Origin of the sequence: Bradyrhizobium canariense (assembly GCF_019402665.1) — a bacterium.
GTDB lineage: Bacteria > Pseudomonadota > Alphaproteobacteria > Rhizobiales > Xanthobacteraceae > Bradyrhizobium > Bradyrhizobium canariense.
In genome coordinates, this window is record NZ_VSST01000089.1 from 57,672 (window position 1) to 114,155 (window position 56,484).

The 56,484-nt window shown below is 65.1% G+C and carries 50 protein-coding genes (1 of these 50 cut by a window edge); 28 read left to right on the forward strand and 22 right to left on the reverse strand.

Features of this window, described 5'->3' with window-relative positions; all coding sequences use genetic code 11:
• The 4 genes in view from FXB41_RS37250 to FXB41_RS37265 are tightly spaced (at most 46 nt apart) and all read left to right on the forward strand, a layout consistent with a single transcriptional unit that may run on beyond the window.
• Positions 1–217: the 3' portion of a BufA1 family periplasmic bufferin-type metallophore gene (locus FXB41_RS37250; RefSeq protein ID WP_007600627.1), read on the forward strand. It extends 89 nt beyond the left edge of the window; only the last 217 of its 306 coding nucleotides appear in the window; its start codon lies off the left edge, out of view; it ends in the stop codon at positions 215–217.
• A gap of 46 nt (positions 218–263) precedes the next feature.
• Positions 264–1,178, forward strand: coding sequence for an MNIO family bufferin maturase (gene bufB, locus FXB41_RS37255; RefSeq protein ID WP_219685319.1), 915 nt, complete (start codon positions 264–266; stop codon positions 1,176–1,178).
• Positions 1,168–1,947 carry an HvfC/BufC N-terminal domain-containing protein gene (locus FXB41_RS37260; RefSeq protein WP_219685320.1) on the forward strand — a complete coding sequence of 260 codons (780 nt, stop codon included), beginning with the start codon at positions 1,168–1,170 and terminating at the stop codon, positions 1,945–1,947. The genes bufB and FXB41_RS37260 overlap by 11 nt, the downstream gene beginning before the upstream one ends.
• Positions 1,947–2,456: a DoxX family protein gene (locus tag FXB41_RS37265; protein ID WP_219685321.1), complete on the forward strand. Its 510-nt coding sequence runs from the start codon at positions 1,947–1,949 to the stop codon at positions 2,454–2,456. The genes FXB41_RS37260 and FXB41_RS37265 overlap by 1 nt, the downstream gene beginning before the upstream one ends.
• A gap of 15 nt (positions 2,457–2,471) precedes the next feature.
• Here FXB41_RS37265 and FXB41_RS37270 read toward each other — a convergent pair whose 3' ends face one another.
• The 3 genes from FXB41_RS37270 to FXB41_RS37280 are packed head-to-tail and all read right to left on the reverse strand — an operon-like array spanning position 2,472 to position 4,558.
• Positions 2,472–3,317: an SDR family NAD(P)-dependent oxidoreductase gene (locus FXB41_RS37270; protein WP_219685322.1), complete on the reverse strand. Its 846-nt coding sequence runs from the start codon at positions 3,315–3,317 to the stop codon at positions 2,472–2,474.
• A gap of 1 nt (position 3,318) precedes the next feature.
• Positions 3,319–3,879, reverse strand: a complete 561-nt coding sequence (locus tag FXB41_RS37275; protein WP_219685323.1) for a carboxymuconolactone decarboxylase family protein — start codon at positions 3,877–3,879, stop codon at positions 3,319–3,321.
• Positions 3,857–4,558: a TetR/AcrR family transcriptional regulator gene (locus FXB41_RS37280; RefSeq protein WP_219685324.1), complete on the reverse strand. Its 702-nt coding sequence runs from the start codon at positions 4,556–4,558 to the stop codon at positions 3,857–3,859. The genes FXB41_RS37275 and FXB41_RS37280 overlap by 23 nt, the downstream gene beginning before the upstream one ends.
• Positions 4,559–4,647: 89 nt before the next feature.
• On the opposite strand from FXB41_RS37280, the gene FXB41_RS37285 reads away from it, so the two are divergent.
• From FXB41_RS37285 to FXB41_RS37295, 3 genes are all read left to right on the forward strand, one after another.
• Positions 4,648–5,637, forward strand: coding sequence for a Bug family tripartite tricarboxylate transporter substrate binding protein (locus FXB41_RS37285; RefSeq protein WP_007600616.1), 990 nt, complete (start codon positions 4,648–4,650; stop codon positions 5,635–5,637).
• A 25-nt stretch (positions 5,638–5,662) separates the two neighbouring features.
• Entirely contained in the window at positions 5,663–6,199 is a 537-nt protein-coding gene (locus tag FXB41_RS37290) for a VOC family protein (RefSeq protein WP_219685325.1), read from the forward strand.
• A gap of 115 nt (positions 6,200–6,314) precedes the next feature.
• Complete coding sequence (locus tag FXB41_RS37295) at positions 6,315–7,127, forward strand: class I SAM-dependent methyltransferase (RefSeq protein WP_219685326.1); 813 nt, start codon at positions 6,315–6,317, stop codon at positions 7,125–7,127.
• A 25-nt stretch (positions 7,128–7,152) separates the two neighbouring features.
• Here FXB41_RS37295 and FXB41_RS37300 read toward each other — a convergent pair whose 3' ends face one another.
• The 3 genes from FXB41_RS37300 to FXB41_RS37310 all read right to left on the reverse strand — a co-directional run bounded on the left by FXB41_RS37300 (position 7,153) and on the right by FXB41_RS37310 (position 11,696).
• Entirely contained in the window at positions 7,153–8,709 is a 1,557-nt protein-coding gene (locus tag FXB41_RS37300) for a L,D-transpeptidase (protein WP_219685327.1), read from the reverse strand.
• Between the two features lie 357 nt (positions 8,710–9,066).
• Positions 9,067–10,092, reverse strand: coding sequence for a fatty acid desaturase (locus FXB41_RS37305; protein ID WP_219685328.1), 1,026 nt, complete (start codon positions 10,090–10,092; stop codon positions 9,067–9,069).
• A gap of 167 nt (positions 10,093–10,259) precedes the next feature.
• Positions 10,260–11,696: a lipopolysaccharide biosynthesis protein gene (locus tag FXB41_RS37310; protein WP_219685329.1), complete on the reverse strand. Its 1,437-nt coding sequence runs from the start codon at positions 11,694–11,696 to the stop codon at positions 10,260–10,262.
• A gap of 305 nt (positions 11,697–12,001) precedes the next feature.
• On the opposite strand from FXB41_RS37310, the gene FXB41_RS37315 reads away from it, so the two are divergent.
• On the forward strand, positions 12,002–13,069 hold the full coding sequence (locus tag FXB41_RS37315) for an endo-1,4-beta-xylanase (RefSeq protein WP_219685330.1): 1,068 nt from the start codon (positions 12,002–12,004) through the stop codon (positions 13,067–13,069).
• Positions 13,070–13,130: 61 nt separating this feature from the next.
• Here the strand turns inward: FXB41_RS37315 and FXB41_RS37320 are convergent, their stop codons facing one another.
• The 3 genes from FXB41_RS37320 to FXB41_RS37330 all read right to left on the reverse strand — a co-directional run bounded on the left by FXB41_RS37320 (position 13,131) and on the right by FXB41_RS37330 (position 18,437).
• The gene (locus tag FXB41_RS37320; RefSeq protein WP_219685331.1) at positions 13,131–14,081 is read right to left on the reverse strand and encodes a DUF6492 family protein; all 951 of its coding nucleotides are present in this window, start codon (positions 14,079–14,081) and stop codon (positions 13,131–13,133) included.
• 95 nt (positions 14,082–14,176) lie between these two features.
• Positions 14,177–14,971, reverse strand: a complete 795-nt coding sequence (locus tag FXB41_RS37325) for a protein-L-isoaspartate O-methyltransferase family protein (protein ID WP_219685332.1) — start codon at positions 14,969–14,971, stop codon at positions 14,177–14,179.
• Position 14,972: 1 nt separating this feature from the next.
• Complete coding sequence (locus FXB41_RS37330; RefSeq protein WP_007600601.1) at positions 14,973–18,437, reverse strand: ATP-binding protein; 3,465 nt, start codon at positions 18,435–18,437, stop codon at positions 14,973–14,975.
• 142 nt (positions 18,438–18,579) lie between these two features.
• Here FXB41_RS37330 and FXB41_RS37335 point away from each other — a divergent pair, with 142 nt between their 5' ends.
• The 4 genes from FXB41_RS37335 (at position 18,580) to FXB41_RS37350 (ending at position 27,304) form a co-directional block, all read left to right on the forward strand.
• Positions 18,580–25,038, forward strand: a complete 6,459-nt coding sequence (locus tag FXB41_RS37335) for a non-ribosomal peptide synthetase (protein ID WP_219685333.1) — start codon at positions 18,580–18,582, stop codon at positions 25,036–25,038.
• Positions 25,039–25,179: 141 nt separating this feature from the next.
• Positions 25,180–25,353 (forward strand): hypothetical protein, encoded by a 174-nt coding sequence (locus FXB41_RS37340; RefSeq protein ID WP_007600599.1) that lies wholly within the window; start codon positions 25,180–25,182, stop codon positions 25,351–25,353.
• Between the two features lie 245 nt (positions 25,354–25,598).
• Positions 25,599–26,330 (forward strand): 4'-phosphopantetheinyl transferase family protein, encoded by a 732-nt coding sequence (locus FXB41_RS37345; protein ID WP_007600598.1) that lies wholly within the window; start codon positions 25,599–25,601, stop codon positions 26,328–26,330.
• Positions 26,327–27,304 (forward strand): LLM class flavin-dependent oxidoreductase, encoded by a 978-nt coding sequence (locus tag FXB41_RS37350; protein ID WP_219685334.1) that lies wholly within the window; start codon positions 26,327–26,329, stop codon positions 27,302–27,304. The genes FXB41_RS37345 and FXB41_RS37350 overlap by 4 nt, the downstream gene beginning before the upstream one ends.
• Positions 27,305–27,474: 170 nt before the next feature.
• On the opposite strand, the gene FXB41_RS37355 is transcribed toward FXB41_RS37350, so the two are convergent.
• From FXB41_RS37355 to FXB41_RS37365, 3 genes are all read right to left on the reverse strand, one after another.
• Entirely contained in the window at positions 27,475–28,500 is a 1,026-nt protein-coding gene (locus FXB41_RS37355) for a histone deacetylase family protein (protein ID WP_219685335.1), read from the reverse strand.
• Positions 28,501–28,626: 126 nt separating this feature from the next.
• Positions 28,627–29,568: an SMP-30/gluconolactonase/LRE family protein gene (locus tag FXB41_RS37360; RefSeq protein ID WP_219685336.1), complete on the reverse strand. Its 942-nt coding sequence runs from the start codon at positions 29,566–29,568 to the stop codon at positions 28,627–28,629.
• Complete coding sequence (locus FXB41_RS37365) at positions 29,525–31,597, reverse strand: PQQ-dependent sugar dehydrogenase (RefSeq protein ID WP_219685337.1); 2,073 nt, start codon at positions 31,595–31,597, stop codon at positions 29,525–29,527. The genes FXB41_RS37360 and FXB41_RS37365 overlap by 44 nt, the downstream gene beginning before the upstream one ends.
• 206 nt (positions 31,598–31,803) lie before the next feature.
• On the opposite strand from FXB41_RS37365, the gene FXB41_RS37370 reads away from it, so the two are divergent.
• From FXB41_RS37370 to FXB41_RS37380, 3 genes are all read left to right on the forward strand, one after another.
• On the forward strand, positions 31,804–32,037 hold the full coding sequence (locus FXB41_RS37370; RefSeq protein ID WP_007600593.1) for a DUF6894 family protein: 234 nt from the start codon (positions 31,804–31,806) through the stop codon (positions 32,035–32,037).
• A gap of 9 nt (positions 32,038–32,046) precedes the next feature.
• Positions 32,047–32,223, forward strand: a complete 177-nt coding sequence (locus tag FXB41_RS37375) for a hypothetical protein (RefSeq protein WP_219685338.1) — start codon at positions 32,047–32,049, stop codon at positions 32,221–32,223.
• A gap of 261 nt (positions 32,224–32,484) precedes the next feature.
• Complete coding sequence (locus FXB41_RS37380) at positions 32,485–34,074, forward strand: gamma-glutamyltransferase family protein (RefSeq protein WP_219685339.1); 1,590 nt, start codon at positions 32,485–32,487, stop codon at positions 34,072–34,074.
• A gap of 224 nt (positions 34,075–34,298) precedes the next feature.
• Here FXB41_RS37380 and FXB41_RS37385 read toward each other — a convergent pair whose 3' ends face one another.
• Genes FXB41_RS37385 through FXB41_RS37400 form a run of 4 tightly spaced genes read right to left on the reverse strand, consistent with a single transcriptional unit; the run spans position 34,299 to position 37,775 of the window.
• Positions 34,299–35,585, reverse strand: a complete 1,287-nt coding sequence (locus tag FXB41_RS37385; RefSeq protein ID WP_219685340.1) for an NAD(P)/FAD-dependent oxidoreductase — start codon at positions 35,583–35,585, stop codon at positions 34,299–34,301.
• A 12-nt stretch (positions 35,586–35,597) separates the two neighbouring features.
• A complete protein-coding gene (locus tag FXB41_RS37390; RefSeq protein ID WP_027568180.1) occupies positions 35,598–36,329 on the reverse strand; it encodes an amino acid ABC transporter ATP-binding protein in 732 nt (243 codons plus the stop codon).
• Positions 36,326–36,979: an amino acid ABC transporter permease gene (locus FXB41_RS37395; protein ID WP_007600584.1), complete on the reverse strand. Its 654-nt coding sequence runs from the start codon at positions 36,977–36,979 to the stop codon at positions 36,326–36,328. Before FXB41_RS37395 ends, FXB41_RS37390 begins: the two co-directional genes overlap by 4 nt.
• Before the next feature lie 31 nt (positions 36,980–37,010).
• Complete coding sequence (locus FXB41_RS37400; protein WP_007600582.1) at positions 37,011–37,775, reverse strand: ABC transporter substrate-binding protein; 765 nt, start codon at positions 37,773–37,775, stop codon at positions 37,011–37,013.
• Positions 37,776–37,956: 181 nt separating this feature from the next.
• Here FXB41_RS37400 and FXB41_RS37405 point away from each other — a divergent pair, with 181 nt between their 5' ends.
• Entirely contained in the window at positions 37,957–38,631 is a 675-nt protein-coding gene (locus tag FXB41_RS37405) for a helix-turn-helix domain-containing protein (protein ID WP_219685341.1), read from the forward strand.
• 105 nt (positions 38,632–38,736) lie between these two features.
• On the opposite strand, the gene FXB41_RS37410 is transcribed toward FXB41_RS37405, so the two are convergent.
• Together FXB41_RS37410 and aptA are read right to left on the reverse strand one after the other, a co-directional pair.
• A complete protein-coding gene (locus FXB41_RS37410) occupies positions 38,737–40,002 on the reverse strand; it encodes a D-amino acid dehydrogenase (protein WP_219685342.1) in 1,266 nt (421 codons plus the stop codon).
• Between the two features lie 69 nt (positions 40,003–40,071).
• On the reverse strand, positions 40,072–41,400 hold the full coding sequence (gene aptA, locus FXB41_RS37415; RefSeq protein ID WP_007600575.1) for an omega-aminotransferase AptA: 1,329 nt from the start codon (positions 41,398–41,400) through the stop codon (positions 40,072–40,074).
• A gap of 149 nt (positions 41,401–41,549) precedes the next feature.
• On the opposite strand from aptA, the gene FXB41_RS37420 reads away from it, so the two are divergent.
• Both FXB41_RS37420 and FXB41_RS37425 read left to right on the forward strand, forming a co-directional pair.
• The gene (locus FXB41_RS37420; RefSeq protein ID WP_007600574.1) at positions 41,550–42,098 is read left to right on the forward strand and encodes a cupin domain-containing protein; all 549 of its coding nucleotides are present in this window, start codon (positions 41,550–41,552) and stop codon (positions 42,096–42,098) included.
• 140 nt (positions 42,099–42,238) lie between these two features.
• Entirely contained in the window at positions 42,239–42,391 is a 153-nt protein-coding gene (locus tag FXB41_RS37425) for a hypothetical protein (RefSeq protein WP_219685343.1), read from the forward strand.
• 42 nt (positions 42,392–42,433) lie between these two features.
• Here FXB41_RS37425 and FXB41_RS37430 read toward each other — a convergent pair whose 3' ends face one another.
• The 3 genes from FXB41_RS37430 to FXB41_RS37440 are packed head-to-tail and all read right to left on the reverse strand — an operon-like array spanning position 42,434 to position 46,231.
• Complete coding sequence (locus FXB41_RS37430) at positions 42,434–44,689, reverse strand: xanthine dehydrogenase family protein molybdopterin-binding subunit (RefSeq protein ID WP_219685344.1); 2,256 nt, start codon at positions 44,687–44,689, stop codon at positions 42,434–42,436.
• Positions 44,676–45,737: an FAD binding domain-containing protein gene (locus FXB41_RS37435; protein WP_219685345.1), complete on the reverse strand. Its 1,062-nt coding sequence runs from the start codon at positions 45,735–45,737 to the stop codon at positions 44,676–44,678. The genes FXB41_RS37430 and FXB41_RS37435 overlap by 14 nt, the downstream gene beginning before the upstream one ends.
• Entirely contained in the window at positions 45,734–46,231 is a 498-nt protein-coding gene (locus FXB41_RS37440; protein ID WP_007600564.1) for a (2Fe-2S)-binding protein, read from the reverse strand. Before FXB41_RS37440 ends, FXB41_RS37435 begins: the two co-directional genes overlap by 4 nt.
• Positions 46,232–46,471: 240 nt before the next feature.
• Between FXB41_RS37440 and FXB41_RS37445 the strand changes: the two genes are divergently transcribed.
• Together FXB41_RS37445 and FXB41_RS37450 are read left to right on the forward strand one after the other, a co-directional pair.
• Positions 46,472–47,113 (forward strand): TetR/AcrR family transcriptional regulator, encoded by a 642-nt coding sequence (locus FXB41_RS37445; protein ID WP_219685346.1) that lies wholly within the window; start codon positions 46,472–46,474, stop codon positions 47,111–47,113.
• Positions 47,114–47,167: 54 nt separating this feature from the next.
• Positions 47,168–47,575 (forward strand): DUF4864 domain-containing protein, encoded by a 408-nt coding sequence (locus tag FXB41_RS37450; RefSeq protein ID WP_007600562.1) that lies wholly within the window; start codon positions 47,168–47,170, stop codon positions 47,573–47,575.
• Here FXB41_RS37450 and FXB41_RS37455 read toward each other — a convergent pair.
• A complete protein-coding gene (locus FXB41_RS37455; protein WP_219685347.1) occupies positions 47,572–48,837 on the reverse strand; it encodes an MFS transporter in 1,266 nt (421 codons plus the stop codon). The genes FXB41_RS37450 and FXB41_RS37455 overlap by 4 nt on opposite strands.
• A gap of 152 nt (positions 48,838–48,989) precedes the next feature.
• Between FXB41_RS37455 and FXB41_RS37460 the strand changes: the two genes are divergently transcribed.
• The 8 genes from FXB41_RS37460 (at position 48,990) to FXB41_RS37495 (ending at position 56,402) form a co-directional block, all read left to right on the forward strand.
• Positions 48,990–49,436, forward strand: coding sequence for a hypothetical protein (locus tag FXB41_RS37460; protein WP_219685348.1), 447 nt, complete (start codon positions 48,990–48,992; stop codon positions 49,434–49,436).
• A 79-nt stretch (positions 49,437–49,515) separates the two neighbouring features.
• Positions 49,516–49,800: a hypothetical protein gene (locus FXB41_RS37465; RefSeq protein WP_219685349.1), complete on the forward strand. Its 285-nt coding sequence runs from the start codon at positions 49,516–49,518 to the stop codon at positions 49,798–49,800.
• A 9-nt stretch (positions 49,801–49,809) separates the two neighbouring features.
• The gene (locus FXB41_RS37470) at positions 49,810–51,231 is read left to right on the forward strand and encodes a TolC family protein (RefSeq protein ID WP_219685350.1); all 1,422 of its coding nucleotides are present in this window, start codon (positions 49,810–49,812) and stop codon (positions 51,229–51,231) included.
• A gap of 13 nt (positions 51,232–51,244) precedes the next feature.
• Complete coding sequence (locus tag FXB41_RS37475) at positions 51,245–52,582, forward strand: copper oxidase (RefSeq protein WP_219685351.1); 1,338 nt, start codon at positions 51,245–51,247, stop codon at positions 52,580–52,582.
• Positions 52,583–52,617: 35 nt separating this feature from the next.
• Positions 52,618–53,076 (forward strand): cupredoxin domain-containing protein, encoded by a 459-nt coding sequence (locus FXB41_RS37480; protein WP_219685352.1) that lies wholly within the window; start codon positions 52,618–52,620, stop codon positions 53,074–53,076.
• Between the two features lie 11 nt (positions 53,077–53,087).
• Positions 53,088–53,390 carry a copper-binding protein gene (locus tag FXB41_RS37485; RefSeq protein ID WP_219685353.1) on the forward strand — a complete coding sequence of 101 codons (303 nt, stop codon included), beginning with the start codon at positions 53,088–53,090 and terminating at the stop codon, positions 53,388–53,390.
• A 375-nt stretch (positions 53,391–53,765) separates the two neighbouring features.
• Positions 53,766–55,907, forward strand: coding sequence for a flagellar biosynthesis protein FlhA (flhA, locus tag FXB41_RS37490; RefSeq protein ID WP_219685354.1), 2,142 nt, complete (start codon positions 53,766–53,768; stop codon positions 55,905–55,907).
• Positions 55,908–56,201: 294 nt separating this feature from the next.
• Complete coding sequence (locus FXB41_RS37495; protein WP_007600553.1) at positions 56,202–56,402, forward strand: hypothetical protein; 201 nt, start codon at positions 56,202–56,204, stop codon at positions 56,400–56,402.
• Positions 56,403–56,484: the final 82 nt, after the last annotated feature.

The window sequence follows — 56,484 nt, forward strand, 5'->3', positions numbered from 1 at the left end:
CAAGGCCGAGGGCGACGCGGCCGTCGCCGCCAAGAAGGAAAAATGCTTCGGCGTCGCCCTCAAGGGCCAGAACGATTGCGCGGCCGGACCAGGCACGACCTGCCAGGGCACCTCGACCGCCGACTTCCAGGGCAATGCCTGGAAATTCGTCCAGGGCGGCACCTGCACCAGCATCGAGCTGCCGGGCGGCAAGAAGGGCTCGCTCAAGCCGGTCTGACGCGCTGCGTCGCGACCACCACAACAGGGAAGAGCGGAGAGAAACCATGACGACGGCAATCGCGCCTGACATGTCTGCGGTGCCCCTCCGCTATTCCGCGTCCCTCGGCGGCGTCGCCGGGACGAGCTTCAAGCCCGAACACCTTCAGGCGATCCTGAGCACGAAACCGCAGCGCGGCTTCTTCGAGGTCCACGCCGAGAACTATATGGGCGCAGGCGGACCGCCGCATCGCGCACTGGAAGCGATCCGCCGCGACCATCCCGTCTCGCTGCATGGCGTGTGCATGTCGATCGGCGGACCGCAGCCGCTCGACAAGGCGCATCTGGCCCGCTTTCGCGGACTGGTGGCGCGTTACCAGCCCGCGCTGGTATCCGAGCATCTCGCCTGGTCGACGCATGAGACCAGCTTCTTCAACGACCTGTTGCCACTGCCCTATACCGCGGCGACGCTCCGAAATGTCTGCGATCACATCGATCAGGTGCAGGACGCGATCCGTCGTCCGCTACTGCTGGAAAACCCGTCGACCTATGTCGCTTTTCGCGAATCGTCCATGAGCGAGACCGATTTCATCCGCACTGTTGCCGAACGCACCGGCTGCGGACTGCTGCTCGATATCAACAATGTCTTCGTATCAGCAACCAATCACGGGTTCTCGGCGCTCGACTACCTCGCGGACTTTCCGCTGTCCCGCGTCGGAGAGATTCATCTCGCCGGCCATGCCGAGCAGGCCGACGACGAAGGCGACCTGCTGCTGATCGACAGCCATGACGGCCCGGTCGCGGACGCCGTGTGGAAGCTGTACGAGATCGTCATCCAGCGCCGCGCTCCGGTGCCGACGCTGATCGAGTGGGACAGCAAGATCCCGGATTGGCCGGTCCTGCAAGCGGAAGCCGCCGCTGCGCAGGCGATCCTCGATCGTTACCGCCCGGTCGGGCTGACGGGAGATCGTCATGCCGCCTGAGCCTGACCTTTGCTTTGCCGCAGCCTTTGCACCGGCGCTGCTCGACCCGGTGCGCCCTGCGCCTGAGATCGTGGCCGGTCCGAACGGCAAGGCCCCCGGCAAGCGCTACGATGTCTACCGCAACAATGTCACGGTCAGCCTGATCGACGCGCTCGCCGCGATCTATCCGGCGGTGCAGCGCATCACCGGCACCGACTTCTTCCGTGCCATGGCGCGCTTCCATGTTCGCCAGACGCCGCCGATCTCACCGCTGCTGTTCGACTACGGCCGCGACTTCCCCGTCTTCATCGCGCAATATGAACATGCGCAGATGATGCCATGGCTCGCAGATGTCGCAAGCATCGAGCGGGCCTGGCTCGATGCCTATCACGCCGCCGACGCAGCACCGCTGTCGCCGGCGCAGCTTGCCGCGGTTGCACCGGAGCGGCTCGGCGATCTCGTTCTCATACCGCACCCGGCGGCGGGAATCGTGCGGTCGCAATTCGCGGCGGTGACGATATTCGCCGCCAACCGCGATACGTCGCCGGTCGGGCGCATCGACGCTGCGACACCGGAGGACGCGTTGGTCACCCGCGCCGAATTCGATGTCGTGGTCCGGCACCTGCCGCCCGGGGGAGCAGCATTCGCGAGCAGCCTGATGTCGGGTCGGCCGCTCGGCGAGGCCGCCGCACGCGCGCTGGACGCGGCGGCCGAGTTCGACCTTGCTTCGAACATCACCGGCCTGATCGAGGCGGGCGCCTTCACCTCAATCGCTTTCGGAGACGTCTGATGATCACGGATCAACGCATGCAGGCGGGTGGCGGCCTCCCCTCGCTCGGGCTCCTCGTCGACAAGGCCAATCATCTCGTGCAGGCCATCGCCTCGCCGTCGATCGTTCAGCTCGTGCTCCGCGTCGCGCTGGCGGTGCCGTTCTGGCGTTCCGGCATGCTCAAATGGGCAGGCTTCCTCAGGCTCAACGACACCGCGGTGACGTTGTTCAGCGACGAGTTCATGCTGCATCTGCCGGGCGGGCCCTATCACTATCCGGCGCCGACGGTGATGGCGTTCCTCTCCGGATGCGGAGAGATCATGTTTCCGATCCTCCTCCTGCTCGGCTTCGGCACGCGGTTTGCGGCGCTCGGACTGCTGTTCATGACCGTCATCGTCGAGCTGACCGTGCCGGACGGCTGGCCCATCCACATCACCTGGGCGTCGATGGCGCTTGGCATCATGGCCTACGGGCCGGGCCGGGTCTCGCTGGACCACCTGATCTGCCGAGCGCGCACGCCCGAGCCATAGGCGTAAGGTGCCCTCTCACATCCCGCTCAGGCCGCTATCGACCGCGAGCGTCTGCGCGGTGACGTAAACGCTCTCGTCCGAGAGGAAGAACAGCACGGCATAGGCGATTTCCCAGGCGGTGGCCTGGCGGCCGAACGGGATTTGGCCCTTGCCGCGCGAGTGTCGGCCGGCGCCGGCCTCGCGGCCGTTCGGCGTGTCGACGAGGCCGGGATAGACCAGGTTGGCGCGGATGCCGCGGCGCGATCCGAGATGGGCGATGTTGCGCATGAGGCCGCCGAGCGCGGCTTTCGAGGAATCATACACCGCCATCTGCGAGCCGGCCTTCAGCGCGGCGATGGAGGAGATGAAGACGATCGATCCGCCGTCGTCGAATTTCGGCAGGCCCGCGCGGCAGCACAGCATCGGCCCGCGAACGTTGACGTCGTAGATCGCATTCCACTCCTCGGGGCTGACGGCGTCGAGCCCGACCTTGCCGAAGGTGCCGATGTTGAGCACCATGCCGTCGAGCCCGCCCATGGCGCGATGCGCCTCGTCAACCATGCGCACGATTTCGGCCTCCGAGGTGACGTCGGCAGCAATCGCAAAGGCTTCGCCGCCTTCGTCGGTGATACGCATGACGGTATGCTCGGCCGAGGTGCGGTTGAGATCGGCAACCGCGACCTTCGCGCCTTCACGCGCGCAAAGAATGCTCATAGCGCGACCGTTGCCGATCGGATCGGTGGCGGCATCGAACACGCGCTGGCCACCGCCGACGATCAGGATGCGGCGCCCCTTAAGGCGCCCCCTGCCCGGCGCTTCGCCCAGCGATTCCGCACTCGGCGGGCGGACGTAGCGGTCCCGCTTGCTATCGGTATCCGTCATCTCAGGCGCCCGGCTTCTTGCCGCCGTCATAGACCGCCATGCCGGCCGCGGGATCGAGATCGGTTTCGGTCGCCTCGGTGACGCGCGCCATCATCATGTAGAAGCCGAGCGCGACGATGGATTCGACGATCTCCTGGTCGCTGAAATGCTCGCGCATGGCGGCGAAGATCGCCTCGGGAACGCGGACGTTCTCGACCACTTCGCGGCCGAATTTCAGCAGCGCGCGCTCGGCCTCGCTCAAGCCGGCGGCATCGTAGTCGGCGCGCTCGACCGCGTCGATCTGCGCTTGCGTGCAGCCGACGCCAAGCGCGATCGGCACGTGCTGGCGCCATTCATAGGCGCCGCCTTCGAGCTGGGCTGCCTGGAGGATCAGGAGCTCGCGATTGACCGCACTGAGCTTCTGCTTGTGCAGGATCGAATTGCCCAGCCGCATCGCCGGGATCATGTTGGCTTCGGCGTGCGCCATCATGCGGAAAATATTCAGCTTGACCGGCATGCGGTCGAACGAGGCGCGGATGTCGCCGCTGGTCGTCTCCGGATCAATCAGGGGCAGCCTTGCCACGATTCTCTCCCTTGGCTTTTCGTTTCTTGTTGTCGTTTGTCCCGCCATCCGCCGCGATCAGCGACAGGAAGAAGGCGAGATAGCGGTCGATCGCCTCGATCACCTTCGCCCGCGACGACGGTGCCGCGCCCATCACGTAATGCTCGAGACGGATGTAGATCAGCCCGGCCGCAAACAGCCGCGCGGTCTCACGCGGATCCGGAGTCGAGACCAGACCGGCGAGCGCAAAGCCGCGGAAATAATCCGTCATCATGCTCTGCTCGCGCGCATAGAAATGATCGGCGAATTTGGCGCGGATGCCGGGCACGCGATTGCGCTCGGCGGTGATGACTTTCTGGAACTGGTGCTCGCGCGGATCCGACCATTGCTCGACCAGATCCAATGCAAACTGGCGGCAGAACGCGGCGGGCTGGCGCGCGAGCTGCTTGTAGCGCGGTTCTTCCAGCCGGCTCGCCGAGCTGGCCGGACCGTGCTCGCTGACGATCGCCTCGAGGATCGCGGCCTTGCCGGCGAAGTGATTGTAGAGGCTGCTCTCGCGAATGCCGACGCGACGCGCGAGCTCGCGCATCGAGGCGCCGCCATAGCCGCTCTGCGCGAACAGATCGAGCGCCTCGGCGAGGATGCGCGCGCGGGTCGTGGGCGCAGCCGCTTCCGCCGCGCTGGTGGTGTGAACAGCCATTCGGCTTGACTAACGAACGATCGTTCGCTAGTCAACCGCTTCAACTCCGCTCTCAAAAGAAGCGGAGAGCAATCTGGGGAGACCAGGTCATGGCGCGCTTCGTCCATTTTCGTCTGCTGCGCGCCGCAACATTGTCATTGGTCGTAACGTCCTCGGCAATGCTGCCTGCGCGCGCCGAGGATCCGGCCGCCTATCCCACCCACAAGATCAGGATGCTGCTGCCTTATGCGGCCGGTGGCGGCGGCGACGTGATCGGGCGGCTGCTCGGCGACAGGATGGGCAAGACGCTCGGACAGAGCGTCTATATCGAGAACCACACCGGGGCCGCCGGCACGCTCGGCACCCAGATGGTCGCGGCGTCGGCGAATGACGGCTACACTATCACCGTCGGCGGCATGACCACGCATGTGCTGGCGCCGGCGATCTATCCGAAACTGCCCTACGATTCGATCAAGGATTTCACCACGATCGGGCGCATCGGCACGTCCTCGATCATGCTGGTGGCGACCAAGGATTTTGCGGCCGACGACATCAAGGGCCTGATCGCGTTGGCCAGGAAGGGCGAGCCGATCCAGTACGGAAGCTGGGGCGTCGGCTCGACCGGACAATTCTGCGCGGAAATCCTGATGCAGCAGACCGGAATCAAGATGGACCACGTGCCATTCAACGGCATCGCCAAATTGGCCGGCGATTTGCTCGGCGGCCACATCTCGCTGGCGACACTCGACATGGCGACCGCGACTCCGCTGGTGAAGGACGGCTCGATCAAGGCGCTGGCCGCCTGCGGCGAACGCTCGCCGAGCCTGCCGGATGTCGCAAGCTACAAGGAACAGGGCGTGCCGTTCGACCGCAGCCTGTCCTGGGCGATGTATGCGCCTGCGGGCCTTGCCGAACCGATCGCAAGAAAGCTGTCGGCGGCATTGAAGGACGCGCTCGCCGATGCCGAGGTCAAGGAGAAGCTGCTGGGGCTCGGCATCACGCCGCAATTCGTACCCGGCGACGAGCAGCGTGACATCAACGCCCGCGACATCGCGGCCTGGAAGCAGGTTGCCAAGGACGCGGGCATCGAGGTCAAGTGATCAAGCTGACAAGAGGAGCGCTGGCATGAGCCGCATCTTCGGCGCGGTGCGCCAGAACGGATATGTGGTGCGGGACATCCACGCCGCGATGAAGCACTGGATCGAGGTGATGGGCGTCGGTCCCTGGTACTACATGGACCGCGTCAAGACCGACTGGTTTCGCCATCGCGGCGAAAACTCCGCGGTCGAGATGAGCATCGCGCTGGCCAATTCCGGCGACCTCCAGATCGAGCTGATCCAGCAGCGCAACGACGCGCCCTCGCTGTACAGGGAATTCCTCGAGTCCGGCCACGAAGGCCTCCAGCACATGTCCTACTGGAGCCACGACTACCAGGCGCTCTATGACAGGGCGCTCGGGCTCGGCTACAGGATCGGCCACGAGGGCCAGATCGGCGGCGACAAGGGCCGCTTTGCCTATTTCGACACCCAGGCCCATCCTGGGACCGTAATCGAGATCTCCGACATCAGCGGCACCAAGGGGCCGTTCTTTGAGAAGGTCCGGCAGGCGGCTTTGAGCTGGGACGGCACGCGGCCGATCCGGGAGGTCGGCGGGAGCCGATGACGCCGGCGGCCGGCAAGGCGATGCAACAACCGGCCGGGTTCACCGCGCTGCTGGCGCGGGAGACGGCAATCCATGGTAACGTGAGCTTCGTGTCCGAACCTTCAGCGAGGCAAGCATGTCCAACACTGACAAGGTTTTCGCCGGCTCGATCCCAAAGCTCTACGACGAATATCTGGTGCCGCTGATCTTCGCCGTCTACGCCGACGACATCGCAAGACGTGTCGCGGCCCGGTCTCCCTCCGTGCTGCTCGAGATCGCGGCAGGCACCGGCGCTTTGACGCGCGCGGTGGCGGCGGCGCTGCCGCGCGGCGTCCGTTATATCGCGACCGACCTCAACGAGCCCATGCTCGCCGTCGCGGCGCAGCGCCAGGCAGACGACGATCGCATCTCGTGGCGCCAGGCCGATGGATCGGCCCTGCCCTTCGACGACGCCGAATTCGACGTGGTCTGCTGCCAGTTCGGCGCCATGTTTTTCCCGGATCGCGTCAAAGCTTACGGCGAAGTGAAGCGCGTCCTCAACGGCAATGGCACGTTCGTGTTCAACGTCTGGGATCGCATCGAGGACAATGTGCTGACGCATGAAGCAACGGTCGCGCTCGAAAAGCTGTTTCCCGACGACCCGCCCCGTTTCATGGCCCGGACGCCGCACGGCTATCACGACAAGGCGGTCATCAGAACCGACCTCGAACGCGCAGGCTTCCGTGACATATCGATCGAAACGCGAGCTGAAATCAGCCGCGCACCGTCGCCCGAGCACGTCGCGATCGCGCTCTGCCAGGGCACGCCGCTGCGCAGCGAGATCGAGGCACGCGATGCCAGTAAGCTTCAGGCTGCGACCGACATCGTTACCGAGGCGATCCGAACGCGCCATGGGTCCGGACCGATCGAAGGCAAGATCCAGGCTATTGTGATCGAGGCGCGGCGATAGTGGCGGGCTTCGATCTGCCCGCCTCCTACCAGAAGCCCCGCTGCATCGGCTGTGCCGGCTGATAATATTGATACTGGCCGCGCCGGCGCGGATTGACCGGCTGCGGATTCGGATCGCGCTGGAAGAAGAAGCCGAAACCGTTGCCGCCATTGTCCCAGCCGTCGTCGCTCGCCATGGCCATCGGAGGCGCGGTCGGCTTGCGCGTAATGAAACCGCCCTGGGGCTGGTTGCTCAGCACCGCGACGAACTCGGTGCGGTAGTTGGTCTCGCTGCTCAGCGGCTCGTCCGAGATGATGATCGAGGAGCGCGGCAACGCGGTCGGCGCAATGCGATCGAGCACCTCCTGCGGAATGGTGATGCGATCGAGCGCGTTCCTGGCGTTGTCGCCGTCGTCGATCGTGACCACGCTCCAGCGCAGACCCGTGTCGTTCTTCGCCATCGCCGTGAAGATATGCGTTCCGAGCGGCTGATCCGGATTGCGGATCGTGACGGGAACCTCGATGCTGGTGTCGAACACCTCGCCGCCGCCGTCCGGTGCCGGCTTGTGCGTGTTCCGCCGCACATAGAGCTTCTGCGTCGCGCGGCTGATGTAGACCGAGACCGGCTCGAGCGCGAGCTTTGCGTCGGTCGCAGCCTTCACGGCGTCGGCCTTCCTGGCTGCTGCCGCCTTGGCCGCCTCTTTCGTGGCCGCGACCGCATCGCGCTTCGGCTGTGCGGCGGCCTTGGCGGCATCGAGCTGCGTCGCCGCGTCGGCGGCCTTGATGGCGGCCTTCTGCTTCAGCTCCTCGGCCTTGGCGCGGGCTTGATCGGTCCTGGCGGCCGCGAACTGCTTGTCGGCGAAGGCGAGCTCGGCGTCAGCGCGGGTCTTCTGCTGTTCCAGCTTGCGCAGCGAAGCCGGCAGCGATGCCGCCTCTTTCGCGGCCAAAGTCGCGGCCTTCTTGGCCTCGTCGGCCGCCCTTGTCGCCTCCTCGGCCTCGCCGGAGAGCCTGCCGATTTGGCCTGGCGCCGCCGCAATGGCGTCCCGCTTCGGCATGAACAACGCGGGATGAACGATGTCGATCGGGGCCGCGTCGTTGGGCGAGATGATCACCCGCATCCCGATGTTGGTCTTGTCGAACAGGCCCTCCGCGAAGCCGAACGGCATCCGCACGCAGCCGTGCGAAGCGGCATAGCCGGGCAGCGGCCCGCCATGCAGCGCGATGCCGTTCCAGGTGATGCGCTGCATGTTCGGCATCCAGGCGTCGTCATACATGGTCGAGTGGTGGTCCTTGTCCTTCTCGACGATGGCGAAGACGCCGGCCGGCGTCTCGCGTCCCGTGGTGCCGGTGGACACCGGCGCGCGGAAAATCCAGCCCTCGGCGTCGTAGAAGGTGACCTGCTGGCTTTTGATCGACACGATCGCCATGATCGGCTCGCCGGCCTCGCGCGGCGCCACCGCCTCGACCGACTGACGCGCCTGCTTGGCCGCATTGGCCGGGGCCACAGCCGCAAAGGCGAGCATTGCCGCCAAGGTCGCAATTCCGGGAGGCCCCCAACGCCGCATCGCCACGGTAGATTGCGCCGTTGTCGTCAGGTTTCTCATGCCATCCTCGGTCGAAATGCCAGTCCGCCGGTCATTGATCAGATTGCGATCTTTGAATTAAGAAATTGCAGCCGCCTTACGTTCCGTCTGTGGCGACATTCGGCACGTTCCGGCGATAAATCTCATATACGACGGTTGACGCAGGCGGAAGGGCGGCGCGCGGCCGAAGCTGGCGGTCTATCGCTGCGACAGAATGACCGGGGGTCGGTGACACGGCTGCCAGCGCCCGGCGTCGGACGGCGAAGCCACCTTGAACGGGCGCAGAACGCCCATCGCCTTCCGATCGCGCGGATTCACGCCATGCGGCGGCCGCGCGGGGGCGGTGTAAGCGAAACCGCTGGGGCCAAGGCCGCCTTTTCAAACAAGCTTGGCTCCCTTGCCAAACAAGGCTGCCTCTCCAAAAGAGACGAGCCGCTGCCGCTCCTCGTCCCACAAGGTCAGCCGCACGGTCCGCAAACTCTGGAGCAGCGTAATCCGCCCGACACCAGCGAACTGCGGATTGTCGCGCAACACGTCCTGCAAGCGATAGTAGGGAATTCGACTGGACAAATGATGGATGTGGTGGACGCCGATATTTGCCGTGAACCATCGCAGGACGCCCGGCAATTGATAGTGAGAGCTGCCGTGCAGCGCAGCGTCGTGAAAATTCCAGGTCTCGTCGTGGGCCCAATGCGTGTGCTCGAACTGGTGCTGGACGTAGAACAGCCAGACGCCGATCGACGCCGCCAGAACAATGATCGGCAGATGCACGAGCAGGAACGGCCCATAGCCGACCAGCTGGATCATCGTGACGACGAGAACCGCGAGGGCGATGTTCGTGCCCATCGTGCTCAGCCAGGGTTTCCAGCCGCGACCCATCATCCCGACCGGCAATCGGTGCTTCAAGATGAACAAATACGAGGGACCGACGCCAAACATCACCAGGGGATGTCGATACAAACGATATAGCGTCCGACGCCATCGCGACCGCCCGAGAAATTCCCGCGTGGTCAACGTGTCGATGTCGCCTAAGCCCCTTTGATCGAGATTGCCGGAGTTCGCATGATGGCCTGCATGGTTGCGCCGCCAGTAGCCGTATGGCGTCAGTGTCATCACGCCGAGGGCACGGCCGACCCAATCGTTCGCAAGGCGGCCGCGGAAGAAAGAGCCGTGTCCGCAATCGTGCTGGATCATGAAGAGGCGGACCAGCAAACCCGCCGCGGGCACCTCCAGCAGGAGGGCAAACCAATAACCCTGGTCAAGAGCGGCCCAGATCAGAGCCCAGATGACGACGAACGGTATCGCCGTAATCGCCAGTTCGAGGATACCCCGCGCATTGTCGGGCTCGCGATAGCGGGCAAGCAACTGCGCCGATGCGCGGATTTCCGGTATTCCTTGGCTCATATCTGCTCTGCTCCCGACATGCGGCCCAAGAAGCACGGTTATGGCCATGGACGCAACAAAAACGCCCTCCGCCTGGAGCGCTTCCGGTCGGAACCGAGCCATCGCCAAGCCAAGCGGCGCTCTCGGAGCTTCAGACGGTGAGGCCGAGCCTCGTCAGATATTGCGGCTTAAACGCCCAGCGCCTTGCGGTTGAAGGTTCGCAGGAAACGCAGCGACAGCGTCCGGACGTTTGCGACGTTCAGCAACCAGCCGGCAGCGGCATAAGCGAGCCCGCCGGCGAGGCTCACGACCATGAGCGGGACGAGGCCGATCCCATTGACCTGGGATCGTGCCACGAGAATCGCGGCCGCCATCGCTGCGGCGGAGACGGCAACGCCGGCCAGGCGGTGGAGGTCGAACGGGACCGGATGGGCGCGATGCATCAGGACGACGGCAACGAGGAAACCGATCGCTTCGGTCGCAAGCGTCGCCAGCGCCGCGCCGTAGAGACCATGGCTGGCCACCAGCACGAACATCAAAGCCACGCTCACGACCAGCGTCAGGAACGACTGCGCCGCCAGCATGAACGGTCGCTCGGCAAGCTGGAAGCTGATCTGCACGTAGAATTGATTGGCGATGCCGAATAAGCGCGCGAGCACCAGCGTTGGCAGCAATACCGATACGCCGGTGCGGAAGTCGACGCCGACGAGCGTGCCGGCGACCTGATCGGCCGCAAGCGCAAGCCAGACGGCGACGGGCGCGACCACGACGAGCAGAAGCTCGAGGCTCTCGGTCAGCCGCTCCCGCGTCGTCTCGATGTTTTTGTCCGACAATGACCGGAACACCAGTGGCACGGTCGCCGCGGCGACGCTGGAGGCGATCATGACCATGAACTGTCTCGGCAGATCGGCGGCGACGCCAAAGATGCCGGCGGCGTCCTTCCCGAGCAAATAAGCCACGATGAGGCGGTCGCAGGCCGAGTAGACCGCAACCGACAATCCGGCCAGCGTCAGCGGCAGGCCGTAGCGCGCGAGCTGCGCGAACTGGCTGCGCTGAAAGCGCGCGATCCGGGTGCGGTCACCAATGAGGTTCAGGATGATCCCGGCGAGCGAACCCAGGCCGAACGCGGCGAGCAGTCCCAGTCCACCCCAGCCGAGCCAGATGCCGAGCAGGCCGAAACCGACGCTCGACACGCTGCGCACGATCGAGATCGCCGCGAATCTGTAAGGGCGCAGTTTGGCGCGCTCGAACTCCTGGCCGACATCGACGGCATTCGCCATGATCGCAACGAACATGCTGGCAAGCAGCAGCCCAACGCTGAGATCGCTGCGGAACAGGAAGACCAGCGGCGTGGTGGCGCAGAGGACGGCAACGGTGAGCGCGAAGGCGACCATTGCAGTGCCGCGAAAATCCACCTCGGCCGACATCGCCTGATAGCGCGACACGGACAGCTTGATCCAGGCGAAGAAGATCGCCCCCAGAATGCCGGCCAGGCTGATGCCGACGACATAGACGCCGTACTCCGCCGGCGTCAGCAGCCGCGTGTAGGCCGTGACGGCAAAGAACCCCACCGCCGCAGGCAGGATGTAGGCGACGAGATAAATCGAGAAATGGCGGTTCAGCATGCGAGCACGGGACCGGCAACGTTATTGCGAGTGTGACGGCCGTTCATCAATTGGACCATGGCGGGGCGAACGAATTGCGCCGCAGCATCTCTCAAGAATGTCACATAAGTCTGGAGATCGGGCGGCGAATGCGGCTTTGAAGTCGCTTTCGCGGGTTAGCGTTAAATTTGCCCTTCCCTGGTGGGGGCACGACCACTGAAAGGAACCGTCATTCGGAGATGGCAAAGTTAACCCAAGGAGGGAAAACCCCGGCGTTGCAAGGCGCCGCTTGGTACGATGGCGCGTTGGCTCCGATAAGGAATGCCGTGACCAGGCTCGACAGACGCGAATTTCTCCTCGGCAGCGCCGCAGCACTCGCGGCGGGCGCGTCGGCGTCCGCAGCGCCGGCGTCGAAACTCGCCCAGCGCCATCAGGGATTTGGTGCCGCGGCCACGCTCTGGGATCTGCGAGCCGATCCCAGGCTTGGCGAAGCCATCAGCACCTATTGTACGCAGGTGGTTCCGGTGCTCGAGCTGAAATGGCCGATGCTGCGTCCCGACGCGCACACCTTTGCTTTCGAACGTGCCGACGCGATCCTGGATTTCGCCCGGCAGAACGACCTGACGATGCGCGGGCACGCGCTCGCCTGGTATCACGACATTCCGGACTGGACCAAGCAGATCAAGGATACCAAGGGCGTCGAGCGCGCCTACATCGACCACATCGGCACCGTCGTCTCCTATTACAAGGACAAGCTGACATCGTGGGATGTCGTCAACGAGCCGATCCCGGACAATCCACGCAGCCCGAAAGACCGCCGCGAGTCGTTCTGGACGCAGCATCTGGGCAATCGCTGGATTCCGCTGGCGTTCCGCACGGCGGCCGCGGCCGATCCCTTGGTCAAGCTCGCGATCAACGAATACGACATCGAGTCGGCAAAGGACACGTTCATTGCGAAGCGCGCGGCCTACCGCCATCTCATCATGGACCTGCTCGACCAGGGCGTGCCGTTGCACGCCGTGGGATTGCAATCGCATCTGCATGCCGAGCTCGAGATCGACACCCATGGGCTCGCGGAATTCGCCACCGAGCTGCGCGCCTGGGGGGTCGAGGTGCTCGTCACCGAGCTCGATGTCGACGACCAGAAGCTGACGGGGACGCCGGCAGAGCGCGATGCCATCGTCGCCAAGCGCGTCGACGATCTCTTGACCGCGATCTCGACCAGCGGACCGGTGCGCTCGATCCTGACCTGGGGTCTCTCGGACCGCTACAGCTGGATCAACGGCACCTTTGCCCGGCCCGACAAGCAGCCGAACCGTCCTTTGCCGCTTGACGGCGAATTCAAGCCGAAGCCGTTCATGAACGTGATCAGCAAGTTCACGAGAGACGCTTAAGCGGTTTTATTTTGAGCATGATCTTTCCGGAAAACCGCTGCACACTTTTCCGGATCAGGCTCTAGCGCGTCTTCGGCACCTCGAATTCGGCCTCGTCGCCTATGTGATCGGGCGCAAGGCTCGGACCGCGACGGTCGCGCGAGCTGAGACGGAACACGTCGCGGATGTCGTCGATCGAGGTCGACGAATAGGACTGGATGCACAGCGCCACCTGGTCGGGCGAAGCGGCGCGCATCATCGCTTCGATGGCCGGGCGGTCGAGGCGCGTGTCGTCCCAATGCGAGACCGCGATGCTGTCTTCGGTGACCCGATGGGCGGCCAGATGCGCGGGCGCGTTCGCGACGAAATGGCCGTACATGAGATATTCCGAGAACTTCTTCTTCCGGCACAGTGCCAGAACCCAGTTCAATCCCGTCGCCGACTTGATCGCCTCAGTCATCGCACGCGCGGTGTCCTTGTCCCAGACCAGCGCGTTGCCGACATAGTCGTCCGCAGGGAAGGACCGGTCCTTGATGCCAAGGAGCTGATCGACGGTGCGGAGCCACAGGACATGCAAGGGGTGGGCGGCGTCGATCCCGTTGCGCGTGACGAACAGCGGCGTCTTCTCGGCGCCGGCATACTGGCCGACGTCGAATTCGCGGAAGAACAGATTGTCCGAATCCAGGATGCAGACGCGCTGCTCCGGCGCGTTGAGGACGCCGGCGATCTTGAGAATCTGCTGAATGTGCCAGCCATGAACAGGTGACGACAGCAGCGACAGCCAGACGCGCCGTTTGCTGATGAACTGCAGAGCCGGCGGCAGCGCCCACAGCCATTTCGGCAAATAGCGCGAGGCCGGAACGATGACGCGCTTGTCGGAAGCGAACCGCGCGAACAGCGGCAGATCCTCATCGTTAACGAGAACATAATGCCGCGTGTAGCCCGTCAACCAGGTGTCGATGCTTTCGCTGAGCAGCGAAAAGCGCTCGATATCCTTGGCGTAGCTGGCGGTCAGCAGGGCAACGGAATGCATGGCGCGCGCTCGTATGGCGATCAGGCCGCAGTCATAGCGGCGCCGAGGCGTGTTGAATACTTACATTCGCAATCAAGGTAAAATGAAACGAAGCATTAGCCATCCGACGGCAGCCCCTGCTCGATGCCGCGAAAGCGCAGCGGGGCCAGCGCGGAGGCGCGCTGCCACCAGTCGGCGACGCGATCGTCGAGCGCGGTCACACCTCGACCCTGACCGGGGAAGATCCGGATCTGCTGCACCGCCTCGGCTTCGAACCCCTTGCCCTTGCGGGTGATCTTGAGCGCGGCGCCTTCGCGGTCCCGCTGGGTCAGCGGCACCAGAAGGCGGCCGCGCGGACGAAGCGACCGAAGCCACAGCGGATGCGGCTGCGAGAAGCCGGCATGAACGATGATCACGTCGGCGGGCTCGCCGATGTCCTCGCATCCGTCGCCATGGACGACCGCGACGTTGCGATAGGCGCCAAGATAGGTTGCGGCCCGCGCCGCAAGCCGCTCGTCGCATTCGATTGCCTGCACCCTGCCCTTCGGGCCGACGATCTTCGACAGCACGGCCGAGAAATAGCCGAGCCCGCAGCCGATCTGGACCACACGGTCTTTTTCCCCGACGTCGAGCAAATCGATGAAGTGCGCCCACAGGCTCGGCAGTCCGGTGTCGAGCTTGCGGCGCGCATCGATCGCGACCAGCACATTGTCCTGGAGATGAACGGGATCGGCATCCGGCGTCAGCCGATAGTTGCGCGCCGCCTCGCTCTTGATGCGCCACGGTCCCTTCGCCAGAAACTTTTCGCGCGGAACAGTGCCGAGGGCTTCGAGCAGGCGCGTTGAAGAGATCCGCTCGCGCCTTGCGATCAGCCCCACGTAACGCGCACGCGCGGCGGCAAGATCGCTCATCTCAGGGATCGGCCTGTTCACGAACAAGCGCGCCCGCGCCGAGCTCGTCGATCAGTTGCATCGCCTGTTTCAGGTCCGGCGTGGAGAAGCCCTCGCTGAACTTGCCGAGGATCGGTACGAGCAGGAGACGAGCGTGCTCGCGCTTGCCGCCTTCGTGCGACAGGCGCGCGAGGCTGACGGCGGTGCGAAGCTCCCAGGACAGCGCGCCCTGCTTGCGCGCGATCTCCAGCGACAGGTTGAACAGGTCCTCGGCCTCCTGCACCGAGGCCGGATTCCCGTCCGACAGGGTGATCTCGCCTTGCAGGCGGTAGACTTCGGCGAGGTAGGAGTGGTCGCCGGTCCGTCTTGCGGTCGCGAGCGCACCGTCCAGCGCGCGCAAGGCGGCATCGCGCATCCCGACCTTGGCGTAGGCCTCCGCAAGCAGGCAGCGAAACCAGCAGCCGGCGAGCCAGGAATCCATCGCTTCGTATTCGTCGAGGCCGAACCGCATCTGGCTGAGGCCTTCGTCGGCCTCGCCGAGCTGCGCCAGCGCCCAGCCGCGCAGGATCGCCGCCTGCTGCTTCCAGTGCAGGAAGTTGTGCTCGGTGGCGATGATCATGGCACGGTTGGCGTGGTCGCGCGTGCCCTCGACATCGCGCAAATGCTGGCAGAGATAGGCGCCGAACACGAGCGCGAAGGCGAGCGTGAAGGGGTGGCGGATCTTCTCGGCGTTCGCGATCGCCTGCTCGCTGTGCTGGCGCGCCGCGTCGGGCCGGCCGAGGAACCACAGCAGATAGCCGAGATAGGACAGCGAGACGACGCCGGGATCGGTGCCGTGCCGCTCCATCAGATCGGAGTGCAGGTCGGGGCTGTAGAGGTCGATGCAGCGGTGCAGATGATGCTGGGACGCGGCAAAGCGCCCGCGATAGAGCATGGTCATCGCGATCGAGCGATGCGCCTCGATCAGATAGCCGGTCTGCTGCGCCGGCTGTGTCCCCTCGTTCAGCCGCTCGCGCTTGGCGAACTTCAACAGCTCGACGCTGAGATCGTGCGCGCGGGTCAGATCGGCGCGGATGAAATGACAGACCCAGAGCCCGCGCGTGGCGGCGAAGGCCTTTTCGTCGTCGTCGAGCTGCTGGCCGAGTTCGAGGGCGCGAACGTAGTTCTCCTCGACCTCCTGCACGGCATAGCCCTTGGCGGCGATCAGCGCGTTGCCGAGCGCGATGCGCAGTTCGAGCTCCATCTCGTCGGCGCCCTGCATGCGCGCATTGGCCTGCACGACGCTGAGGCCGCGGCCCAGATGCCCGATCGCCTCCAGATTGGCGCCACTCTTGGCCGCCTGCTTGCCGGCCTTGAGCCAGAAGCTGGCGGCGCTCTCGCTCTGGCCGGATTCGGTCATATGATGGGCGAGCAACTCCGGTTCGCGCTCGGTCTTCTCGGGATACATCTCGGCGAGCACCTGGGCGATCCGGGAATGCAGCTTGCGCCGCTCGCTGTGCAGCAAGCTCGCATGCGCGGCGTTCTGAATCATCACGTGCTTGAAGGAGTAGAGCGCGTCGGGCGGATGGCCGCGGCGCATGATCAGTCCGGCCTCCTCCAGATGATTGAGCGCGGCCTCGATCTGTTCGGCGGGTGTGTTGGCGACCGCGTGCAGAGTCTCATAGGAGAATTCGCGGCCGATAGTGGCGCCGATCTGCGCGATCCGCTTGAACGGCCCCATCCGGTCCAGCCGCGCCATCAGCGAGTCCGTCAGCGTCGCCGGGATCGCAAGCTGCCGCCACGGGCCCGACAGGACGTAGCGCCCGTGCCGTTCGGTCAGGAGGTTGGATTCGAGAACCGTCTTGGTCAGCTCCTCCAGGAACAGCGGCACGCCGTCGGTCTTGACGATGATCTCCTCGATGACCTCCTTGGGAAGCTCGCGTCCCGCCACGCGCTCGACCAGCGTCGCGCGCAACTGCCGGCTCAACCGGCTCAGCACCAGGGTCGTGATATGCGAATGGGCGTTCCAGCTCGGCTGGAATTCGGTGCGCGCGGTGATGATGACCAGGATTGCCCGGTTCTGTGCCCGATCGACCAGGAGATCGATCACCTCACGGGACGTCGGGTCGATCCAGTGCAGATCCTCGAATGCGATCACCAGCGGCTGCTCGCGCGCAAGGCCGAGGAAATGATTGACCAGCGCCGCGACGGTCGCATCCTTTTGCTGCTGCGGCGACAGCTCCAGTGGCGGATAGCGGTCACCGGTCGGAATGGACAACAGCGCGGCAAGCAGCGGCGCAACCTGCTCGATGTCGCCATGAGCGGCAGCGATCGCGGTCTCCAGGCTCGCCAGCGACTGCACGGACGCATCCTCGCGATCGAGACCGAGAGAGTATTTGAGCTGCTCGGCGAACGGATAGAACGCCGTGGAGGTGTAATAGGGCGAGCACTGGAACGAGACCTGTCCATGGCGGTCACCGGCGATCCGTTCGAAGATTTCCTGGATGATGCGCGACTTGCCGATGCCGGGCTCGCCGAACTTGACCACGACCTGGCCCTCGCCCTCCTTGGCCTGCTGCCAGCGCCCCATCAGCAGCGCAATCTCCTCCTCGCGGTTGACGAGCGGGGTCAGCCGCGTGCCCATCGCGGCGGCGAAGCGGGTCTCCACCCGCGAGGCGCGCATCACGTGCCAAGCCTGGGCCTTCTCCGAGATGCCCTTCAGCGCGTGGACGCCGAGATCGCGGTAGTCGAACTTCCCCTTCAGCAGCGACTGGGTCGACGTGGAAATCACCACGCCGTTGGGCGGCGCCAGACTTTGCAGCCGCGCGGCGAGATTGACGGTTTCTCCGACCGCGGAGTCGCGCTCTTCGGTGCCCTGTCCGACGAGGTCCCCAACCACGACGAGACCGGTCGCGATGCCGATGCGGACGGCGGGTGAGTGGCTGAGCGCACCACGTGGCTCGATCGCGCGGGCGGTCGACAGCACCCGGACGATTTCCAGCCCCGCTCGCACGGCGCGCTCGGCGTCGTCCTCATGTGCGGTCGGATAGCCGAAATAGACCAAAATACCGTCCCCGACGAAGCGGGCGGCAAAACCTTCGTAATGCTTCACCACGCGGACACAGGTTTCGCGGAAGCTCGCGATCATGTCGCGCACGTCTTCCGGATCGAACTGCACCGAAAGCGAGGTGGAATCCACCATGTCGCAGAACATGGTGGTGAGCTGACGCCGCTCGGCGCCGACCTCCGTCCGGACTTGCGGGCGCGCCGTGGCGTCGGGCTTTTCAGCGGTTTCGGCCCGGAACAACGCGGTCATGGCTCGCTGGAGCCGCTTCCGATCGCCGAGCGGCAATCCAAGCTCGACGAGATCGGATTCGGTCAGGTCTCCCATGACGTCGAGATCGAGACGGTGCTGCGCGAAGAGATCGGTATAGTGGCTAAGACCGATACCCTCGAGCCAGCGCTTCAGCCCGCCTTCCGCTCCCGTGCCCGGCTCATTCTCCAGCATGGTGATTCCGCCCGACCAATCACTCCGTCGAAGGGCTTAGGGCCCCGCAACCACAGATTTTGGGGCCAAAACTTCACCTCAGACTGGACGCGTTCCCTAACTTCTTGGAAGAATAGCCCAATCGGATCAAAAGGGAACGGAATTGTCGGACGCCACACGCCCAGCGCCGCAGGAATTGGCCGGCACGACGGCCGAAACGGAGATATTCGCGGATATCGGCGGTCTTCTCGATTTCCATGCCCGCAAGACGCCGGCGGCCCCCGCCCTCCTCGCCCCCGGCCGGCCGGTCCTCAACTACGGCGGGATTGGCGCGCGGACGCAGGATCTCGTCCGCACGCTGCGCGGGTTTGGCATCGCCCCTGCCGACCGCATTGCGGTTGCGCTGCCGCGCGGTGCCGACAGCGCACTGGCCCTGATCGCGGTCGCCTCGAGCTGCGCTTGCGTCCCCGTCAATCCCGATCTGACGGCGGACGAGCTGCAACGCTATTTCAGCGAATTGAAGCTGACGGCGCTCGTCACCCGGGCCGACACGAACTCGGCGGCCCGCGATGTCGCCAAGGCGCTCGATATTGCCATGATCGATTTCGTGCCGGGGGCGCAAGACGATCTCGGCGGCTGCACGTTCGTCGGGCCGGCTGTTGGACCGGCGAGCAGCAGCGGCGCCTCGCGCGGCGACGACGACGCGTTCATCCTGCTGACCTCGGGCACCGCGGCGCGGCCGAAGATGGTGCCGCTGACGCATCGCAACGTATGTCTCTCCGCCTACAATGCCGGCCACGTGCTGTCGCTTGCGTCCCACGATCGTCTGCTCAACGTCCTGCCACTGTTTCACGCCCATGGTTTGATCTCCGGCCTGCTAACGGCGCTGGCCGCGGGCTCCAGCGTGATCTGTACCGAGGATTTCGACGCAGCCTCCTTCTTCGGCTGGATGCGGCAGCTGCAACCGACCTGGTACACGGCCGTGCCGACCATCCATCGCGCGCTGCTGACGGCGGCGGAGGCCGACCCGGATCTTGCCCGATCGTCCTCGCTGCGCGTGATCCGCTCCGCCTCGGCGTCGCTTGCGCCTGCGATCCTCGACGGACTGGAGGCGACGTTCGGCGTTCCCGTGCTCGAAACCTACGGCATGACTGAGGCGGCCTCGCAGATCGCGGCCAACCCGTTCGAGCTGCGCAAGGTCGGATCGGTCGGCCGCGCCGCGGGCCCCGAGATCGCCATCATGGACGAGACCGGCCGCGCGCTCGCCAGCGGCGAGCACGGCGAGATCATGCTGCGCGGACCCAATATGAGCCACGGCTACTATAATGACGAGGCGGCGACGCAGGCCGCATTCCGCAACGGTTGGTTCCGGACCGGCGATCTCGGCTATCTCGACGCCGACGGCTATCTCTTCATCGTCGGCCGTATCAAGGACGTCATCAACCGCGGCGGGCAGAAGATCTCGCCCCTGGAGGTCGAAGATGTCCTGCTCAGCCATCCGGCGGTGCTGGAGGCCGGCGTGTTTGCCGTCCCGCACCCGAAGCTCGGCGAGAACGTCGCCGCAATCGTGGTGCTGCGGCCGAATTCCGAGGCGACCTCGGACCAGTTGCGCCAGTTCGCCCGGAAACGGCTTGCGGCCTACAAGGTGCCGAGCCTGATCCGTAGCGTGGCGACGCTGCCGAAAGGCGCCAGCGGCAAGGTCAAGCGCAATGCGCTGGCCGAGCTGATCGCAACAATGGGCGGCGGCGAGGAGGAGGAGGCCCGTCTGCCGCGCAACGCGCTGGAGACTGAGCTCGCCGGGATCTGGGCCAATTTGCTGGAGCTGCCACAGGTCGGGGGCGATCAGGACGTCTTTGCGCTGGGTGCGGACTCGCTCGCGGTGACGCAGATGCGCTCGCGCCTGCGCGAACGCTTCAATGTCGATTTCTCGTTCGAGGACGTTTTCGATTGCGCCACGCCCGCCGCGCTTGCGGCCCGGATCGAGACCGCTGCAACCCATCGCGAAACGATGCTGCCGGCCTGGCGCCAGGCCGGGGAAGCAGACGCGCCGCTGTCGTTCCAGCAGCAGCGGATGTACGTGCTCTCGCGGCTCGACCCCACGCGCTACAATTATAACGTCGTCGAAGTCGCGCTCCTCAAGGGTGGGCTCGATGTCGCCGCACTTTCTGCGAGCCTTGCCGCGGTCTCTGCCCGCCATGAGGCGTTGCGGTCGGTCATCATCGAACGCGAGGGCGAGCCGGTGCAGCTTGTGCTGCAATCGCCGCCGCAGTTCGAGCGGATCAAGCTCAAGCCCTGCCCGGCGGACAAGCGGGCCGCTGTTGTCAGGCGCGAAGCGCTCCGGCTCGCGCAACATCCGTTCGACCTTGCGCACGAGGCGCCGCTGAAGGTCACGCTGCTCTCGTTCGACAAGAGCAGCCACGCGCTCGTGGTCAACGTCCATCATCTCGTCACCGACGGCTGGTCGCAGCGACTGTTCTGGGAAGAACTCGCCGCCCATTATTCGGCAGCGCGCAAGAACGACGTGGCAACACTGCCTGCGCCCGCCTTCCAGTACCGCGACTTTGCGCTCTGGCAGCAGAGCTGGGCCAAGACGCCGGCGGCCAAGGAGCAGCTCGATTACTGGCGGACGCAACTGGACGGCGTCACCACGCTGCCGCTGCGGACCGACCGGCCAAGGCCGGAGGTCTGGAGCGGCCACGGTGCCCGTCACTATCTCGAATTCTCCAAGACTCTGTCGGCCGACTTGCGTGCGCTGAGCCAGAACCAGGGCGTCACGCCCTTCATGACCCTGCTCGCAATGTTCCAGTGCCTGCTGTTCCGTCACACCGGACACGAGGATGTCGCGACGGGATCGCTGATCGCCAACCGCAACCAGATCGAGAGCGAGCGCCTGATCGGACTGTTCGCCAACAGCCTGATCCTGCGCAATGATTTCGGCGGCGATCCGAGCTTCGGCGACATGTTGCGCCGGGTCCGGCAGGTCACGCTCGATGCCTATCGCAACCAGGACCTCCCGATCGAAGAGGTCCTGCGCGCGCTTCAGATCGCGCGAAGGAGCGACGGCAATCCGCTGTTCCGGATCATGTTCATCCTCCAGAACGCCTCGATTGAGGCGGCACGATTCTCCGGTCTGTCGACGCGGCGGATCGAGATCGATCCACAAGTGGCGCGATTCGACATCACGCTCGAACTGGTCGAGGCCGACGGCCGTTTCACCGGCTTCTTCGAATACGCCACCGATCTGTTCGACGCGGCGACGATCGAGGGCATGGCCGCTCAGTTCAGAACCCTGCTCAAATCCGTCATCGCCGATCCGGAGCAGCGCATCTCGCACCTGCCACTCCTGAGCGAGACCGAACGCCGGCAGCTGCTGGCGCAGGGCCGGGGCGTGCCGGCCGATTTCGCCACGCGCGGCAATTTGAGCGAAGGTTTCGACCGCCAGGTCAAGAAGACGCCGAACGCGATCGCCGTGTCGGACGGCCGCACATCCGTGAGCTACCGCGAGCTGGCGCGCCGCAGCCAGGCGGTCGCGCGCTGGCTCACCCTCGAAGGCGTCGGCGCCGAGACCGTGGTCGCCTTGCTTGCAGATCGCGGGGCCGACCTGCTCGCCGCGATGATCGCCGTGCAACGCGTGGGCGCCGCCTTCCTCAATCTCGATCCCGACCAGCCGCCGGCACGGCTCGCAACCATCCTCGGATCGAGCGGCGCCCGCATGCTGCTGACCGGACGGTCGCAGTCGTCCATGGCGGAGGGGCTGCTCGAACCGCTGGTCGAGCGCCTTCAGGTGGCCGAGCTCGAGGACGCGATCGCGCCGGCGTCGACCAAGCCGGCCCGTGCAACGCGGCGCGCGGCTTCGAGCCTTGCCTATCTCATCTACACTTCCGGGTCATCCGGCGCGCCGAAGGGCGTCATGATCGAGCAGCGCGGGCTTTCGAACCATCTGGCCTCGCTCATCTCCGAGCTGAAACTCACGTCCCGGGACGTGATCGCGCAGACCGCGCCGCAGAGTTTTGTCATCTCGGTGTGGCAGTTCCTCGCGGGGCCCATGGTCGGTGCGCGGGTCCATGTGTGCGGTACCGCGATCGTGCAGGACCCGATTTTGCTCGCGCGCGAGATCGAGCGCGAGGGCATCACGGTGCTCGAGATCGTCCCATCGCTGCTGCGTGTGATCCTCGATCGCATGGACGAGGCACAGGTCCGACGCGCCTTTGCGAGGCTGCGCCTTCTGATCTCGACGGGCGAACCGCTGCCCGTCGATCTCTGCAAGGCCTGGTTCGCCCGCTGTCCGAAAGTGCCGCTGATCAACGCCTATGGTGCCTCGGAATGTTCCGACGACGTCTCGCTGCATCGCCTGACCAGGGCACCGACGACCCGGACGGGCAACGTCCCGGTCGGCGCGCCGCTGCCGAATACCCAGCTCTACGTGCTCGACGCAAGCCTGCAGCCGCAGCCGGTCGGCGTGACCGGCGAGCTCTGCATCGGTGGCGCCGGTGTAGGCCGCGGCTATGTCAACGACCCCGCGCAGAACCGGCAGCGCTTCCTGCCCGATCCGTTCTCGCGCAAAGCAAGCAGCCGGCTGTACCGGACCGGCGATCTCGCCCGCCGCCGCGCCGACGGAACGATCGAATGCCTCGGTCGCGCCGACCATCAGGTCAAGGTTCGCGGCTACCGTATCGAGCTCAAGGAGATCGAGAACGCGCTTGCCGACCATCCCAGTGTGCGCGCCGGCATCGTCGAGCCGCGCCGCGAAGCAACCGGCGATGTCAGGCTGATTGCCCATATCGTCGCAAGATCGGGCAGCCGGAGCAGCGCCAGCGAGCTGCGCGACTTCCTGCAGAGCCGGCTGCCGGGCCATGCCATCCCCTCCGCGTTCCTGTTCCTGGATCAGGTGCCGCTCAATGCCCATGGCAAGATCGACCGCACCGCGCTGCTGGCGCCGGCGCAGCAGGAAACGTCCGGACCGGATGCGGCCGTGCCGGCGCGGCGCTTCACCGAAAAGGTGCTGTCCGACATCTGGATCGACCTGCTGAAGATCGAGAGCCTCGGCGTCACCGATAATTTCTTCGACCTCGGCGGTCATTCGCTGCTGGCGGGCCAGGCGATGGCGCGCATCGCTCGGGCGCTCGGCGTGTCGCTGCCGATCAAGACCATCTTCGAGGCACCGACGATCGACGAGCTTGCCCGGCGGGTCGACGAGGCCGTGGCGGCAAAGCCGCGCAAGCCGGCCGCAAGTTTCGCAAGGCTGGCTACAGCGAGCCTGGCCGAAGGCAGCCCTCCCACGCTCTCGATCGCGCAGGACCAAATGCTGCGGATCGAGCAGAATCTTTCGGGTTTGCCGCTGTTCAACCTGCCTTTCGCCTTCCGTCTCCAGGGGCCGCTCAATCTGGCCGCCCTGGCGCAGACGATCGACGACATCGTGCGCCGGCACGAATCGCTGCGGACCCATTTCGGCTGGAGCGGCGGGGAGCCCGTCAGCCACGTCGCCGCGCCCGGCGCCCTCGGCCGTGTCATGAGTGTCGAGACGATCGGCGACGGTCAGCCCCACAACAACAAGCGGCGCAAGGCGCTGGAGCTCCGCAAGATCGATCTCCTGATCGAACAGGAGACCTATGTCCCGATCGACACCACGCGCGCGCCGCTGCTGCGCGCCCGGCTGTTGCGGCTCCACGATGACGATCACGTCTTGCTGCTGACGCTGCACCACGCCGTCGTGGATGGCTGGTCGATCGGCGTGCTGTTCGAGGAATTATCCAACCGTTATGCGGCGCTGGCCGGATACCCATCGGTGCCGCTGCCGAAACCGCCGCCGGCCTTTTCGGATGTAGCGCGCTGGCAGCGCTGGTGGTGCGGCACCGATGCCGCCCGCCATCAGGCGGCCGACTGGACGGAGAATTTGCGCGGGGCGCCTCCCCTCTTCGAGGGCGGATCAAGTCCGGGCCCGTCCAGGGGGCACCATCTCGTCAGCCTGGATCGTGAGCTGATCGGCCGGCTCGCGGCTTTCGCCGGCCAGCACAATTGCACGCTGTTCATGTGTCTGCTGACCGGCTTGAAAGCCGTGCTGCTGGCGCGGACCGGCCGCCACGACATCTCGATCGCCACCGCCATGGCCAATCGCGCCCAGCCGGACACCGACCGGATCGTCGGTCCGTTCGAGAACACGGTGATCGTTCGCACCAAAATCACGCCGGAGCTGTCGTTCGTGCAGGCCGTGGTCCGGGTCCGCCAGAGCGTGCTTGACGCGCATGCGCGCCAGGAGCTGCCGTTCAACATCCTGGCCGACCATCTGGAGCAGGAGGGGGTCAATCCAGCCTCGCTGCTCCAGGTCTATTTCACCCTGCAAAATCCGCTGCGCCAGCCGCTCGATTTGCCTGATCTCACGACAGGATCGATCGGCAACATCGCCCGCGAAGGCCAGCCGGTGCTGCCGATCGACCAGACCTGGCTGTCGCTGATGCTCAAGGAGCGGCCGACGGGAATCACCGGTTCATGCAACTACAAGAGCGAGCTGCTCGACCGCGCTACGGTCGGCCAGTGGATGGAGTATCTCGTCGCGCTGCTCGGGGCGGCCCTCGCCCAACCCAACGCACCACTCGGCCGATTGCTCAATCGCAGGGCGGCATGACCGGCCGTACAGCACGGGCGAATACGGGGTCACCCGTCAAAGCTGTGAATGACCAAGTTGCATCTTGATTATTTGGCGCCATCGCGCAAGATTATTCTCGCGTTTTGATTTGGACGATTATTTTCAACCGGGGAGTTCGTTATGGGTTTCATCAAATTTACCAAGGGCACCTCGTTGAGTGACAAGGACCGCAAGGCCCTGCAGAAGTTGCTCGGTGCCGAGAAGAAGAAGCTGCAGTCCGCGCTGAAGGACGTCGACGCCAGCATTTCGATGCTGGGCGGCTCCAAGAAGTCCAAGAAGAAGAAGAAGACGTAAGACTCGTCGGCCGGGACGCCGCACGAATCTTCAGGCTTCAGTTTTCGGGCTTCAGTTTTCAGATTTGGCCGCTCGCCTGTCGAGTTGGGGTCTCGCACAAGCTTGCGCCCGTAAACCGGCCAGCAATCGACAAGGATTCGCCGGAGTGGACCGCTAGAAGCGGTCCGCTCAGTTGATTCTTGCTCAGTTGATTCTTCCGTCATGGCAGGGGATTTGGCCCCGGCCTGACGCCATGGGCCCAATTGATGGCAGACGACAGAATTGAACTGTTTGTCGGACTGATCGAGACTTTTGACGCGCCGGATGCGGTTGATACGTGCCGGCGCCTGCTCTCGGTCGACGAACGGGTACGAGCCGACCGCTTCGTGTTCGAGCGGCACCAGCGACAGTATATTTTCGCGCACGCGATGTTGCGCCTTGCGCTCTCCCACGTCGCACCTGAGGTCGCACCGACCGACTGGTCATTTGCGGCCGGGCGTTACGGGCGGCCGTTTGTCGCATCGCCCAAGACCTCGAGCACGCTGCATTTCAGCCTGTCGCACGCCGACGGCTGCGTCGCCTGCGTCGTGTCAGGGCATGAGACCGTCGGCGTCGACGTCGAGACCGTGTCGCGTCGGGTGGCGCCGCTGTCGACCGCGCTTCGGTTCTTCGCGCCGGAAGAGGTCGAAGCGCTGCGCGGGCTGCCGGAGCCCGCCGCGACCGAGCGCTTCTTCGACTACTGGACGCTGAAAGAAGCCTATCTGAAGGCCAGAGGTTTCGGCCTCAATTTGCCGCTCGACGCCTTCGCCATGCAGGTATCTCGCGAGGCCATCGAGATCAGCTTCAAGCCCGATATCGCCGACGATCCGCAAGGGTGGCGATTCCAGCTGATCTCGCCGTCGCCCTCGCATCGTCTCGCGATCGCCGACGGCTCCCGCGCCAGCGGCGGCCTTCCCATCACGCGCAATGCGTGGCCGCTGCAGGAGGCAGCTGAATGACGCCGCGGCTGCGTGTCTTTCCCGCGATTTCGCGCAACCGCGACCCAAAGAAATATGTCGGTGAGTTGATGCGAGTGGCGCAGTTCGCCGACCGCAACGGCTTCGAAGGCATCCTGCTGTTCGAAGGCAACGACGTGTTCGTCGAGCCCTGGGCGATGGCCCAGCACATCATCGGCGAGACGACCCGGTCCTCGCCGCTGATCGCGGTCAATCCGGTCTATATGCACCCGTTCACGGCGGCAAAATTCGTCTCGTCGTTTGCGCAACTCCACGGCCGCAAGGTCTATCTCAACATGATCACGGGGACGGCGGTCAGCGATCTGCAGGGGCTGGGCGACGAGCAGTCCCATGCCGACCGCTATGTCCGGCTCGGCGAATTCGTTGCGCTGATGCGCCAGTTGCTGGCAAGCCCGCGGCCGGTCACTTTCGAGGGCCGGTTCTACCGCGCCAGCAACCTGCAACTGCGGCCGCGCCTGCCGCCGGAGCTGATGCCGGAATTTCTGGTCGCGGGCCAGTCCGAGCCGGCACAGCGCGCCGCAAAGGAGACCGGCTGCATCAAGATGCAGATGCTGCCGCCCGATCTCGACCGCGGCCTCGACGCGCCGGGCGTGAATTTTGGAATCTTCGCCCGCGAGGGACGCGACGAGGCACGGCAAGCGGCAAAGGCGCGTTTCCGCGATAATGCCGACGATCGCGAGCTGCTCGTGCTCACCGTGGAGAACAGCGATTCCGTGTGGAAACGGCGCCTCTACGAAGGCCAGAGCGGCGAGTTCGCGGACAATGGCTATTGGCTGCTGCCGTTCCTGACCTTCCAGGCCGACTGCCCCTACCTCGTCGGCAGCTACGCGGAGATCGGCGCGAAGCTGAAGGAGTTTGCCGCGAAGGGGCTGACCACGATCATGCTCGACATGGTCGCAGACGAGACCGAGATGCAGCACGTCTGCAAGGCGCTCGCGGCAAGCGGGATGTTTTGAGATCGAATTATCAAGGAAGTGCCTCTTCTCCCTCTCCCCGTTCTTACGGGGAGAGGGTCGGGGTGAGGGGCTCTCTCTGCGGGCGAGATATGCCAGAGACCTGTACCCCCTCACCCGGAATTTGCTCGCGCAAATTCCGACCTCTCCCCGCAAGCGGGGAGAGGTAAACTTCACCGCGCCTCTTCGAATCCGGCCAGCACGGAAGTCAGGTTCGCGCCGAGGATATCCGAGAGATAGCCGCCCTCCTGCACGAACACGGTCGGCAGGCCCATCTTTGCGATGGCCTGGCCGATGCGGCGAAAGCCGGGCGTGGTGACGGCGAGACCCTTCAGCGGATCGTGCTCGGAGGCGTCGAGGCCGAGCGCGATGACGAGAGCACCGGGCGCGAAGGACTCGATTGCCCTGCGCGCAACGTCCATCGCCTGCATGTAGCCGTCATCGCCGGTACCGATCGCCAGGGGAATGTTGAGATTTGTGCCGAGGCCGGGACCTTCGCCGCGCTCATGCGCGTAGCCCCACACGTAAGGATAATATGCGACGGGATCGGCATGGATCGAGACCGTGTAGACGTCCGGCCGCGCGTAAAAGATTCCTTGCGTGCCGTTGCCGTGATGGACGTCGACGTCGAGGATCACGACGCGCTCGTGCTTCTGCCGCAGATGCGCCGCCGCGATCGCGCTGTTGTTGAGGAAGCAGAAGCCGCCGGCCATGTCGCGATAGGCGTGATGACCGGGCGGACGGCAGAGCGCATAGGTCGCGTCCTCGCCGTCCATCACCATCTGTGCCGCGGTGACCGCGACGTCGGTCGCGGCGCAGGCCGCAGCCCAGGTGCCCGGGCCGATCGGCGCCGCGGTGTCGGCGGTGTGCCAGCCGAGCTTGCCGGTGATATGGGTGGGATAAGTCGCGGCATGGCGCACCGGATGGATGTTGCCGATCATCTCCGGGCCGGAATCGCCGAGCGCGGTCCATTCCTCCCAGGCCTCGCTCAGGAACGACAGATATTCCGGACTATGGATGCGCGCACGCGGCCCCTGCCCGAATGTGGTTGGCTCGACCAGTTGGTGCTTGCCGTCCTTGAGCCCTTTGAGCAGGCGGTCGGCACGTTCGGGCTGCTCGGTGGTGCGCTTGACCACACCGCGAACCAGGAAGAATTGCGGATCGTGGCTGCGATGCAGCTCGGTATGGACGGCTTTCACTCGAACACTCCGTGGTCGCTTTGAGGGTGCCACAGATGTCTAAATCCCCGCGGCGGCGAGATGCAAGCAAGAAGAATGCCGTCCCTTTCGCACCGCCCTGCGCCTGAAGCAGATCGCTCGTGAAGCTCAGCAACGCCCGCGCTGAAGGCAGTGCTCGCGGCCCTGCTGGTCGGTGCGGAAGGACTCGACGAAGCCGCCCTGACGCTGGGTGACGAAAATCGTCTTGCCGTCGCTACCGCCGAAGGCAAGGTTTGTCGGCTCCTTGGCCCTCAGCGCGATCTCCCGCTCGACCGCGCCATTGGCCTTCATCAACGTGATGGTGCCCTTGAGGATGCGCGCGACATAGAGGCGGCCAGCCATGTCGGTGCGCAGGCCATCGACGCTGTCGGGCTGAAACGCCTTGACGAGTTTTGGACTGGTGAGCTCGTTGCCGCCGATCGTGTAGGACCAGATCTGGCCGCTGCTGGATTCCCCGACATAGAGCGTCTTGTCATCGGGGCTGAGATCGATGCCGTTGGTGGTGCCCATCGCGCGCGGCGCCGACATGAGCTGTCCCTGCACCGTTCCGTCGGCTTCCTTCGCGATGCGCCAGATATGGCCTTCGCGACCTTTCCAGTTCGGATCACTCGCGTAGATCGTGCCGTCGCGGGCGATGGTGATGTCGTTGGGCTGGTTCATCTCGTCGGAGTGAAACCAGATGGCGGGCTCGGTCGATCCCTTCGGGATCGCGAAGATGTTGTGCTTCTTGTAGTCGGCGATGAACATGGTGCCGTCGCGCGCGAAGCGGATGGCATTGCCGACGCTGCCATCGGGCAAAGCCGTGAACGGCTCGGACGCCGCGCCGCCGACAGGCAGCTTGCCGATGGTGCCGGGCTTGCCGAAATTGACAACGAAGAGATTGCCGTTGAGATCGGCGGCCGGGCCTTCGATGCCAAACGTGTATTCGCCTGATGGCGTCACCTGCACGCTTTCGAACAGTTTTGTTTCCGCTCGTGCCGGTGCCGTCGCAAGGACGAGAACAACGCTACTGCACAGGCACCAGAAATTCCTGCCGGATGTAATAGCCATCGTCGTCGCTGCACTCGCCATTCAGATAGGGATCGGCCGGCCGGAAGAAGCGGCTGAAGCCGGGTTTGTCTACAGCGTTCCTTTGTGTCACGACGACGACCTTGGCAGCCGGTATTTCGCCGCATTCCTTGTTGGTTTTGCCAAAGAACTTGCGCTGCGGCGGGCCGGACTTGATCCGCATCCGGATGCCTGGAACCATTTTTGACACCAGCAGATCCGCCGTGTCGAGCAGGCGCGTGTAACCAGGCTCGGCCTTCGGCAGGCCTTCGCCACCCGGCGGCATCAGCTTCTCCGCGCCTAACCCACGAAGCCGCGTGCGCAACTTTCCGGAGTCGGGATCACCAGGATAGATCCAGCCATCCTGCGACAGCATGAAGCGAAGCACCGTCGCGTCCTTCTGAGCGTCAGATAGGCCCGGCTTCAGGCCGAAGTCCGAGTGACAGCCGACGCAGTGCTTTTCGACGAGGCCTTTGCGCAAATTGGTGAGCCGGACGCTGTTCTGCGCATCTTTGGCCACGAAGACAGCCAGTTGATCGATCAGCGCCTGGCTACGCATGTCGCAGGGCAACGGCGGCGGCGCATCGCCCGCGGCGCGGTCGATCCGGATCACGGTCTGGTTCTTGTCCTCGACCAACCAGATTGCGCCGTCCTCCGCGACCGTCATGCCGACGGGGGCGCCCTGCGGCCGCGCGCCGTTGACGCGGTGCCAGCCTGCGATCAGCTCCTCGAACGGCGCGGCGGCGACGTCGCCGGCCTCGGTCTGAAAACTGTGGGTCGGATCGGCCGCGCAACTGACATGATAGCGGACCGGCGCCGGGGCGGGCTTCGGGAAGCCGTGGTCGTCGACGTCATAGACGATGACGCGGCTGCCGGTCGGGCGATAGCCATGCAGGCCGACCAGCAGCTTGCCCTCGAGCTCCGGAAATTTCGCGCCGTGATAATAGAGCATCGCGAGCGGCGCGCCGTGCGGCGGCAGCAGCGAGAACGGCGCCTTGTAGAGAGCGTTGGCGGTGCACAGCGATTTGTAGATCCCCGACTGCAATACGATCCTGAATTCGGGACTCGGCGTCGACAAATCGTAGCAATAAGGCCAACCGTAATGCCTGCCCTGCTCGATGGCGTTGATCTCCTCGTTCGGCTTGAAAATGTCAGGCAGGTCGCGGCCGTTCTCGCCTTGCAGGAAGGCATAGCCCGCATCGGGAAAGTTCGGGTGCAGCGCCAGCGCCATCGAGTTGCGCAGGCCGCGCGCATAGACGCCGTGCGGCGGGTCGGGTTCGCCAGGCTTCAACGCCGGGAAGATACCGCCCGGGGGCGGCGTGAACAGCCAGATCGACGCCATCGCGGAAGCACCCTCGGCCGCCGCGCAAGGTCGCGTGATCGGCGCCGGCGTGATGCAGTCGTCGCTGTGCGAGCCGATGTTGACGAACAGCCGGCCGTTCCTGTCGAACACAAACTGCTTGAGCGGGTGCGCGCTCTCGTCGACCCTGGTGCCGTCGGGCAATGTGATCCGGCGGCCCGGCATCTGACGGACGATGGTCTCGACCATGTCGCGCGGATTGTCGGCGAGCGGATCGAACCGGAAGATCGTCTCCGCGCTCGAGGCATAGAGCTTCTTGTCCGGACCGATCACGAGGCCAAACGGATATTCGATTGCAGTGAGCAGCTCCTTGAACCGCCGTCCCTGGGGCGCGCGCGGGTCGAGCAACAGCAGTCGGCCATCGGTATGGCCCCAGCCCGCCATGTCGGCGACCACGAACAGGTCACGACCGGGCACCTGGATGATCGCCCGCGGGAATTTCAGCCGATCCTCCTCGCTGGCGACGAGGCCGGCGCAAAATCCGGCCTTCATGTCGATCTGGATTCTGGGAAAAGCCAGATCGGCACTGCCGCAGGTCTCCGTGCCGATCGCATAGCCGCTCTTGCGGACCGGTTCTGATGAGCCTACCGAGGTGAGGGTCAGGAGCACCACCAAGGCGCCCGCGCATGCGCGCAGGCTTCGGCTTTCACGCCAAAATGTGAGGTGGTTCACGGCGCCTCCCGGACTTTCCGTCCAGGGTTGTTCCATGCCGCGGGAACGCCGTCCAGTTGATCAACACCCCCTTGTGATCAAACCAGCAGGGGGCTTGGCGCCGACCAATCTCCGTAGATTCCCTTACCGGGCTCGACCCGAATGTTTCGCGAAGGCTTGGAATGGTATCGGTTTGCCGTCCCAATCGCTCCCAATAGGAGACGCATATGGTCCAGGTCTATTTTCACTGCTCCAATACCGAGGGCACGCTGATCGATCGCAGCGGCACAGCCGTGACCAACCTGACCGAGGCGCGCGACCGTGCCGCCCAGATCATGAACGCGATGATCCTGACGCCCGGCGCTGAGGATTGGCGCGACTGGGTGATCCATGTCAGCGGCTCCGACGGCGAGGAGATCTTCGACCTCCCCTTCACTGCCATGCTCGGCAAGCCGCACTGAGGTGATGCCATGTTGCTCGCGTCACTGACCCTGCTCCGCCAGCCCCTGAGCTTCGTCGCCGGCAAATGGCAGACGCTGATCCGGATCGCGGGCAATCCCTACCGGCCCGAGCTCCACTACATGCGCGGGCCTGGCCCGAAATGGCACGCCAAGTATCAGGCCAGCCGGCTGGATCGCGCGCGCTGAGCTCTGCGGCTTCCGCTTCCCACTGATCGGTCTCTCGACTCGTGATGCCCGGGCATAGCCGTCCGAAGGACGGCGTCGCTTCCGCTCGCCTATGCCCCGGGCATTCACGCGTTGGCGCCTCCCCCGCCTGCTTCACACCAGCCATGTCGCGCCTCCCTTTCGATATTCTCGGTGGGGACGATGTGCCATTGTCCGCGCACTCCGCCGATTGCGGAGCTCAGCGCAACGAAGCCAAACCGAAGACAGCACACAGACATCATCATGCCGCACCAGTTCAGCCACGCCCAAACCGTCCGCAAGCCCGCCATCACAACCAAAGGCGGCATCGTCGCCGCGCAGTCGCGGCGGGCGGCCGAAGTGGGGGCGCAAGTGCTGGCGGCGGGCGGCGACTGCGTGGATGCGATCGTCGCCACCACCTTCGCGCTCAACGTTCTGGAGCCCTGGAACAGCGGCATGGGCGGCGGCGGCGCCATGGTGCTCTACCGTGCCGCGGAAAATCGCTACGAAGTGATCGACTACGGCATGTGCGCGCCGCAAAGCCTGCGCGCCGCCGACTATCCGCTCAGCGGCGAAGGCGCGGCTTCCGATCTGTTCCCCTGGCAGCGGGTGAAGGACGACCGCAACATCCACGGCCCCGGCGCGATCGCCGTGCCCGGCGTCGTCGCCGGCATGGAGGAGGCTCATCGCCGTCACGCGAAGTTGCCCTGGAAGGATCTGGTCGCGCCGGCAGCGGTCCTCGCCGGCGAAGGCCTGCTGGTTGACTGGTGGACCACGCTGACGATCGCGGCATCGGCGGCCGATCTTCGGCGCTATCCCGCGAGCGCGACAACGTTCCTGAAGGACGGCCTGCCGCCAAGCGCGCCGTGGGGCATCAAGTCCGAGACGCGACTGCCGCTGGACACTCTGAAGGCGACGCTGTCGCACCTTGCCGACGCCGGTCCGCGCGATTTCTACCAGGGCGATCTCGCCAGGAGTATCGCATCCGACATCAAGGCCAACGGCGGCGCGCTGTCGGTGGAGGACCTCGCCGCGTTCCGAGCTCATCTGCGCGAGCCGCTGGCGATCCCCTATCGCGGCGGCAAGGTGTTTGCGACGCCGGAGCTCACAGCCGGGCCGACAATGGCGCATGCGCTGCGCCTGTTGCAGCAGAACCTGAATCCGGGAAGCGCGCCCGACGCGGCCGGCTATGTCGAATATGCGCTCGCCCTGCAATCGGCTTATCGCGAGCGGCTCAAGGATATGGGCGATGCCGACGGCAAGCGCTCGCTCGGCGCGGACTATCTGGCGCCCGCCTGCACCACGCACTTCTCCGTGGTCGACCGCCACGGCAACATCGCGGCGGTGACGCAGACGCTGCTGTCCTCCTTCGGCTCGAAATACGTCACGCCGCACACCGGCATCGCCATGAACAACGGCATCATGTGGTTCGACCCGACGCCGGGCACCACCAACTCGCTCGCCCCAGGCAAGCGCTGTCTCACCAACTACACGCCTGTCATCGCCGAGACCGCGGACGGCAAGCGGCTCGCGGTCGGCGCCTCCGGCGGTCGCCGCATCCTGCCGTCGGTGATGCAGATCGTGTCGTTTGCGATGGATTTCGGCATGGATCTCGATGCCGCGATCCACCAGCCGCGCATCGATGCCAGCGAGGGCGCGATCGTGATCGGCGACGCCAGACTTCCGAAGGAAGTCCGCAAGGCACTCGCCGCGCGCTTCGACTATGAGGAGACGCAGGTACAGGCCGTGCCGATGAAGTTCGCCTTCCCGAGCGTAGTGATGCGCCAGGGCGACACGAGTTCCGGCGCGGTCGAGATTTTTCATCCTTGGGCCGATGCGGTGGCGGAAGCCTAAGGCTTAACGAAAACCGATTGAGCCGCGAGCACCGCTGCACCTCTTCCGCTTGCGGGAGAGGTCGACGCGCGCCGGGCGATGCAAAGCATCGTCCCGAGCGCGGCGGGTGAGGGCTCTCTCCTCTTGGGGATTCCCTGTATGGAAACACCCTCTCCCCAGCCCTCTCCCGCAAGCGGGAGAGGGAGCGCACCTGTGCTGCGGCAACAGTAAATCTAATCGCGCCGTTAGATCCCGAGCCGGTCGCGCACCCGGCCTGCGATCACTGCCGTCGTCACGCCCACCGGCCAGAATGCGTGCATCGGGATCGGCTTGATGCCGGTGACGGGCACGTCGAGCTCGGCCTTGGCGCCTCCGATCAGACGTCGTGCGAGCTGTGCGCCCATCGCGGTCGAGAGCGCTACGCCGCGGCCGTTGCAGCCGAGCGAGATCAGGATGTTGTCCGCGGGCTCGTGCACATGCGGGTAATGATCCGCGGTGATGGCGAGCCGGCTGTTCCAGCCATGGGTCCAGGCAACGCCCTCGAGTTGCGGCCATAGCCGCTCGGCGTATCGCATGAGATAGGCGACGTCGCGCGGCGAATTGATCCAGCGCATCGGACCGCGACCACCCATCAAGAGGCGGTTCTGCTGATCGACGCGGTAATAGACGGTGATGTGGCCGCTCTCGTAAAGGACGGGACGCGTCGGCATGATCGAACGGGCCACATCGTCGGACAACGGCGCGGTGGCCGCGATCGAGGAGAACACCGGCACGATGGTTCGGCGAAGCGCCGGCCAGAGATCGTCCGTAAAACCGTTGGTCGCGAGCAGCACTTTGTCGGCATGCACCACCGCGCGCGGCGTCTCGATGCGCCAGCGGCTGCCCTCGCGGCGTAGCGACAGCGCCGGTGTCTCGCCGTGCACCTTTGCGCCCGCGGAGATCGCGGCGCGCGCGAGACCGCGGGCATAACTGAGCGGATGCAGATCGCCGCCGCGGGTATCCAGCATGGCGCCGACGTAGCGATCGGTGCCGGTCATCGCGCGCAGCTGCTCGCGGTTCAGGTACGACACCGGCATGCCGCGGGCGGTGCATTGCCGCGCGGTTGTCTCGATCGCGGCGGCGCTGGCCTGGTTATAGGCCGCGCGCAGCGTGCCGTTCTGCCGCGCCTCGCACGGGATCTGGTAGCGGCGGATCAAATCGTGGGTGAAGTTCGTCGTGCCGTAGGAGAAGTCGATCATACGGCGGCCGAGCTCAGTGCCAAAATCGGCTTCGATCTGATCGGGGTCGTGCTTCAGTCCCGGATTGGTGTGGCCGCCATTATTGCCGGATGCGCCCCAGCCGGGCTCCTGCGCCTCCAGCACCAGTGCCTCCACGCCCTGCTCGGCCAGATGCAACGCCGTGGACAGACCGGTGTAGCCGCCGCCGACGATGGCGACCGAGACCGTCTTGTCGATTTCGAGCGGCGGCGTGGCCACCGGCGCGACGGCGGTGTCGGCATAGAGGGACGGCGGCAGAGGCAGGCGCGTGGTCATGGCAAGGACCGGTCAGAGCGGATGCAGAACGCGGCGCAAAAAATCCTGCGTCCGCGCATGCTGCGGTTGATTGAGCACCGATTTCGCCGGTCCCTGCTCGACGATGACACCGCCGTCGATGAACAGCACGCGGTCGGCGACGTCGCGGGCAAAGCCCATCTCGTGCGTAACGACGACCATGGTCATGCCGTCGTCGGCGAGCTTGCGCATCACGCCGAGAACGTCGCCGACCAGTTCAGGATCGAGCGCCGAGGTCGGTTCGTCGAACAGGATGGCCTTGGGCTGCATCGCCAGCGCCCGCGCGATCGCGACGCGTTGCTGCTGGCCGCCGGAGAGCTGCGGCGGATGTTCGTTGGCTTTCTCGGCAAGGCCCACCTGGGCGAGCAGCGCGCGGCCACGCTCGAATGCGGCAGCGCGCGGCTCCTTCTTCACATAGAGCGGACCTTCGACCACGTTCTCCAGCACCGTTCGGTGCGGAAACAAATTGAAGCGCTGGAACACCATCGAGACCTGGGTGCGGACTTGCACGATCGACGGCGCGTCGCGGTCGACCTTCAATCCCTCGACGCTGATCTCGCCGCGGTCGTAGCTTTCGAGACCGTTGATACAGCGCAAGATGGTGGACTTGCCGGAGCCGGAGGGCCCGACGATGCAGACCACCTCGCCCTTCTGCACGGAGGCCGTGATGCCCTTGAGCACCTCGTTTTCGCCAAAGCTCTTGTGGACGTCGGTCAGCTCGATCATTTCTTGCCGGCCCGCTTCTCGAAGTGACGGACCAGCAGGATCAGCGGAATGCTCATGGTGAGATACATCAGCGCAACCATCGTGAACACGTTGGTGTTCTTGAAGGTCGAGGACGCGATCAGCTTGCCTTGCAGCGCGAGCTCGGCGACCGTGATGGTCGAGGCCTGCGAGGAATCCTTCAGCATCATGATCATGACGTTGCCGTAAGGCGGCAACACGATTCGCACCGCCTGCGGCAGCACGACGCGGCGCATGGTCAGCCACCAGCCCATGCCGATCGATTGCGCCGCCTCGATCTGCCCCTTGTCGATGGCCTCGATGCCGGCGCGGAAATTTTCCGCCTGATAGGCCGAGTAGGCGATGCCGAGCCCAAGGATCGCAGCCTGCAACGCGGACAGCGTGACGCCGAGATCCGGCATCACGAAGTAGAGGTAGAACAACAGCACGATGATCGGAATGCCGCGGATCACATTGATCAGGCTGGCGCTGAGCAGCGACAGGACGCGGATGCCGGAGACCCGCATCATCGCCCAGACGAGGCCAAGCACCGTCGACAGCAGCAGCGAGCCGATGGTGACGACGATCGTCAGCACGACGCCGCTCATCAGGATCGGGAAGAATTCCGCCGCGTCGTGCCAGAAGCCTTTCATCGATCAGCCTTCATCGATTGACCTCTCGCGATCAACCCTGCGCCTTCAGGCCCCATTTATCGAGGATCTTCTCGATGGTGCCGTTGGCCTTGAGCTTGGCGAGCGAGGCGTTGATCTTGCCGAGCAGCGCGCTCTCGCCCTTGCGGACGCCGATGCCGACCGAGCCGACAGTAGCAGGCTTGTAGCTGTCGACGAGCCGCACCTCGGGGAAGCCGCCCTGCTTCAGATTGTAGGCGAGGATCGGATAATCGGCATAACCGGCCTTGAGGCGGCCGGTGTTCACGTCGCGCAGGATGTCGGGAATGGTATCGTAGGCCTTGACGTCGGCGAACAGGCCGGACTTCTTCAGCGCATCGACGAAGGCGGTGCCGACCTGGGCGCCGACCGTCTCGCCTTTCAGATCGTCCTGCGTGGCGTAGGCCTTGGTATCGCCCTTCGGCACGACGAGGCCTTCCCCGTAAGTGTAGATCGGATCGGAGAAGTCGACGACCTCCTTGCGCGGCGCGGTGATGAACATCGCGGCCGCGATGATGTCGATCTTGCTGGAGGTCAGCGACGGGATCAGCGCCGAGAACGCCATCGGCTCGATCTGCACGTTGAGGCCGGCATCCTTGCCGATCTCGGTGATGAGATCGACCATGATGCCCTGGATGGTGTTGGTCTTGGTGTCGAGGAAGGTGAAGGGAATGCCTGTCGGCGTCGAACCAACCTTCAGCACCTGCTGCGCCGAAGCCGGCGCTGCTGCGGCAATCGCGAGTGCCGCGACCGCGGCCTGGACAAAACGCTTCAACGCCATCGCATTCCCCTTTGGGCTCGGCCGATGGCGGCGCTCGCAGATGTCGTGATCGCAGACATTGCGGGCCGAGCCGTTTCGGCCTATTTTCACCAACATGAAAATTTGGTCACACTTTCGCGGGTCATGCAAGCGGTTTTCATGCACATGAAGGAAGCGGTTTGACGTGAGCGGTGGCAAAAGAATGCGCAGACCGGCCGCCGCAAAGCCGGTGAAGAAGGTGCAGATAAAGGCGAAGGCGAAAGCCAACGCCAACACCAAGGCTATCGCCAAAGCCGCCGAGCCCGCGATGGACATCGCGGTCGGCCGCCGTATCCGCGATCTCAGGCGCATCAGGCAATTCTCGCTCGAGACGGTCGCTTCGCGCACGGATCTGTCGATCGGCTTCCTCAGCCAGATCGAGCGCGGCCTGTCGTCGCCGTCGCTGCGTGTGCTGGCCACGCTCGCCGACGTGCTCGGCGTCGGCATCGCCGCGCTGTTCGGCGCGAGCCCGAACGCCGACGGTGCATCCAATCAAATCGTCACGCGCGGGCTTCAGCGGCCCGAGCTGAAGCTCTGGCGCACCGGCGTGTCGAAGCAATTGTTGAGCCCGGCCAGCGCCGACAACCGGCTCAACCTGTTCCTGGTGCATCTGGAGCCAGGCGGCTCCACCGGCGACGAGCTCTACACTCATGACGGCGAGGAAGCCGGCCTCGTCCTCGAAGGCGAGATGATGCTGACGGTGGACAGCGAGACATGGTCGCTGAAGACGGCCGACAGTTTTCGGTTTGCAAGCCGGCGGCCGCACCGGTTTTCCAATCCGGCCAATGACGCGAAGGCTGTGGTGCTGTGGGTGAATTGCGTGACGGGGACGGGGTAGCGCAGCCGTCATTGCGAGCGAAGCGAAGCAATCCAGACTCTCACCGCGGAGACACTCTGGATTGCTTCGTCGCTTCGCTCCTCGTAATGACGGGAGGATAGAGTCTTAGCCGAACCGATACTTATACCGGTTCACCGTCAGAGCACTCACATCAATGTCCGGCTTCTTGCCCGACAGCATGTCGGCGAGTACGCGGCCGGAGCCGCACGACATGGTCCAGCCTAGCGTGCCGTGGCCGGTGTTGAGGTGAAGGTTGGCGTATTGCGTCGGGCCGATCACGGGCGGGCCGTCCGGGGTCATCGGGCGCAGGCCGCTCCAGAACGTCGCCTTGGAGAGATCGCCGCCGCGCGGGAACAGATCGGTCAGCGAATGATCGAGCGTGGCGCGGCGCGCATCATAGAGCTGGCTCGAGAAGCCGGAGATTTCGGCGGTGCCGCCGACGCGGATGCGATTGCCCAAACGGGTGATAGCCACCTTGTAGCTCTCATCCATCACGGTCGATTCCGGCGCGCCGGAAGCGTCCTTGATCGGCACCGTGATCGAATAGCCCTTCACCGGATAGACCGGCAGCGAAATATCGAGCGGCGCGACCAGCCGCGACGACCAGCTTCCGAGCGCGAGAACGTAAGCGTCTGCCTGCAACATTCCGGCGCTGGTCACGACGCCGCTGACGCGCGCGCCGTCGGTGACGATGCGGTCGATGCCGGTGTTGAACATGAAGCGCACGCCGAGCGCTTCGGCGTGCTTGGCCAGTGCCTGCGTGAACATGTGGCAATCGCCGGTCTCGTCCTGCGGCAGGCGCAGTCCGCCCGCGAACTTCTCCTTCACGCCCGCCAGCGCCGGCTCGGCCGCGATGCAGCCCTCACGGCTGAGCACCTCAAAGGGCACGCCGTATTGCTTGAGCACGGCGATGTCCTCACCGGTGCCGTCGAGCTGGGCCTGGTAGCGGAACAGCTGCAGCGTGCCCTGGGAGCGCTCGTCATACTGGATGCCGATGTCGCGGCGCAGATCGCGCAGGCAATCGCGGCTATACTCCGCGATCGGGATCATCCGGCTCTTGTTGATCGCATAGCGTTCGCTGGTGCAGTTGCGCAGCATCTTCAGCAGCCAGACCCACATCACGGGATCGAGCTTCGGCCGGATCACAAGGGGGCCGTGCTTCATCAGCAGCCATTTGACCGCCTTCACCGGTACGCCGGGGCCGGCCCAGGGCGAAGAATAGCCGGGCGACACTTCGCCGGCGTTGGCAAAGGAGGTCTCGAGCGCCGGTTCGGGCTGACGGTCGACAACCGTCACCTCATGGCCGGCACGCGCGAGGTAGTAGGCAGAGGTGACACCGATGACACCGCTGCCGAGGATCAGAACTTTCACGCTTGGTCAAACTCCCGCGGCATCACGCTCGCCGCTGCAAGAGGAACTCCGCAACGGCGAGAGCAATTATCAGGCCACCCGCTTGATGGCATCGCCGAGGATCGACACGATATCGTCGATGTGGCTCTTCTCGACGATGAGCGGAGGCGACAGCGCAAAGCTATCGCCGCTCATGCGGAAGTACAGCCCGCGATTGAAGCAATCGACCATGACGTCGTAGCCACGCACGCCGACGGTACCGTCACGGGGTGACAGCTCGACCGCGCCCATCAGGCCGCAATTGCGGATGTCGACGACGTTGGGCAGGCCCTTCAGCGAATGCAGCGCATCGCGCCAGTATTCGGAGATCGACGCACCGCGCGTCAGCAGGCCTTCGTCCTTGTAGATGTCGAGCGTCGCGATACCCGCGGCGCAGGCGACCGGATGCGCCGAATAGGTATAGCCGTGGAACAGCTCCATCGCGTTCTCCGGGCCGACCATCAGGCCGTCATGCACCTTGCGGCTCGCGAACACGGCGCCGCAGGGAATGGTGCCGTTGGTGATGCCCTTGGCCGTCGTCATCATATCAGGCGTGACGCCGAAGAAGTTGGCGGCGAACGGCGTGCCGAGGCGGCCGAAGCCGGTGATGACCTCGTCGAAGATCAGGAGGATGCCGTGCTTGTCGCAGATCTCGCGCAGGCGCTGGAGATAGCCCTTCGGCGGCGGCAACACCGCGGTCGAACCCGGCACCGGCTCGACGATGACGGCAGCGATGGTCTCGGCGCCGTGCAGGGCCACCAACCGCTCGAGATCATCGGCGAGCTCGGCGCCATGCTCGGGCTGATCCTTGGCGAAGGCGTTGCGGGTGAGATCGTGGGTGTGGCGGATGTGGTCGACGCCCGGCAGCAGGGTGGCGAAGGCGCGGCGGTTGGCGACCATGCCGCCGACCGAAGTGCCGCCGAAGCCGACGCCGTGATAGCCGCGCTCGCGGCCGATCAGGCGGGTGCGGCTCGCCTGGCCGTTGGCACGGTGATAGGCGAGCGCGATCTTCAGCGCGGTATCGACCGACTCGGAGCCGGAATTGGTGAAGAAGATGCGATCGAGGCCCTTCGGCGCGATCTCGGCCAGACGCTCGGCGAAGTCGAATGCCAGCGGATGGCCCATCTGGAACGACGGCGCGAAGTCCAGCGTCATCAGCTGGCGCTCGACGGCGGCGGCGATCTGCTTGCGGCCGTGGCCGGCATTGACGCACCAGAGGCCGGCGGAGGCGTCGATCACCTTGCGGCCGTCGACGGTGGTGTAGTGCATGCCCTCGGCCGAGGAGAACAGGCGCGGCGCCTTCTTGAACTGCCGGTTGGCCGTGAACGGCATCCAGAACGAGTCGGTCTTGATGGTGTTCGGAATCTGATGAAGGGTCACGGGCCACGCTCCTTTGCTGACCTGCTACCAGAGGCACGGCTTGAAAAGCGCAACAAGTCCTTTTCTGATGGGCTGCAAGCCATTGATTTAACTGGGGCTGCCGGTCCATATTTGCGCGATCCGCAACACCTGCAACACGGGACAAGGCTATGAGCGTCGATATCGGTGGACGGCTGCGATTCATCCGGGCGCGCCAGAAGCTGTCGCAGCGCGAACTCGCCAAACGCGCCGGCGTCACCAATTCGACGATCTCACTGATCGAATCCAACCAGATGAACCCCTCGGTCGGCGCGCTCAAGCGCATCCTCGACGGCATCCCGATGGGGCTCGCCGAGTTCTTCGCGCTGGAGCCGGAGAGCCGGCGCAAGATATTCTACCGCGGCGAAGAGCTGACCGAGGTCGGCAAGAAGCCGATCTCGTATCGGCAAATCGGCGACAATCTGTTCGGTCGCAGCCTGCAGATCCTGAAGGAGCGCTACGAGCCCGGCAGCGACACCGGGCGCGTTCATCTCGTCCATGACGGCGAGGAAGGCGGCATCGTGATCTCGGGCAAGCTCGAAGTCACCGTCGAGGACGAGCGCCGCATCCTCAATCCCGGCGATGCCTACTACTTCGAGAGCCGTCGCCCGCATCGCTTCCGCTGCGTCGGCGGCAAGCCGTGCGAGGTGATCTCGGCCTGCACACCGCCGACGTTTTGAAGTTGCCCGCAATCCTACGGAGCCACCGGTATCATACGGAGCTTGAGCCATCTCAATTTCCGCAGCCTGATCCTCTATATGTTCCGAGCCATAGCCAAGCAGCCTCCGCTTTCCGGAGCCGCTTCGTAACAGGGCTCGCTATGAAGATCACGCTCGCAAATGCAGAGGCTGCGCTCGATGAAGTGCAGCGCGACAGCGACAGGCTCCATTCGGAGGAGCTGCGCAAGGCCATCGCGAACTACATCGAGGCGCAGCGAGAAGCGCTCAAGGCTCTTCGCAAGAAGCTGCACTAGCAGGCGGAGAGCGAGACGGCATCGCCGGCCCGTGGCCTCAGGCTACGTCAGCAACTCTTCAATCCGGATCGGGAAGCGGCGGACACGCACGCCCGTCGCATGCCAGACGGCGTTGGCGACTGCCCCTGCACTGCCGGTGATGCCGATCTCGCCGACACCCTTGATGCCGAGCGCGTTCACGTGCGGGTCGTGCTCATCGACCGTGATCACGTCGAGCGGCGGCACGTCGGCATTCACCGGGATATGGTACTCGCCGAGATTGGCGTTCATGATCCGGCCGGTGCGGCGGTCGGTGATGGCTTCCTCGTGCAACGCGAAGGACAGGCCCCAGATCATGCCACCGAACAGCTGGCTCTGCACCATGCGCGGATTGACGATCCGCCCCGCGGCGAAGGCGCCGACCATGCGGGTGACGCGGACCTGGCCGAGCTCGGGATCGACCTTCACCTCCGCGAACACCGCGCCATGGGCGTGCATCGCATACTCCTCCATGGCCGCCGGATTCGGCGCACCGGTGCCACGCGCCTCGATTTCGGCGACGCCGGCGCGCGCGAGAATCTCGGAATAGCTTTCGCCGCGGCTCTCGTCGTCGCGCCGGATCAACCGGCCATCGCGCCCGATCACGCCGGCATTGCCGGCGCCGAACAGCGGCGACTTCTCGTCGCTGGTGGCGAGATCGGCGAGTTTTGCAATCACGGCCGCGCCTGCGCTGTGGATCGCGGCACCCGCGGTTGCCGTGTGTGCCGAACCGCCGGCGATGCCGGCATCGGGCAGGTCGGATGAACCCGCCTTGAACTCGACGCGGTCGATATCAAGCCCGAGTTCGTCGGCCGCGATCTGCGCCAGCGCCGTCCAGGCGCCCTGCCCCATGTCATGCGCGCCGATCTCCATGGCACCGGAGCCATCGCGGCGGAGCACGGCACGCGCTTCGGCCTGGAACATCAATGCCGGGAAGGTCGCGGTGCCCATGCCCCAGCCGACCAGAAGGCCGGCATCGTCGCGCATCTGCCGCGGCTGGAGCGGTCGCTTCGCCCAGCCGAAGCGCGCCGCGCCCTGCTCGTAGCAGGCGCGCAGCGCCTTGGACGAGAACGGCTTGCCGGTGATGGGCTCGACCTCGGCATAGTTCTTCAGACGAAAGGCGAGCGGATCGACGCCGCAGGCCCAGGCCATCTCGTCGATCGCGCTCTCCAGCGCGATCGAGCCGGTCGCCTCGCCGGGCGCGCGCATGAACAAAGGCGTACCCGTGTTGACACGCACGGCGTCGTGCGAGGTGCGGATCGCGGGCGCCGCATAGAGCGTGTGCGAGGCGTCGGCCGCGGGCTCGTAGAAATCGTCGAACGTGCTCGACACGGTCCTCGCATGGTGCTCGAGCGCGGTCAGGCGCCCCTCGCCATCGGTGCCGATGCGAAGCCGCTGCCGCGTCGGCGCGCGATGGCCGACCGGGCCGTACATCTGCTCACGGCGCAGCACCAGCTTGACTGGTTTGCCGACGAGCTTTGCCGCCATGATGCCGAGGACCGGAGGGCCGGCCATGAGCCCCTTCGAGCCGAAGCCGCCGCCGAGGAACGGGCTGCGGATATGGATCTTGTCGTGCGCGATGCCGAACAATTCGGCAACGCGCGCCAGCGACAGCATGAGGCCCTGGGTCGGCATGTCGATCTGCAGATTGTCGCCGTTCCAGGCAGCCACGATCGCATGCGGCTCCATCGCATTGTGATATTGCGGCGGCGTTTCGTAGACCGCGTCGATCCGCTTCTCGGCCGACGCAAGCTCCGCCTCGACATCGCCGCGGTGATTTTCCGTCGGGTTGCCGACGCCGACGACCGGCGGCACGAAGCTCTCACCCGCGTCGAGACCGATGAGCGCGGGCAGCGTCTCGTAGTGCGGCGCCAGCAGCGCCGCGCCTTCCGTCGCCGCCTCCAGCGTCTCGGCGATTACGACGGCGATCGGCTGGTTGGCGTAGCGGACCTCATTGCTCTGTAGCACCTCCATCCGGAATACGAATGGATTGGTCTTGATCTCGGGATCGATCGCGAGCTCAGGCTTGTGGTCTGGCGTCATGACATCGATGACGCCGGGGTGGCGCTTGGCAGCAGCGACATCGAGCGAGGTCACGCGACCGCGCGCGATGCTGGAAACGGCCATCACCGCAAACAGCATACCGGGCGGATGATTGTCGGCGGCGTAGGTCGCCTGGCCTTTGACCTTAAGCACGCCGTCGCGGCGGGTCAGCGGCTGGCCGATGTTCGAGCCGTGCCGCAGATGAGCGGGCGCGCTGGTGAGATTAAGCTCGGGCATGAATGGCTCCGGACATCGAGGCAAAGGGAGAGGCCGGCAGCGCGGGGATGCGCACGGGCGTACCGGCGGCGGCGAGGCTCAGCGCGCGCACGACGATGCGGCGCGCGAGCTCGATCTTGAAGGCGTTGTCGCCGGACGGTTTTGCGTCGGCGAGCGCGCGCGAGGCGGCTTCCTGGAAAGCGTCCACCGTGGGCGGGACGTCCCTGAGCATGTCCTCCGCAGCGCGGGCACGCCAGGGCTTTGCGGCGACACCGCCGAGCGCAAGCCGCGCCTCCGCGATCTTGCCGTTCTCGATCCGCAGCGCAGCGGCAGCCGAGACGACGGCAAATGCGTAGGACGTTCTATCGCGAACCTTGAGATAGCGCGCATGAGCCGCAAAGCCGCGCGCAGCGGGCGGCAGGCGCACGGCGACGATGAGATCACCCGGTTCGAGCGCCGATTCACGCTCGGGCGTATCGCCGGGCAGGCGATGCAGGTCGTCGAGCGCGATCTCGCGCCGCCCGCTCCTGCCCTCGATCTCGACGATGGCGTCGAGCGCGACCAGCGGCACGCAGAAGTCGGATGGATGCGTGGCGATGCAGTTTTCGCTCCAGCCGAGCACGGCGTGGGTGCGGTTCTCGCCGTCACGCGCGTCGCAACCGCTGCCGACCTCGCGCTTGTTGCAGCGGCTGGCGGTGTCGTAAAAATACGCGCAACGCGTCCGTTGCAGCAGATTTCCGCCGACGGTCGCGGCGTTGCGCAGTTGCGCCGACGCGCCGGAGAGCAGCGCTTCGGCGACAGCCGGGTAGGCCTTGGCGAAGTCGGCGTCATGCGCAAGATCGGCGTTGCTCACCAGCGCGCCGATACGCACACCACCGTCGGCAAGGCGCTCGATCTGATCGAGCCCGTCGAGATGCGTGACGTCGACCAGACGATCCGGACGGCTGACGCCGCCCTTCATCAGATCGAGCAGATTGGTGCCGGCGGCGAGATAGACGGCGCCCGGCTGCGCTGCGGCCGCGACGGCTTCGGCGACCGTGGCCGGCCTGACGTAATCAAATTGTTTCATGCGGAGCGCCTCTGATTGGATTCGTCCATCCCGGCCTGCGCGTCGAGCACGGCATCGACGATGCCGGCATAGGCGCCGCAGCGGCATAGATTGCCGCTCATGCATTCGCGGATGCGCTCGGGATCGTTGCCGGCCTGTGCCTCGCTCATCATGCCGATCGCGCTCATGATCTGGCCGGGCGTGCAGAAGCCGCACTGAAAGCCGTCATGGGCGATGAAGGCGGCCTGCACGGGGTGAAGCTGGTCGCCGCGCGCCACGCCCTCGATGGTGAGAATGTCGGCACCGTCATGGCTAATGGCCAGCGCGAGGCAGGAGTTGATCCGCTTGCCGTCGACGAGAATGGTGCAGGCGCCGCATTGACCGCGGTCGCATCCCTTCTTGGTTCCGGTCAGGTGGAGGCGCTCACGCAGGAGATCGAGCAATGTGACGCGCGCATCGTCGAGGACGAAGTCGCGCCGCGCACCGTTCACGGTGAGGCTGATGGAGTGGTTCATATAAGGCTCCGATCAGATATGGACATGAGTCGTCGCGCAGCGCGCCACCGCCGTGGCCGCCGTCGATTCCGCGCCGCCCGAATATCATCCGAGCCAACGTCTTCAGCGAAGATACGGAGGCAGCCTCCGCTTAACAAGGGCCGCCGAAAAATTTTGGAATTCGTCAAAAGCCCGTGCGCATCAACGCGATGCAGCCCCACAAGGGTTCAATCTAACCAACTCGTGATCTACAGTGCCGGCATGGACGACCACACCGATCAGATCCGCAAGCCGCGTGCCGATGCCGTGCGCAATCGCGAGCGCGTGCTCGAGGCGGCGAAAGCCGTGTTCAACGCGGGCGGGCCGGAGGCGAGCCTGGAGGCGGTGGCAAAACGCGCCGGCGTCGGCATCGGCACGCTCTATCGGCATTTCCCGACGCGCGAGGATTTGTTCGAGGCGGTGTACCGGCGCGAGGTCGAGCAGCTCAGCGAACTCGCCGAGCAGTTGAAGAATGCGAAGGACCCGGTGGATGCGCTGCGGCGCTGGCTGCGCTCAGGTGTCGAATTCGTTGCCACCAAAAAGGGCATGGTGGCAGCCTTGGCACTCGCGGTGCAGAGCGGGTCGGAGTTGCATGCCTTTTCCTTTGAGCGCCTGAGCAAGGCGATCGGCTCGCTGCTCGATCGGGCAGCCGCGGCCGGCGCGATGCGCGCGGACGTCAGCCCCGAGGACTTGCTGCGCGCGTTCTTCGGCATGTGCTACATGCACGACCAGCCCGGCTGGCAATCCTCGGTGCTGCGGATGCTCGACGTGTTCGTTGACGGTTTGCGGGTGCAGCCTGTCGTGAAAGCCAAGGCCCGCGTGGCCGCCAGGCCCGCGAAGCCGGCTGCAAAGCGGAAGCGATAGCCCGCGAGATGTGCTAGGATCGGCGCCGCCCGGGATTTCAACGCGGAGCCTGTCATGCGCATCGCCGCCTTGCTGGTCTTTCTCAGTGTCGCCTTCGGTCCGATCTCGGCGCGTGCCGACGATGTCGCGACGGCACAGGATATCATCCGCGCCCAGGAGCAGGCATTCGGCCGCGACGACGCGCGCGCGGCCTATTCCTACGCCGCACCGGCGATCCGGGAGATCTTCCCCGCGCCCGACATCTTCATGTCCATGGTGCAAAACGGCTACCCGCCGGTCTATCGGCACAAGAGCTTTGAATTCGGCGACAGCAAGAGCGAGGGCAGCCGCATTGCCCAGCACGTCCATATCATCGATGCCAATGGCGAGGCCTGGGAAGCGCTCTACACGCTCGAGCAGCAGGCAGACGGCAGCTACAAGATCACGGGTTGTTCGCTGCTGAAGGCGGGACAGGCAGTCTAGGTCGCAAAACCTGGACCGGTCCTGACTGCATTCATCCGCGAGCGGATCAGCAGCGTCAGCACGATGCCGATATTGAGCGCGTTCCACGCCACGCCGTTGGCGAACGCCGCTGCATAGGAACCTGTCGCGTCGAAGATGACGCCCGAGACCCAGCCGCCGAACGACATGCCGAACACGGAGGCGAAGATCACGATGCCGACGCGGGTTGCGGCCTCGCTCGCTGGCATCGCCTCGCGCACGATGATGGCATAGCTCGGCACGATGCCGCCCTGGAACAGGCCGAACATCGCGGAGATCAAATAGAGCGAGGTCAGGCTGTCGAAGAACAGGTAGAATACGAGCGCAAAGCCTTGCGCCAGGGCGCCGATCAGAAGCGTCGGGATGCCGCCGATCTTGTCGGCGAGGTAGCCCGAGCCGATCCGACTGACGATGCCGCAGGCCATCATCAGCGACAACATCTCGGCACCGCGCGCCACGCCATATCCGAGATCGCCGCAATAGGCGACGATATGCACCTGCGGCATTGCCATGGCGACGCAGCAGGAGATGCTGGCGATCGAGAGCAGCACCGTCAGCGTATTGGTCGAGAGCTTGAGGTCGACCCGCGGCGGCGCTGCATTGGCATGATCGTGAACCTTGTCGTCGCCCATCTGCGCGCGCAGGACCAGCACCAGGATGGTCATCAGGCTGACGCAGACGAGGCCAATGCCGATGTGAGTGAAGCGCCAGCCGATCGTCTGCATGCCCGTGCTCACGAGCGGCGGCCACATCGTGCCGGCGACATAATTACCGCTCGCGACGATGGTCACGGCCAGGCCGCGATAGCGCTCGAACCAGTGGGAGGCCTCCGCCATCAGCGGCGCGAAGGTCGCCGACGTGCCGAGTCCGATCAGGAAATACGCCGCCACGAACTGCCAGAGTTGGGTCGATAGACCCGCCAGCACATTGGCGACGCCGAGGAAGGCAATGCTGATCGCCATCGCCGCCACGATGCCGAACCGGTCGGTGATCCTGCCGGCGATGACGCCGCCAAGCCCGAAGCCGAACATCATCAGCGTGAAAGCCAGCGACACCGCGCCGCGCGTCGCGGAGAATTCGGCCTGCACCGCGGGAATCATCACCACGATCGCCCACATGCCGACGCCGCCGATCGAACCGATCAGAAGCGCAATGACCAGGCGCATCCAGGCCTGACGCGAATCAGGGGTGAATGTTTCAGGTGTTTGTCCCGATTGATTTGGCGCGTGCACGGGCGGGACCATGGCCCGCGGATCGCCACAGGGTCAACCATTGTGGCGCGATATTGGGCATGCACGGTGCACTGCGGTAAGAAGGAGCTTGGCGAACGCGCGTTTTGTCATTATTTTGCAAATCAGCGCGTGCAACATCGCCGCGCGAAGGGCATGTCGGCGGAATGTTGCTGCGATTGACACGATCGATGCGGATCAGGGTGGGGCGTGTGATTGCCCTTGCCTATCTGTTCTGCGTGCTCGCGCCGGCCGCAAGCCTCGCCTGGGGTAGCGGTCCAGCACCGTGCCTCGACGACGCGCTCCTCGCCCATCTCGTGCCGGTGCATCACCAGATGCAGGCCGGCCACACGCATGACGGCGCCTCGCATGACCACGCCGGGCCGCATGCGCATCACCAGACCGCCGCGCAGGACGCGCCCGCCGTCCCTCATCATCACGACGGCAAGGGTACGCCGGGACCGTGCTGCGCGATGATGTGCGTGAGCGCGCTGCCGGCCGACCTGCCCAGCGTCGTAAAGCCGCTTCAGCCGGTTTCCGCCTGCTCGCCCGAGATCGTGGCCAGCCTGCACAGCGCGGCGCCGCCCCTGCACTACCGCCCTCCCATCGTCTGATCTGACGCGCGACGACGTCAGGCCGAGCGCGCACCCGCGCGCGCGAACCTGTGGTCTCCAGACAGATCAGGGATGACTCATGCTTACGCTTACCGGGGCGAAGTCCGCCGCTGCATCCGCGGCGCGGGGACGACACTTTCGATTCCATTGGCCGCTGCTGGCCGCGACGGCATTGGCGCTGTCCGGCTGCGTGCCGGCAACGACACAAGTCGCGGGCGCTGATCCTGCCGATCCCGCGACCAAGGTCGCGCGCGCCGGCTATCATTCGACGATTGCGCCCTACACCAGCCTGCGGCCTGCGACGCCGGCACCATGGCGCGAGCGCAACGAGAACGTCGCGCCGCAACCGAAGCAAGACCGGTAGGAGCGCGTCATGACACACCGTCTCGCGCCAAGCCTGCTCGTTCTTGCCTCGCTCGGCTTGTCGGGCTGTGCCGCCTTCTCGCCCGACAGCGGCATGAATGCCGTCTCCGAGCTGACGAGCCAGACCATCAACAAGGACGTCGCCTTCGTGCGGACGGCCGAGGGAGCCGGCGCGGTCGACGCGCGCGTTCGCCAACTGCTGTCGCGAACACTCAACCCCGAGACCGCGGTGCAGATCGCACTGCTCAACAACAAGGGGCTTCAGGCCGCCTATAACGAGCTGGCGCTGGCCGAGACCGATCTCGTCGAGCAGGGCCTGCCGCCCAATCCCGTGTTCTCGGTCTCGCGGATCTCGGGCAACGGCGCCAGCGAAATCGAGCGTCAGGTCGTCGGCGACATCCTCGCGCTCGCCACGCTGCCGTTTCGTTCGGAGATCGCCCGCGACCGTTTTCGTCAGGCGCAATTGCGCGCGGGTCTGGCGACGTTGCGGCTTGCCGCCGATGTCCGCCGCGTCTATTGGCGCGCCGTGGGCGGCAACGAGATGGTGGCGTTGCTGACGGATGCGAAGGCGACGGCGGAATCGACCGCACAGCTCGCGGTCAAGCTCGGCGAAACGGGCTCGATCAACAAGCTCGATCAGGCTCGTGAACAGGTGTTTTACGCCGAAACCACCGCCGACCTTGCCACCGCGCGACAGACGGCGACGAGCGCGCGCGAAAAGCTGGCGCGCCTGATGGGACTTTGGGACGGCGACCTCGACTTCCGCCTGCCCAACCGGCTGCCGCCGCTGCCGCGCCGGCCGCAGGCTTTGCCGTCGATTGAAGCCGACGCGGTCGCCCATCGCATCGACCTTCAGATCGCGCGGCTCGAGCTGACCGCGCTCGCGAAGTCGCTGAACCTCACGGAGGCGACGCGCTTCGTGACGCTGCTCGATCTCGCCGGCATCTCCCGCCGCACCCGGGATCCGGAAGGCGCGCCGTTCCGCGAACGCGGCTTCGACGTGCAGTTCCAGATCCCGATCTTCGACGGCGGCGAGGTGCGGGTGCGGCAGGCGGCGGAGACCTACAATTTCGCCTTCAATCGGCTGACCGAGCGCGCCGTGAACGTACGCTCCGAGGCGCGCGATGCTTACCGGATCTATCGCTCGGGCTACGACATCGCCAGCCACTATCAGCGCGAGATCATCCCCTTGCGAAAGATCATCACCGAGGAGATGCAGCTGCGCTTCTCCAGCATGCAGGTCGATATCTTCGCGCTGCTCAACGAGGCGCGGCAGCGACTTGCGTCGCTGCGCGGTGCAATCGATGCGAAGCAAAGATTTTTCCTTGCCCAGTCCGACTTGCAGACCGCCGTCAATGGCGGCGGCGCGCCTGCTGACGGCGACAATTCAACCACTCTCGCCGCGGCAGCGCCTGCCGATGGCGGTCACTGACATGGAGGCCAGCATGTTTTCCCGCCGAGGATTTTTGGGTAGCGCCGCGCTCGCCGGCGCATCCGTCGTCAGCGGCCGCGCGCAGGCCGCCTCCATTCCGGAAGCCCCGCACATGGACAAGGTAGTGATGCAGCCGCCACTGCACCCCATCAGCGGGCCGGACTATCGCCCCGTCGTCACGCTGAACGGCTGGTCGCTGCCGTTCCGGATGAACGGCGACTGGAAGGAATTCCATCTCGTCGCCGAGCCCGTGGTGCGCGAATTCGCCGAGGGCATGAAGGTGAATTTGTGGGGCTATAACGGCCAGTCGCCGGGCCCGACGATCGAGGCCGTCGAGGGCGACAAGGTCCGCATCTTCGTGACCAACAGACTGCCCGAATACACCACCGTGCACTGGCACGGCATGATCATTCCCAGCGGCATGGACGGTGTCGGCGGACTGACACAGCCTCACATCCAGCCGGGAAAAACCTTCGTCTACGAGTTCGAGATGAAGAAGAGCGGGACCTTCATGTACCACCCGCATTCCGACGAGATGGTGCAGATGGCGATGGGCATGATGGGCATGGTCGTCGTGCATCCGCGCGACCCGAACTTTCGGGCCGTGGACCGCGACTTCGTCTTCGTCATGAGCACCTATCGCGTCGATCCCGGCACCTATCTGCCGCAGGTCAACGAGATGACCGACTTCAACATGTGGACCTGGAACGCGCGGGTGTTTCCCGGCATCGATCCGCTGCCGGTCAGGCTCGGCGACAAGGTGCGCGTGCGCATCGGCAATCTCAGCATGACCAACCATCCGATCCATTTGCACGGCCACAGCTTTGCAGTGACCTGCACCGACGGCGGCTGGATTCCGGAGAGCGCGCAATATCCGGAGACAACCACGGACGTACCGGTCGGCGCTGTCAGGGTGTTCGACGTGCTCGCCGACAACCCCGGCGACTGGGCGTTCCACTGCCACAAGTCGCATCACACCATGAATGCGATGGGACACGACATGCGCAACATGATCGGGGTGTCGCGCAAGGATCTCGCCAGGGCCGTCGGCAAGCTCGCGCCTGACGGCATGGCGATGGGCTCGACCGGCATGGCGATGGGCAACATGGAGATGCCCGCGCCCGACAACACGCTGCCGATGATGACCGGCACCGGCCAGTTCGGCCCGATCGAGATGGGCGGCATGTTCACGGTGATGAAGATCCGCGAAGGCCTCGCGCGCGACGATTATCGCGATCCCGGCCCCTACCAATTCCCGCAAGGCACCGTCGCCTACGAGGTCACGCCGCCGGCCCCGGAGCCCGTGCGCCAACAACCAGGCGGGCCGCCGATGAAGAACATGAAGATGTGAGCGTTTCGATGAACCACCACCAACTGGAGATACCAATGAAGACGACGATCAAGCTCGGTCTGGCGCTGGCCGCGCTTTCCACCGCGCCGGCCTTTGCCCACGACCAGCACGGGCACGGCACCTTTTCGGCCGGCGAGCCCGGCGACCCCAAAAAGCCCGCGCGCACCATCGAGATCCTCCTGAACGAGATGGACTACGCGCCCGCCAGCATCGAGGTCAAACGTGGCGAGCAGATCCGCTTCGTGCTGCGCAATGTCGGCAAGGAGGACCATGAATTCCTGCTCGCCACCACCAAAGAGAATCTCGCGCATGCGGTGGAGATGAAGAAGCATCCGCACATGGAGCACGACGATCCCAACGGTGTCAGGCTCGCGCCGAGCAAGACAGCCGAGATCCTCTGGAAGTTCAGCAAGGCCGGCACGTTCGAATTTTCCTGCCTGATTCCCGACCACCGCGACTACGGCATGGTCGGCCACGTCACCGTGAAGCAATAAAGGAGAGTCCCATGAACCGCATCATTCGTATCGCCGCAGCGCTGGCGCTGACCGTCGGCCTTGGCACAGGTGCCTTCGCGGCCCAGGGCGCCGCGATCAGCGGCGAGGTCAAGAAGATCGACGAGGGCGCCGGCAAGATTACGCTCAAGCACGGGCCCGCGAAAAACCTCGGCATGGATGAACCCATGACCATGGTCTACCGCGTCAAGGACCCGGCCGTGCTCAAAGAGGTGAAGGTCGGCGACAAGGTGACTTTCGAAGCCGAGGAGGCGGCTTCGGGGTACATGGTGACCCGGATGGAGAAGGCGAAGTAGGCTGCCTCCACAATGGGTCATTCCGGGGCGCGCCTCTTGGCGCGAGCTATGATGCGCAATTGCGCATCTGAGAATCCATTTCTCCACGACGCCTGCGGCACGATGGATTTCGGGCTCCCGCTTCGCGCGCCCCGGAATGACGGCGTTAGAGCCCGAAATACCCCGGTCAGCCCCCATGCCGCAGCCTTTATTAACCGTTTGCTAACCATACACCCGGCAAGAATTGCCCAGTGGAGTCGAGTGTCGTCAGCCGCGTAGAACGGGGAGTGCCCTGTGGACGCCAGTGCGGTGCCTCACTTTCGGAACGGCGGCCCTTCGGCCGCCGCGCAGACATTTGGGGCGCGCGGACGGCAGTCGCGCGGAGGGGCAGCTACTATGGTCGACGTCACCGCGGGACAGGGCGTAGGCGGCACAAACGCCGGTTTCCCCACCCTTGCCGAGATCGGCAACATCCTCAAACGCGGCGATATCGCGCTGGCGCTCGGCGTCCTCACCATCCTGGTGGTGCTGATCCTTCCGCTGCCCGCGATCGTGCTGGACCTGTTCCTGGCGATTTCAATCACGCTCTCGATCCTGATCCTGATGACGTCGCTGTTCATCCAGGCGCCGCTGGAATTCTCCGCTTTCCCGACCGTCCTGCTGATCTCGACCATGCTGCGGCTGTCGCTCAACATGGCCTCGACCCGCCTGATCCTGTCGCACGGGCACGAGGGCACGGATGCCGCCGGTCACGTCATCGAGGCCTTCGGCAGCTTCGTGATGGGCGGCAATTTCGTCATCGGCATCATCGTCTTCGCCATCCTGATCATCGTCAACTTCGTCGTCATCACCAAGGGTTCGGGCCGCATCGCCGAAGTCGCCGCCCGCTTCCACCTCGACGCCATGCCCGGCAAGCAGATGGCGATCGACGCCGACCTCTCCGCCGGACTGATCGACGAGGCGGTCGCCAAGCAGCGGCGCAAGGATCTGGAGGACGAGAGCGGCTTCTTCGGCGCCATGGACGGTGCCTCCAAATTCGTCCGCGGCGACGCCATTGCCGGCCTTCTGATCGTCTTCATCAACGTCGTCGGCGGCATGATCATCGGCGTGGCGCAGCAGGGCCTGTCCTTCGCCGACGCCGGCCGCAGCTACACGCTGCTGACCGTCGGTGACGGCCTCGTCACCCAGGTGCCGGCGCTGATCGTTTCGACCGCGGCCGGCCTGCTGGTCTCCAAGGCCGGCGTGTCCGGCGCCGCCGACAAGGCGCTGATGAAGCAGTTCTCCGGATATCCGCAGGCGCTCGCGATGTCCGCGGCGGTCATGCTGGTGCTGGCGGCCCTGCCGGGCATCCCGACCATCCCCTTCCTGGCGCTCGGTTCCGGTGCCGGCGCGCTCGCCTGGCACGCCCGCAACCGCAATCGGGCGACTGCCAGGGCTGCCGAAGTTGCAAAGACCGCACCTGCGCCGGGAACGCCGGGCGCAGCCGGCTCCGCTGCGGCGGAGGAGCCGATCTCCGCGGCGCTGAAGATCGACGACCTCAAGATCGAGCTCGGCTATGCCCTGCTGCCGCTGGTCAACGGCCCCGACGGCACCGACCGCCTCACCGAGCAGATCAAGGCGCTGCGCCGCTCGCTCGCGATCGAGATGGGTTTTGTGATGCCGGCCGTGCGCATCCTCGACAACGTCCAGCTCGAAGCCAACACCTACATCATCAAGATCAAGGAGGTCGACGCCGGCACCGGCAAGATCTGGCCGAACCAGTTCATGGTCATGGACCCCGGCGGCAGCCAGGTGCAGGTGCCCGGCATCCACACCACCGAGCCGACCTTCGGCCTGCCCGCGACCTGGGTTGATGCCAGCCTCAAGGAGGAAGCCTCGCTCAAGGGCTACACCGTCGTCGATGCCGCGACCGTGCTCTCGACCCACCTCACCGAGCTGCTCAAGGCCAACATGTCGGATCTGCTCTCCTATGGCGAGGTGCAGAAGCTGCTCAAGGAGCTGCCGAAGGAGCAGGGGGAGCTGGTCAAGGACATCGTGCCCGGACAGGTCACCGTCTCCGGCATCCAGCGCGTGCTGCAGCTGCTGCTCGCCGAGCGCATCTCGATCCGCGACCTCTCGACCATTCTAGAAGGCATCGCGGACTCGCTCGCCTTCTCGCGCAATCCGGCCACCATGGTGGAGCACGTCCGCGCCCGCCTGGCGCGGCAGATCTGTGCGCAGAACACCTCCTACAGCGGTTATCTGCCGCTGATCGCGCTCTCGGCGCGGTGGGAACAAGCCTTTGCCGAATCCATTATCGGCCAGGGCGAGGAGCGCAGCCTCGCGATGCAGCCCTCGAAGCTGTCGGAGTTCATGACCGGCGTGCGCGAGGCCTTCGAGCGCGCCGCGCGTGAAGGCGAGGCCCCGGTGCTGGTCACCTCTGCGGCAATTCGTCCCTTCGTGCGTTCCCTGGTCGAGCGGTTCCGGGCGCAGACGACCGTGCTGTCGCAAGCTGAAATCCACCCCAGGGCGAGATTGAAAACGGTCGGAAGCATCTGATTTGCCTTAAGAAGCCGTGTGTTTTTCGGCCACAGGCAAATGGTTTTTCAGTTTCTGGCGCCTTGCCGATCAATGGCCGGCAAGGCGCCCGGCAGACACATTACAGCTTTGAAATAATTGCCAAATTGCACGATCAAGGATCGTTTTTGATCGCGGCTTCTCACGTCCTGTCACGCTCTTGTGATCGCCTCTTGGGAACGAATCCCCCCAATACTAGGTTGTTGGGCACCGGAAGCATGAACCTGCCCAAACACGCAGGCGACTACTTCGGGTAGATGGCGGCAGGAGCCTTCCATGAACCACTCGATTTACAGCGCAGATCGCTCGACCCACCTCAAGATCGTGGTTGTCGCGCTCGTTGCCGGCATCGCGGTGGCGGGCCTCGGGATCACCGCGCGTACGAGTTCAGACGAAGGCCTGACCCAGACCGCTCGCGTCATGAAGGCGGGCAAGCCGATCGCCATCACCAGCTCGAACGTTTCCCTCGTTCGCTAAGGAGATTTGAGTTTCAGGAATTCACGCGGCTCTTTATCAGCCCCCCAAAGTCGCCACGTGGATATGTAGACGACCCCAACCC

What these genes read in the sequence shown, in the direction of transcription:
- bufB (WP_219685319.1), top strand. Translation starts at nt 264, where the DNA reads ATGACGACGGCAATCGCGCCTGACATGTCTGCGGTGCCCCTCCGCTAT.
- FXB41_RS37260 (WP_219685320.1), top strand. Translation starts at nt 1,168, where the DNA reads ATGCCGCCTGAGCCTGACCTTTGCTTTGCCGCAGCCTTTGCACCGGCG.
- FXB41_RS37265 (WP_219685321.1), top strand. Translation starts at nt 1,947, where the DNA reads ATGATCACGGATCAACGCATGCAGGCGGGTGGCGGCCTCCCCTCGCTC.
- FXB41_RS37270 (WP_219685322.1), bottom strand. Translation starts at nt 3,317, where the DNA reads ATGACGGATACCGATAGCAAGCGGGACCGCTACGTCCGCCCGCCGAGT.
- FXB41_RS37280 (WP_219685324.1), bottom strand. Translation starts at nt 4,558, where the DNA reads ATGGCTGTTCACACCACCAGCGCGGCGGAAGCGGCTGCGCCCACGACC.
- FXB41_RS37285 (WP_007600616.1), top strand. Translation starts at nt 4,648, where the DNA reads ATGGCGCGCTTCGTCCATTTTCGTCTGCTGCGCGCCGCAACATTGTCA.
- FXB41_RS37290 (WP_219685325.1), top strand. Translation starts at nt 5,663, where the DNA reads ATGAGCCGCATCTTCGGCGCGGTGCGCCAGAACGGATATGTGGTGCGG.
- FXB41_RS37295 (WP_219685326.1), top strand. Translation starts at nt 6,315, where the DNA reads ATGTCCAACACTGACAAGGTTTTCGCCGGCTCGATCCCAAAGCTCTAC.
- FXB41_RS37300 (WP_219685327.1), bottom strand. Translation starts at nt 8,709, where the DNA reads ATGAGAAACCTGACGACAACGGCGCAATCTACCGTGGCGATGCGGCGT.
- FXB41_RS37305 (WP_219685328.1), bottom strand. Translation starts at nt 10,092, where the DNA reads ATGAGCCAAGGAATACCGGAAATCCGCGCATCGGCGCAGTTGCTTGCC.
- FXB41_RS37310 (WP_219685329.1), bottom strand. Translation starts at nt 11,696, where the DNA reads ATGCTGAACCGCCATTTCTCGATTTATCTCGTCGCCTACATCCTGCCT.
- FXB41_RS37320 (WP_219685331.1), bottom strand. Translation starts at nt 14,081, where the DNA reads ATGCATTCCGTTGCCCTGCTGACCGCCAGCTACGCCAAGGATATCGAG.
- FXB41_RS37325 (WP_219685332.1), bottom strand. Translation starts at nt 14,971, where the DNA reads ATGAGCGATCTTGCCGCCGCGCGTGCGCGTTACGTGGGGCTGATCGCA.
- FXB41_RS37330 (WP_007600601.1), bottom strand. Translation starts at nt 18,437, where the DNA reads ATGCTGGAGAATGAGCCGGGCACGGGAGCGGAAGGCGGGCTGAAGCGC.
- FXB41_RS37340 (WP_007600599.1), top strand. Translation starts at nt 25,180, where the DNA reads ATGGGTTTCATCAAATTTACCAAGGGCACCTCGTTGAGTGACAAGGAC.
- FXB41_RS37345 (WP_007600598.1), top strand. Translation starts at nt 25,599, where the DNA reads ATGGCAGACGACAGAATTGAACTGTTTGTCGGACTGATCGAGACTTTT.
- FXB41_RS37350 (WP_219685334.1), top strand. Translation starts at nt 26,327, where the DNA reads ATGACGCCGCGGCTGCGTGTCTTTCCCGCGATTTCGCGCAACCGCGAC.
- FXB41_RS37360 (WP_219685336.1), bottom strand. Translation starts at nt 29,568, where the DNA reads ATGGCTATTACATCCGGCAGGAATTTCTGGTGCCTGTGCAGTAGCGTT.
- FXB41_RS37370 (WP_007600593.1), top strand. Translation starts at nt 31,804, where the DNA reads ATGGTCCAGGTCTATTTTCACTGCTCCAATACCGAGGGCACGCTGATC.
- FXB41_RS37375 (WP_219685338.1), top strand. Translation starts at nt 32,047, where the DNA reads ATGTTGCTCGCGTCACTGACCCTGCTCCGCCAGCCCCTGAGCTTCGTC.
- FXB41_RS37380 (WP_219685339.1), top strand. Translation starts at nt 32,485, where the DNA reads ATGCCGCACCAGTTCAGCCACGCCCAAACCGTCCGCAAGCCCGCCATC.
- FXB41_RS37385 (WP_219685340.1), bottom strand. Translation starts at nt 35,585, where the DNA reads ATGACCACGCGCCTGCCTCTGCCGCCGTCCCTCTATGCCGACACCGCC.
- FXB41_RS37390 (WP_027568180.1), bottom strand. Translation starts at nt 36,329, where the DNA reads ATGATCGAGCTGACCGACGTCCACAAGAGCTTTGGCGAAAACGAGGTG.
- FXB41_RS37395 (WP_007600584.1), bottom strand. Translation starts at nt 36,979, where the DNA reads ATGAAAGGCTTCTGGCACGACGCGGCGGAATTCTTCCCGATCCTGATG.
- FXB41_RS37400 (WP_007600582.1), bottom strand. Translation starts at nt 37,775, where the DNA reads ATGGCGTTGAAGCGTTTTGTCCAGGCCGCGGTCGCGGCACTCGCGATT.
- FXB41_RS37405 (WP_219685341.1), top strand. Translation starts at nt 37,957, where the DNA reads ATGCGCAGACCGGCCGCCGCAAAGCCGGTGAAGAAGGTGCAGATAAAG.
- FXB41_RS37420 (WP_007600574.1), top strand. Translation starts at nt 41,550, where the DNA reads ATGAGCGTCGATATCGGTGGACGGCTGCGATTCATCCGGGCGCGCCAG.
- FXB41_RS37425 (WP_219685343.1), top strand. Translation starts at nt 42,239, where the DNA reads ATGAAGATCACGCTCGCAAATGCAGAGGCTGCGCTCGATGAAGTGCAG.
- FXB41_RS37430 (WP_219685344.1), bottom strand. Translation starts at nt 44,689, where the DNA reads ATGCCCGAGCTTAATCTCACCAGCGCGCCCGCTCATCTGCGGCACGGC.
- FXB41_RS37435 (WP_219685345.1), bottom strand. Translation starts at nt 45,737, where the DNA reads ATGAAACAATTTGATTACGTCAGGCCGGCCACGGTCGCCGAAGCCGTC.
- FXB41_RS37440 (WP_007600564.1), bottom strand. Translation starts at nt 46,231, where the DNA reads ATGAACCACTCCATCAGCCTCACCGTGAACGGTGCGCGGCGCGACTTC.
- FXB41_RS37445 (WP_219685346.1), top strand. Translation starts at nt 46,472, where the DNA reads ATGGACGACCACACCGATCAGATCCGCAAGCCGCGTGCCGATGCCGTG.
- FXB41_RS37450 (WP_007600562.1), top strand. Translation starts at nt 47,168, where the DNA reads ATGCGCATCGCCGCCTTGCTGGTCTTTCTCAGTGTCGCCTTCGGTCCG.
- FXB41_RS37455 (WP_219685347.1), bottom strand. Translation starts at nt 48,837, where the DNA reads ATGGTCCCGCCCGTGCACGCGCCAAATCAATCGGGACAAACACCTGAA.
- FXB41_RS37460 (WP_219685348.1), top strand. Translation starts at nt 48,990, where the DNA reads ATGTTGCTGCGATTGACACGATCGATGCGGATCAGGGTGGGGCGTGTG.
- FXB41_RS37465 (WP_219685349.1), top strand. Translation starts at nt 49,516, where the DNA reads ATGCTTACGCTTACCGGGGCGAAGTCCGCCGCTGCATCCGCGGCGCGG.
- FXB41_RS37470 (WP_219685350.1), top strand. Translation starts at nt 49,810, where the DNA reads ATGACACACCGTCTCGCGCCAAGCCTGCTCGTTCTTGCCTCGCTCGGC.
- FXB41_RS37475 (WP_219685351.1), top strand. Translation starts at nt 51,245, where the DNA reads ATGTTTTCCCGCCGAGGATTTTTGGGTAGCGCCGCGCTCGCCGGCGCA.
- FXB41_RS37480 (WP_219685352.1), top strand. Translation starts at nt 52,618, where the DNA reads ATGAAGACGACGATCAAGCTCGGTCTGGCGCTGGCCGCGCTTTCCACC.
- FXB41_RS37485 (WP_219685353.1), top strand. Translation starts at nt 53,088, where the DNA reads ATGAACCGCATCATTCGTATCGCCGCAGCGCTGGCGCTGACCGTCGGC.
- flhA (WP_219685354.1), top strand. Translation starts at nt 53,766, where the DNA reads ATGGTCGACGTCACCGCGGGACAGGGCGTAGGCGGCACAAACGCCGGT.
- FXB41_RS37495 (WP_007600553.1), top strand. Translation starts at nt 56,202, where the DNA reads ATGAACCACTCGATTTACAGCGCAGATCGCTCGACCCACCTCAAGATC.